This is a genomic window from Zeaxanthinibacter enoshimensis (genome assembly GCF_004362865.1).
GTDB classification, from domain to species: domain Bacteria; phylum Bacteroidota; class Bacteroidia; order Flavobacteriales; family Flavobacteriaceae; genus Zeaxanthinibacter; species Zeaxanthinibacter enoshimensis.
This window is the reverse complement of the sequence record NZ_SNYI01000001.1, coordinates 1,151,227-1,208,897: the sequence shown is the minus strand read 5'-3', so window position 1 is coordinate 1,208,897 and position 57,671 is coordinate 1,151,227. Positions and strand designations below refer to the sequence as shown.

Annotated in this window: 57 protein-coding genes (2 of these 57 only partly in view); 26 read left to right on the top strand and 31 right to left on the bottom strand. The window is 46.6% G+C overall.

Annotated features, from left to right (window positions below):
- Positions 1–688, top strand: the 3' portion of a protein-coding gene (locus CLV82_RS05365) for an NHL repeat-containing protein (RefSeq protein WP_133643251.1). Its footprint begins 155 nt before the window's first position; 688 of the gene's 843 nt are visible here — the last part of the coding sequence; its start codon lies off the left edge, out of view; it ends in the stop codon at positions 686–688.
- Here the strand turns inward: CLV82_RS05365 and CLV82_RS05360 are convergent.
- Positions 685–4,398 (bottom strand): metallophosphoesterase, encoded by a 3,714-nt coding sequence (locus tag CLV82_RS05360; RefSeq protein ID WP_133643250.1) that lies wholly within the window; start codon positions 4,396–4,398, stop codon positions 685–687. The genes CLV82_RS05365 and CLV82_RS05360 overlap by 4 nt on opposite strands.
- Positions 4,399–4,455: 57 nt before the next feature.
- On the opposite strand from CLV82_RS05360, the gene CLV82_RS05355 reads away from it, so the two are divergent.
- Entirely contained in the window at positions 4,456–5,667 is a 1,212-nt protein-coding gene (locus CLV82_RS05355; protein ID WP_133643249.1) for a Pycsar system effector family protein, read from the top strand.
- Here the strand turns inward: CLV82_RS05355 and CLV82_RS05350 are convergent.
- Positions 5,657–8,029, bottom strand: a complete 2,373-nt coding sequence (locus CLV82_RS05350) for a GAF domain-containing protein (RefSeq protein ID WP_133643248.1) — start codon at positions 8,027–8,029, stop codon at positions 5,657–5,659. The two genes, CLV82_RS05355 and CLV82_RS05350, sit on opposite strands and share 11 nt — an antisense overlap.
- Before the next feature lie 115 nt (positions 8,030–8,144).
- Between CLV82_RS05350 and CLV82_RS05345 the strand changes: the two genes are divergently transcribed.
- Together CLV82_RS05345 and CLV82_RS05340 are read left to right on the top strand one after the other, a co-directional pair.
- Positions 8,145–9,038, top strand: coding sequence for a metallophosphoesterase (locus CLV82_RS05345; protein WP_133643247.1), 894 nt, complete (start codon positions 8,145–8,147; stop codon positions 9,036–9,038).
- Between the two features lie 158 nt (positions 9,039–9,196).
- Positions 9,197–9,757 carry a hypothetical protein gene (locus CLV82_RS05340; protein WP_133643246.1) on the top strand — a complete coding sequence of 187 codons (561 nt, stop codon included), beginning with the start codon at positions 9,197–9,199 and terminating at the stop codon, positions 9,755–9,757.
- Between the two features lie 71 nt (positions 9,758–9,828).
- Here CLV82_RS05340 and CLV82_RS05335 read toward each other — a convergent pair whose 3' ends face one another.
- The 7 genes from CLV82_RS05335 to CLV82_RS05305 all read right to left on the bottom strand — a co-directional run bounded on the left by CLV82_RS05335 (position 9,829) and on the right by CLV82_RS05305 (position 13,872).
- On the bottom strand, positions 9,829–10,092 hold the full coding sequence (locus tag CLV82_RS05335) for a hypothetical protein (RefSeq protein ID WP_133643245.1): 264 nt from the start codon (positions 10,090–10,092) through the stop codon (positions 9,829–9,831).
- Between the two features lie 48 nt (positions 10,093–10,140).
- Entirely contained in the window at positions 10,141–10,305 is a 165-nt protein-coding gene (locus CLV82_RS05330; RefSeq protein WP_133643244.1) for a DUF1328 domain-containing protein, read from the bottom strand.
- Positions 10,306–10,488: 183 nt separating this feature from the next.
- Positions 10,489–11,193: an SOS response-associated peptidase gene (locus CLV82_RS05325; protein ID WP_133643243.1), complete on the bottom strand. Its 705-nt coding sequence runs from the start codon at positions 11,191–11,193 to the stop codon at positions 10,489–10,491.
- Between the two features lie 150 nt (positions 11,194–11,343).
- On the bottom strand, positions 11,344–11,793 hold the full coding sequence (locus CLV82_RS05320) for a ferritin-like domain-containing protein (protein ID WP_133643242.1): 450 nt from the start codon (positions 11,791–11,793) through the stop codon (positions 11,344–11,346).
- Positions 11,794–11,861: 68 nt separating this feature from the next.
- The gene (locus CLV82_RS05315) at positions 11,862–12,161 is read right to left on the bottom strand and encodes a hypothetical protein (RefSeq protein WP_133643241.1); all 300 of its coding nucleotides are present in this window, start codon (positions 12,159–12,161) and stop codon (positions 11,862–11,864) included.
- Between the two features lie 215 nt (positions 12,162–12,376).
- Positions 12,377–13,261 (bottom strand): mechanosensitive ion channel family protein, encoded by an 885-nt coding sequence (locus tag CLV82_RS05310; protein WP_133643240.1) that lies wholly within the window; start codon positions 13,259–13,261, stop codon positions 12,377–12,379.
- 176 nt (positions 13,262–13,437) lie between these two features.
- Positions 13,438–13,872, bottom strand: a complete 435-nt coding sequence (locus CLV82_RS05305; RefSeq protein WP_133643239.1) for a hemerythrin domain-containing protein — start codon at positions 13,870–13,872, stop codon at positions 13,438–13,440.
- Between the two features lie 411 nt (positions 13,873–14,283).
- On the opposite strand from CLV82_RS05305, the gene CLV82_RS05300 reads away from it, so the two are divergent.
- The 3 genes from CLV82_RS05300 (at position 14,284) to CLV82_RS05290 (ending at position 19,131) form a co-directional block, all read left to right on the top strand.
- Entirely contained in the window at positions 14,284–14,949 is a 666-nt protein-coding gene (locus tag CLV82_RS05300) for a DUF2652 domain-containing protein (RefSeq protein WP_133643238.1), read from the top strand.
- 114 nt (positions 14,950–15,063) lie between these two features.
- Positions 15,064–15,243, top strand: coding sequence for a hypothetical protein (locus CLV82_RS05295; RefSeq protein WP_133643237.1), 180 nt, complete (start codon positions 15,064–15,066; stop codon positions 15,241–15,243).
- A gap of 81 nt (positions 15,244–15,324) precedes the next feature.
- Positions 15,325–19,131: a ShlB/FhaC/HecB family hemolysin secretion/activation protein gene (locus CLV82_RS05290; protein WP_133643236.1), complete on the top strand. Its 3,807-nt coding sequence runs from the start codon at positions 15,325–15,327 to the stop codon at positions 19,129–19,131.
- 58 nt (positions 19,132–19,189) lie between these two features.
- On the opposite strand, the gene CLV82_RS05285 is transcribed toward CLV82_RS05290, so the two are convergent.
- Complete coding sequence (locus CLV82_RS05285; RefSeq protein WP_133643235.1) at positions 19,190–19,927, bottom strand: slipin family protein; 738 nt, start codon at positions 19,925–19,927, stop codon at positions 19,190–19,192.
- 337 nt (positions 19,928–20,264) lie between these two features.
- Between CLV82_RS05285 and CLV82_RS05280 the strand changes: the two genes are divergently transcribed.
- From CLV82_RS05280 to CLV82_RS05270, 3 genes are all read left to right on the top strand, one after another.
- A complete protein-coding gene (locus CLV82_RS05280; RefSeq protein WP_133643234.1) occupies positions 20,265–21,365 on the top strand; it encodes an endonuclease/exonuclease/phosphatase family protein in 1,101 nt (366 codons plus the stop codon).
- Positions 21,366–21,460: 95 nt separating this feature from the next.
- Positions 21,461–22,603 carry a D-TA family PLP-dependent enzyme gene (locus tag CLV82_RS05275; protein ID WP_133643233.1) on the top strand — a complete coding sequence of 381 codons (1,143 nt, stop codon included), beginning with the start codon at positions 21,461–21,463 and terminating at the stop codon, positions 22,601–22,603.
- A gap of 118 nt (positions 22,604–22,721) precedes the next feature.
- The gene (locus CLV82_RS05270) at positions 22,722–23,381 is read left to right on the top strand and encodes a hypothetical protein (protein WP_133643232.1); all 660 of its coding nucleotides are present in this window, start codon (positions 22,722–22,724) and stop codon (positions 23,379–23,381) included.
- Between the two features lie 6 nt (positions 23,382–23,387).
- On the opposite strand, the gene CLV82_RS05265 is transcribed toward CLV82_RS05270, so the two are convergent.
- The 10 genes from CLV82_RS05265 to CLV82_RS05220 all read right to left on the bottom strand — a co-directional run bounded on the left by CLV82_RS05265 (position 23,388) and on the right by CLV82_RS05220 (position 32,095).
- Positions 23,388–25,553 carry an acylase gene (locus tag CLV82_RS05265; RefSeq protein ID WP_133643231.1) on the bottom strand — a complete coding sequence of 722 codons (2,166 nt, stop codon included), beginning with the start codon at positions 25,551–25,553 and terminating at the stop codon, positions 23,388–23,390.
- Between the two features lie 60 nt (positions 25,554–25,613).
- Positions 25,614–25,943 (bottom strand): 2Fe-2S iron-sulfur cluster-binding protein, encoded by a 330-nt coding sequence (locus tag CLV82_RS05260; RefSeq protein WP_133643230.1) that lies wholly within the window; start codon positions 25,941–25,943, stop codon positions 25,614–25,616.
- Positions 25,944–25,970: 27 nt separating this feature from the next.
- On the bottom strand, positions 25,971–27,032 hold the full coding sequence (locus CLV82_RS05255) for an NAD(P)/FAD-dependent oxidoreductase (protein WP_133643229.1): 1,062 nt from the start codon (positions 27,030–27,032) through the stop codon (positions 25,971–25,973).
- Positions 27,033–27,096: 64 nt separating this feature from the next.
- Positions 27,097–27,336 (bottom strand): NifU family protein, encoded by a 240-nt coding sequence (locus CLV82_RS05250; protein ID WP_133643228.1) that lies wholly within the window; start codon positions 27,334–27,336, stop codon positions 27,097–27,099.
- 2 nt (positions 27,337–27,338) lie between these two features.
- The gene (locus CLV82_RS05245; protein ID WP_133643471.1) at positions 27,339–28,478 is read right to left on the bottom strand and encodes an Mrp/NBP35 family ATP-binding protein; all 1,140 of its coding nucleotides are present in this window, start codon (positions 28,476–28,478) and stop codon (positions 27,339–27,341) included.
- 166 nt (positions 28,479–28,644) lie between these two features.
- On the bottom strand, positions 28,645–28,986 hold the full coding sequence (locus CLV82_RS05240) for an MGMT family protein (RefSeq protein ID WP_133643227.1): 342 nt from the start codon (positions 28,984–28,986) through the stop codon (positions 28,645–28,647).
- 6 nt (positions 28,987–28,992) lie between these two features.
- The gene (locus CLV82_RS05235) at positions 28,993–29,622 is read right to left on the bottom strand and encodes a LysE family transporter (RefSeq protein WP_133643226.1); all 630 of its coding nucleotides are present in this window, start codon (positions 29,620–29,622) and stop codon (positions 28,993–28,995) included.
- Entirely contained in the window at positions 29,622–30,293 is a 672-nt protein-coding gene (trmB, locus tag CLV82_RS05230; RefSeq protein WP_133643225.1) for a tRNA (guanosine(46)-N7)-methyltransferase TrmB, read from the bottom strand. Before trmB ends, CLV82_RS05235 begins: the two co-directional genes overlap by 1 nt.
- Positions 30,294–30,320: 27 nt before the next feature.
- Positions 30,321–31,409: a sensor histidine kinase gene (locus CLV82_RS05225; protein ID WP_133643224.1), complete on the bottom strand. Its 1,089-nt coding sequence runs from the start codon at positions 31,407–31,409 to the stop codon at positions 30,321–30,323.
- Complete coding sequence (locus CLV82_RS05220) at positions 31,409–32,095, bottom strand: response regulator transcription factor (RefSeq protein WP_133643223.1); 687 nt, start codon at positions 32,093–32,095, stop codon at positions 31,409–31,411. The genes CLV82_RS05225 and CLV82_RS05220 overlap by 1 nt, the downstream gene beginning before the upstream one ends.
- A gap of 314 nt (positions 32,096–32,409) precedes the next feature.
- On the opposite strand from CLV82_RS05220, the gene CLV82_RS05215 reads away from it, so the two are divergent.
- The 3 genes from CLV82_RS05215 to CLV82_RS05205 all read left to right on the top strand — a co-directional run bounded on the left by CLV82_RS05215 (position 32,410) and on the right by CLV82_RS05205 (position 34,285).
- Positions 32,410–32,718 (top strand): T9SS type A sorting domain-containing protein, encoded by a 309-nt coding sequence (locus tag CLV82_RS05215; RefSeq protein ID WP_133643222.1) that lies wholly within the window; start codon positions 32,410–32,412, stop codon positions 32,716–32,718.
- Between the two features lie 184 nt (positions 32,719–32,902).
- A complete protein-coding gene (locus tag CLV82_RS05210) occupies positions 32,903–33,226 on the top strand; it encodes a T9SS type A sorting domain-containing protein (protein WP_133643221.1) in 324 nt (107 codons plus the stop codon).
- Positions 33,227–33,307: 81 nt separating this feature from the next.
- A complete protein-coding gene (locus tag CLV82_RS05205; protein WP_133643220.1) occupies positions 33,308–34,285 on the top strand; it encodes a LuxE/PaaK family acyltransferase in 978 nt (325 codons plus the stop codon).
- Here the strand turns inward: CLV82_RS05205 and CLV82_RS05200 are convergent.
- Positions 34,280–34,942, bottom strand: a complete 663-nt coding sequence (locus CLV82_RS05200) for a transient-receptor-potential channel family protein (RefSeq protein ID WP_133643219.1) — start codon at positions 34,940–34,942, stop codon at positions 34,280–34,282. The two genes, CLV82_RS05205 and CLV82_RS05200, sit on opposite strands and share 6 nt — an antisense overlap.
- Before the next feature lie 63 nt (positions 34,943–35,005).
- Complete coding sequence (gene tyrS, locus CLV82_RS05195) at positions 35,006–36,301, bottom strand: tyrosine--tRNA ligase (RefSeq protein ID WP_133643218.1); 1,296 nt, start codon at positions 36,299–36,301, stop codon at positions 35,006–35,008.
- 102 nt (positions 36,302–36,403) lie between these two features.
- Between tyrS and CLV82_RS05190 the strand changes: the two genes are divergently transcribed.
- Positions 36,404–37,411 (top strand): NAD-dependent epimerase/dehydratase family protein, encoded by a 1,008-nt coding sequence (locus CLV82_RS05190; protein WP_133643217.1) that lies wholly within the window; start codon positions 36,404–36,406, stop codon positions 37,409–37,411.
- Position 37,412: 1 nt separating this feature from the next.
- Here the strand turns inward: CLV82_RS05190 and CLV82_RS05185 are convergent, their stop codons facing one another.
- From CLV82_RS05185 to CLV82_RS05175, 3 genes are read right to left on the bottom strand one after another with little or no spacing between them, the layout of a single operon-like run.
- Complete coding sequence (locus tag CLV82_RS05185) at positions 37,413–37,823, bottom strand: DUF4296 domain-containing protein (RefSeq protein WP_133643216.1); 411 nt, start codon at positions 37,821–37,823, stop codon at positions 37,413–37,415.
- 2 nt (positions 37,824–37,825) lie between these two features.
- Complete coding sequence (locus tag CLV82_RS05180; protein WP_133643215.1) at positions 37,826–39,160, bottom strand: dihydroorotase; 1,335 nt, start codon at positions 39,158–39,160, stop codon at positions 37,826–37,828.
- Position 39,161: 1 nt separating this feature from the next.
- Positions 39,162–39,890: a polyprenol monophosphomannose synthase gene (locus CLV82_RS05175; protein ID WP_133643214.1), complete on the bottom strand. Its 729-nt coding sequence runs from the start codon at positions 39,888–39,890 to the stop codon at positions 39,162–39,164.
- Between the two features lie 130 nt (positions 39,891–40,020).
- On the opposite strand from CLV82_RS05175, the gene CLV82_RS05170 reads away from it, so the two are divergent.
- Genes CLV82_RS05170 through CLV82_RS05160 form a run of 3 tightly spaced genes read left to right on the top strand, consistent with a single transcriptional unit; the run spans position 40,021 to position 43,092 of the window.
- Positions 40,021–41,694 (top strand): ArnT family glycosyltransferase, encoded by a 1,674-nt coding sequence (locus tag CLV82_RS05170; protein ID WP_133643213.1) that lies wholly within the window; start codon positions 40,021–40,023, stop codon positions 41,692–41,694.
- Positions 41,682–42,338 (top strand): DUF4271 domain-containing protein, encoded by a 657-nt coding sequence (locus CLV82_RS05165; RefSeq protein ID WP_133643212.1) that lies wholly within the window; start codon positions 41,682–41,684, stop codon positions 42,336–42,338. The genes CLV82_RS05170 and CLV82_RS05165 overlap by 13 nt, the downstream gene beginning before the upstream one ends.
- Before the next feature lie 7 nt (positions 42,339–42,345).
- A complete protein-coding gene (locus CLV82_RS05160) occupies positions 42,346–43,092 on the top strand; it encodes a uroporphyrinogen-III synthase (RefSeq protein ID WP_133643211.1) in 747 nt (248 codons plus the stop codon).
- A 69-nt stretch (positions 43,093–43,161) separates the two neighbouring features.
- On the opposite strand, the gene pckA is transcribed toward CLV82_RS05160, so the two are convergent.
- Both pckA and CLV82_RS05150 read right to left on the bottom strand, forming a co-directional pair.
- Positions 43,162–44,778 carry a phosphoenolpyruvate carboxykinase (ATP) gene (gene pckA, locus CLV82_RS05155; protein ID WP_133643210.1) on the bottom strand — a complete coding sequence of 539 codons (1,617 nt, stop codon included), beginning with the start codon at positions 44,776–44,778 and terminating at the stop codon, positions 43,162–43,164.
- 69 nt (positions 44,779–44,847) lie between these two features.
- Positions 44,848–45,234: a DUF423 domain-containing protein gene (locus CLV82_RS05150; protein WP_133643209.1), complete on the bottom strand. Its 387-nt coding sequence runs from the start codon at positions 45,232–45,234 to the stop codon at positions 44,848–44,850.
- A 194-nt stretch (positions 45,235–45,428) separates the two neighbouring features.
- Between CLV82_RS05150 and CLV82_RS05145 the strand changes: the two genes are divergently transcribed.
- Positions 45,429–46,802, top strand: a complete 1,374-nt coding sequence (locus CLV82_RS05145; protein WP_133643208.1) for a saccharopine dehydrogenase family protein — start codon at positions 45,429–45,431, stop codon at positions 46,800–46,802.
- A gap of 48 nt (positions 46,803–46,850) precedes the next feature.
- The gene (locus CLV82_RS05140) at positions 46,851–47,321 is read left to right on the top strand and encodes an Lrp/AsnC ligand binding domain-containing protein (protein WP_133643207.1); all 471 of its coding nucleotides are present in this window, start codon (positions 46,851–46,853) and stop codon (positions 47,319–47,321) included.
- A 43-nt stretch (positions 47,322–47,364) separates the two neighbouring features.
- Here CLV82_RS05140 and CLV82_RS05135 read toward each other — a convergent pair whose 3' ends face one another.
- The 3 genes from CLV82_RS05135 to CLV82_RS05125 form a co-directional block, all read right to left on the bottom strand.
- Positions 47,365–48,060: a zinc metallopeptidase gene (locus CLV82_RS05135; protein ID WP_133643206.1), complete on the bottom strand. Its 696-nt coding sequence runs from the start codon at positions 48,058–48,060 to the stop codon at positions 47,365–47,367.
- A gap of 145 nt (positions 48,061–48,205) precedes the next feature.
- Positions 48,206–49,297, bottom strand: coding sequence for an alanine dehydrogenase (gene ald / locus CLV82_RS05130; protein WP_133643205.1), 1,092 nt, complete (start codon positions 49,295–49,297; stop codon positions 48,206–48,208).
- Between the two features lie 263 nt (positions 49,298–49,560).
- Positions 49,561–52,509 (bottom strand): leucine--tRNA ligase, encoded by a 2,949-nt coding sequence (locus tag CLV82_RS05125; protein ID WP_133643470.1) that lies wholly within the window; start codon positions 52,507–52,509, stop codon positions 49,561–49,563.
- Positions 52,510–52,589: 80 nt separating this feature from the next.
- On the opposite strand from CLV82_RS05125, the gene CLV82_RS05120 reads away from it, so the two are divergent.
- The 7 genes from CLV82_RS05120 (at position 52,590) to CLV82_RS05090 (ending at position 57,144) form a co-directional block, all read left to right on the top strand.
- On the top strand, positions 52,590–53,468 hold the full coding sequence (locus tag CLV82_RS05120) for a cell division protein FtsX (RefSeq protein WP_133643204.1): 879 nt from the start codon (positions 52,590–52,592) through the stop codon (positions 53,466–53,468).
- A gap of 9 nt (positions 53,469–53,477) precedes the next feature.
- The gene (locus CLV82_RS05115; protein WP_133643203.1) at positions 53,478–53,741 is read left to right on the top strand and encodes a DUF3098 domain-containing protein; all 264 of its coding nucleotides are present in this window, start codon (positions 53,478–53,480) and stop codon (positions 53,739–53,741) included.
- A gap of 7 nt (positions 53,742–53,748) precedes the next feature.
- Positions 53,749–54,543, top strand: a complete 795-nt coding sequence (locus tag CLV82_RS05110) for an undecaprenyl-diphosphate phosphatase (RefSeq protein ID WP_133643202.1) — start codon at positions 53,749–53,751, stop codon at positions 54,541–54,543.
- A 10-nt stretch (positions 54,544–54,553) separates the two neighbouring features.
- The gene (gene truB / locus CLV82_RS05105) at positions 54,554–55,267 is read left to right on the top strand and encodes a tRNA pseudouridine(55) synthase TruB (RefSeq protein WP_133643201.1); all 714 of its coding nucleotides are present in this window, start codon (positions 54,554–54,556) and stop codon (positions 55,265–55,267) included.
- Positions 55,268–55,330: 63 nt separating this feature from the next.
- On the top strand, positions 55,331–56,059 hold the full coding sequence (locus tag CLV82_RS05100) for a hypothetical protein (protein ID WP_133643200.1): 729 nt from the start codon (positions 55,331–55,333) through the stop codon (positions 56,057–56,059).
- A gap of 103 nt (positions 56,060–56,162) precedes the next feature.
- Entirely contained in the window at positions 56,163–56,513 is a 351-nt protein-coding gene (locus CLV82_RS05095; RefSeq protein ID WP_133643199.1) for a hypothetical protein, read from the top strand.
- Positions 56,514–56,580: 67 nt separating this feature from the next.
- A complete protein-coding gene (locus CLV82_RS05090; RefSeq protein WP_133643198.1) occupies positions 56,581–57,144 on the top strand; it encodes a DNA-3-methyladenine glycosylase I in 564 nt (187 codons plus the stop codon).
- A gap of 50 nt (positions 57,145–57,194) precedes the next feature.
- Here the strand turns inward: CLV82_RS05090 and aat are convergent, their stop codons facing one another.
- Positions 57,195–57,671: the 3' portion of a leucyl/phenylalanyl-tRNA--protein transferase gene (aat, locus tag CLV82_RS05085; protein ID WP_394346154.1), read on the bottom strand. It continues 183 nt past the right edge of the window; 477 of the gene's 660 nt are visible here — the last part of the coding sequence; the start codon falls outside the window, past its right edge — the gene reads right to left on this strand; the stop codon is at positions 57,195–57,197.

Genomic DNA, 57,671 nt, shown 5'->3' with positions numbered 1-57,671 from the left:
CGGAAATGCCGATAATCTCTATCGGGTGAACTTCAGGGGGGAGCTGGTCAAAAATTTCGAGGTCACCAATGTTGATAACGAAGATTGGGAAGATCTCACGGTGGATGAATCCGGCAACCTCTATATCGCCGATACCGGGAATAACGGTTTGGACCGCCAGGAATTCAACATCTACAAACTACCGGACCCCTCGGTAGAAAAAGGTGATAAGATCCCGGCAGAAACAATTAAGTTCAGGTACCCCTGGGACAGTACCATCAAAGAAGGTTATACCCATGACAGCGAGGCCTTATTCTATGCAGACCGGCACCTTTACGTTCTCACCAAGAACAGGATGCAGCCATTTGATGGGAAGACCTATATCTATAAGATTCCTTCTACCCCCGGCAGGTATACAGCAGAACTCGTGGGATCTCTCCAACTCTGCGAAGACCGCAGGGTATGCGTGGTCACTGCTGCCAGCCTCTCCCCGGACGGCAGTAAACTAGTGCTGCTGGGATATGGAAAATTATGGGTGTTGAGTGATTTTACCGGGGATTCATTTGATGAGGGCGCGATGGACATGATAGACCTTGGGGCCAGTACCCAGTTAGAATCCCTATGCTTTAAGGACGGAAAGACACTTTTACTGGCAGATGAGGAAAGAGCGGGTTCTGGCGGTAACCTGTACGAATTCACCCTGCCTTAGAACCCGAATCCTATACCAAAGGATACCCGGGGTCCTTCACCTCCATAGAATAAAGATATCCTCCCGGTAAATACATCTGCCCCGTTGGCGAATATCCCACCTCCATAAGAATTGTGCCATTTTCCTGCCGTACTTCCCGGGTACCATACCCGTCCGTAATCGTAACCAGCGAACATCCCTAATGACACCGGTAAGATCCCGGTCTTCATCCTCCGCAGCCGCAAACGCAGGTCTGTATTCTGGAAATAAGCAGTTTTCCCTATGAACCGTTGGTTCCGTAATCCGCGTAGGCCGTCAGAACCTCCAAGACTTGCCCCTTGGTAGAACTCGTATCCATTCCCGATATTAAAGTGGGCTTTCCATTTGGCTGCCAGCACCAGGGTCCCGTCTGCCATCAACCTATGGTCCAGTGCAAGGCTTGGCACGACATAACCGTAGTTGGTTCCCAAATCGTCCGCATTTGCACGGAACCCGACTTCCAGGTCAGACATCATTCCCAGGGTTGGGAAAGCATCGCTGTCCACATTCTCGTAATGATACCTCGCAGAGGTTCCCAGGAAGCTCTTGCCCAGCTCTTCCCCGTTTTCCACGTAAAACTGGTTAACAAACCGATCTGTAGTATTTTCTACTTTAATGTCCTCGTAAAAGAGCCTTACATCCAGGCTCGCTCCCAAGGGACCCCGCCATACAATGGCCGGTGCCAGGGAAATCGTTCTCAGGCGGACCCTGTTATAATCCATCCCGAACTGGTCTTCGGGATTCTGCGTTCCATTACCCAGCCCAAAGAAGTTGACGCTGTAATTGGGGCTGGTAAAGTGACCGTTCACGGCAAAATTCCAATTGCCGAAGATATTGGCAAACTCTCCCTTGTATTTAAGGTCAAATCCACTGGTGGCAAAATAGAAGGCAGCATTGATCTCGTGCCTGTTGGTAAAGGGATTCTGCCGGATACCATAATGGCTGTAGGTATTGTTAAGTCCGATCCGGACCCCGTCATCCGGGTTAAAACCAACTGTCGGGATCAATTGGTTAAAGGAAGTATTAAGCTTGAGAGGCTCATAGGTATTGGTTTCGTAATCATCCGTCAGGACCACTTTTACCCCTTTTACATTCTTAAATGTGTATTCTTTGGTTTTATAGTCATACACCGTGATGCCAGAGCTGTTCTGCACATCATAGATGTCTGTACCATTCCCTCCCACGATCTTGATATCTATGCGGTTATCTGACTCGCCCCTGGCTTCAAAATAATCATCGTCATCGAGGCCGTAGATCCATAATTCCCTCGTCAGCCTGGAGTCAAAGACCTTATCATAGAACATCTTCTTCTTTTCTCCCTTGATGATCCTGTATGCTCTGATCCTGGTCTTATGATCCTCCATCCCGGTGATCTCGAACCAATCGTCCTTATCAGTTCCTATTATTACCGGAGCTCTGTTCAGAACCTTGTAATAATCCCTGGCGATCTTTTCCAGCTTAGATAACCTGGAAAGCAATATACCTTTGATTTTAGGAACTGTCTCGTCACTGACCTCCTCAGGAAATTCCTGGAAAGACCGGTCTATCACCTCCGGGGTGAGCTTCTCACGGAGTAACGCTACCTGTTGCAACCACTGGTCCAGTTCGGTCCCGTTCAATAAGGCCATATCCAGGGAATATGGATTGGAATTAAAAGTCCTCACGTTCCTGATATTATCCCTGAATCCCTCCATCAGTTTCAGCGGCGGGATAATCTTGGTGGTAATACTCATCAGTAATCCATCTCCCATGATAGAATAGACCTGGTCCCGGTCTCTTGGAATGGGCCTGTATACGATACTGTCTTTATCGTTGTATTTGAATTCTGCCCAGCGCCACTGATCCTGGTGTCTGTCCCAGTCCCCGATGACCATATCAAATAACCGGGCCCTGATATACATATCCGTATCCACATAATATTTTTCATCAGACCGCAACTTGGACAGGAAATCATAGGTGCTTTTGATCTCTTTGGCCTTACCAAAACTTTCCAGTTCAGTGTGCCCTTCAGAAACGTGTTCCTCTATCATATATAATTCGTCCCCGAATTCGCCGTTAAAATCACCTAATGCAGGTTGCTTTGGTACGTAATAGAGTTCGGGATTCGTATGGTAGATGCCTATAGCCTCGGACATCACCGGTACGGTAAACGGCGCATAAGGATGTGCCCCGGTATAAAAATCCTCCAGCAGGCCTTCGGTATAAGTTTCTTCAAATTCCCCGATAATATACTGGTCTTTAAAAGCCATTGCCTGCAGGTAGCGCTCTGCAGATTTCTTCATAGCCCGCATAACATATTCCTTACCGCTGGAATGTCTCAGGCGAAGTGATTTGGATTGATTCCCTCCGCCTTTCCTCACCGGTTCCAGTCCGCCATAAAGGGTATCTATATCCACTGTAGGTACCGTAACCTTGGTCCCGTAATACTCCCGGTATCTTTCACCCCAGATCAGTTTAAAGAAGGCGGATCTTTCAACTTCTTCTTCCGTATAAATAGAGGTGGTGACCGTTTGAGGAAAGGTATCGGGAAATTTGTATTCGTTTACCGTCGTATCTCGCTGGAACACCCCTGTTGTAAACAGGAATTCCTCCTTGTCCTTATCGGATTCATCCACCCCGTAGAACCGCACCCTGGAAGATCCGTCCGTGTACACCTCGAGGGTGGCATAACCCATCCGTCCGGTAGTGAATTTACTGCCGTTCAGTAAATTTGTCGCTCCCTTCTTGGCCCCGGAACCACTGACGATCTGGGGCACGTTACTCTCAACGATATATTGCAAAGCGTGTTCGTGACCAGAAGTAATGATCACTTTTTCTGCGAACTGGGCCAGGGTGAAAATACGGTTCCTGAGTTCTCGGTACCGCTTGTTATGCATATCTTCTACCGAGGCTCCTGCAGTTTTCCTGAAGAGGTTTACAAAGGAACCCAGGATAGGCAACGGCACCCGCGTGGAGGAGGGATAGAATTGTTGACTAAAGGTAAATTGCCCCCCATGTGGACCATAACTGAAAATTGGATGATGCTGGGCTATGACAATCGTTTTCCCGGCGTTCTTCTTGATCAGGCTCTCCAGTTCCTGCATAAATTTTTCCCGACTCTTGATCTCGCAGTCATCGTTAATAGATGGGCGGTAATCCCAGTTGGTCAGGTACCATTCCGTATCCAGGGCAATCACCACGATATCTTCGTTGATCTCAACCAGTTCCAGCGGACAACCATTCTCCGGCACAAAAGCATCCTTGCGATTGATATGTTCTTCAACATATACTTCCTGCCTTTTTAACCCGATAAGACCTTCTGTATACCAATCGTGGTTCCCGGGGATAAAGATCACCCTTCCCTTAAAATCCTTAACAGTAGCTAACTGGGCATCCAGGTGGTTCTTAGCCCTGAGGAATGCAACGGTCGAATCCTGCGGATCAGGTAAGCCGGCGGGATAAATATTATCCCCGAGGAATATCGCGGTGCTATTGGTATCCGCTTGCTGGACTTTGTCCTTAAAGATCTTCAGTGCGGGGTTCATCCCGCCCATAGGGGAAAGTCCGGCATCGCCGATCAGGTAAAAGGTATGAGATAATTCCTTTGTAGTCTTTACGTCTTTAGCCGTTTTTTTATCAGCATACTTAGCCTCGTAGGTAGCGCAACCTGTGAGGGTCAGAAATAGCAATATTAGGGCTAAATGTTTCTTCATAAGGATTCAATTAAAAATTGAAAATTTGTACTTTGGATATAATAATTATAGAACACTATGTCGACCCTAATTCAAGAAGCTGAAGATTTTGTTGTGGAATATCTTACCGATCAGTTAGATCCTAAATTCCTGTATCACAACTTGCGGCATACACAGCGCGTTGTTAAAAATACTAAAGAAATGCTGGATCATTATGACATAAAAGGTAAAGAAAATGATGTAATAACGCTCGCGGCATGGTTTCATGACACCGGTTATGTAAAAGGTCCGGAGGAACATGAAGAGAGCAGTTGTGAGATAGCCAGGGAGTTCCTTGAGAAGAAGAATTTCCCGAAAGAAGATACCGATAAGGTGTGTGAACTGATCCGGGCAACCAAACGTATCTATGAACCCAGTAACCTGCACGAGGAAATACTGCGTGATGCAGATTCTTCCCATATAGGAAAGAAAAACTACCTGGAAGTGTCAGAACTGCTCAGGGAAGAACTCTCTCTCCTGGGGATAGCGGATTTTAACTCGAGTGAATGGCGGGACGAGAATATAAAAATGTTCCGTACAGAACACCGTTTCTACACCGATTATGCTAAAGAAAACTGGCAGGAAAGAAAAGATAAGAACCTTCGAAAGCTGGTCAAGGCGAAGAAAAAGCGTAAGAAAATGGCCAAAAAGGAACAATTAAAAGCCAAATTCAAGAATGCCAGCCCGGAGCGGGGAATTCAGACTATGTTCAGGGTTACCATGAGGAACCACCTGAAGCTAAGTGACATTGCAGATACCAAAGCCAATATCCTGCTTTCTGTGAATGCCATCATTATCTCGCTGGTCCTGGCCAACCTTATCCCGAAACTGGATACTCCGCAGAACGACTACCTGATATACCCGACAGCCATATTTATATTGTTCAGCGTGGCTTCCATGATACTTTCTATACTGGCTACCCGACCTAATGTTACCAGCGGGGAATTTACCAAGGAAGACGTGGATAAGAAAAAAGTAAATCTCTTGTTCTTCGGGAACTTTCACAAGATGAAGCTTCCGGATTACGAATGGGCTATACAGGAACTGATCAAGGATCAGAAATACGTGTATTCTTCCCTGACAAAAGACCTGTACTTCCTTGGAGTGGTATTAAACAGGAAGTACAAGTTGCTGCGACTTACGTATACCATTTTTATGATCGGGATGATCCTTTCGGTTATTGCATTCTTCGTTGCACTGAAGTTTTACGGACCTGAGCACGTGATAGACCTGCCGAAGCCTAACCCTTAATCTCATCGACCAGGTCCTGGTAGGTGTAGGTCTTTGACTTATTCTCCCCGGTCTGGTAGAGTATTTCTGCCCGGATGGCTTTCAACCCCGAAACCCCCTGGAGCCCTTCCAATTCCAGGATCTCGATGTTGTCCGTGAAGTAACCTTTGGATTTGAGGAATTTGATATACCTGAGGTATTCCAATTCATCTTTCTTCTGGGAATAGATGATACAGAGTTTACCGGTCTGGGTCAGCCGCTCTTCTGTACCCTTGACAAAGGATTTATCGATGCGCTTTTTGATCACCTCATAACGGGCGTTATAGGTGCCGTCTACGTCAAAGTGTTTTTCATCCATCCGGAAGCGGATCGAGAGGGCCGAATTATACACCAGGATCAGGGAGGCCACGTCTAATTTTACGGGCAGTTCCGGTTTCAGGTTATAATAGGCATTCTCCATTTCGCACATCACCTGTAGTTGCCAGAGGCGTAAATTATTCAGGTAAAGCGGTTCAAACTTACGGGTTTCAGATATAGACTGCCCGATATACATATTGTGTTCAACACCGTCTGTCTTGTACCGTTCAAAATAATGGGGAAACATCTCCTGGGCCTGCACCTGCCGCCGGTCAATAATTCCAGCTAATTTTCTATTGATCCTCATCACCGTTTCATCGTAATTCCTGCGATGATCGTAATAAGATTCCGTACCCGAATCAATTTTGGCTTCGTATAAGGTGACTTGTTCCAGGGCTTCCTTATCGGTCTTCTTAAGGTGTTCAAATACGGGATTGATCTCGTCCTGTATAAAATCAAAGATGGATTGCTCACTGTTCGTGTTCAGAACATCACGGATATCCTCCATATGGTTATTGACCCGGAACATCAGTTCTTCGTAGATGGGGAGCTTGAATTTCTCTAAAGCTGCTTGTAAGACGCGATTAACCTCTGACAGCTGTATCATAAGATCACGCTGGATTGCAGTATTCCTGGCTCTCGAGGATTCCCGGATATCAGTCTGGCCAAACAAAGGATAGACATCCTTGAATACGATCTCGTTAAACTGGGGTTGCCTGTCTTCTATCTGGTCCGTGATAAACTTTTTGGCTTCGTCCTGGAATTTCCAGACGACGGAGGGATGAACCGTGGTGCACTCGTGCTGGATTATGGCATCGATCAGGTTTTCCTGCTCCAGTTTGGACCGGAGTACTGCCGCCTCCAGGTAAGGCATCACATCGGACAACTTGGTGGCATTTACCCCGTTAAGCACGGCCTTTTCCGTCGAGACGATCTCCAGTATTCCCAACAGCTCTCCCTGGGGAGCGATGGGTGCAAGGATGGCACTTTTAAAACCTTGTTCTGCCAATTCCTTATAGGGGGAAATTCCGCCGGATCTTTCCGCGTACTTGTCGATATCCGTTATCACAAAGTAGTTGTTTTCACCGATGAGTTGGTTGAATGACTCCGGGCAGAGCACCTGGTTGCAGGAAGCGGTATCCCGGTCGTGCAGGATATAACTGCTTATCCCTTTTCCAAATACCTTCTCAAACCTGTTTTTCTTACTATCAAAGATCACGAAGCCCACCTGAAGTTCTTTCAGCTTGAAAAACGATTGGAAAATTTGTTCCAGCTGCGGAATGAACGTGTCACTGCCACGCTTGTTGTTCGCAATAAGTTCCGTTTTAATATCCGAAATAGAATGTTCCGTGGTTACATCGAACATGTTTGCTATCACGAAGCCTTTAGAAATAAAGCTGTTTGGCGGTATCTTTTCCTTCCATAGTTCCAGGTTCTCCGGCTGTTCCAATAACTGGTCCACATCTTCCTGCGTAAGTTCTTGGGCCTTCTCGGTTGGTTTTATCTCAAGGAAATCAGCGTTGTACAGAATACGGTAGGTACGTACTACACCGTTAGCATCAGGGATCTGGTAATAGAGGGGCCTGCTGAAATCCAGTTTAAACCCGTAATAGAAATTAAGGATCACCGTACACCCCATTATATAGGCTTCCTTATTCTCCTGGTTATGGATCTTGAGTTCAAAATCCGGGCCGGCGTTGTCCAGAATTTTCTGGAATCGCCTGGAAGCATTGAACATGAGGTCATAATAAGGTAAAGCAGCCGTTTTGATCTCATTATCAGACAAAACTTCACTGAAAGAGTCTTTCAGGATCACCTGGATCACTTCTTTATGCTCTTCCAGGATCCCGGGATCTGTAAATCCATCCCGCAGCACCGGGTAAGGCTCCTGCGCCTTCAGCACCTCCTTTGCGCGTTGTGCGAGTAGCGGATCATCTCCATCTGCCATTGCCTCGTATTTCCTCAACAGCACATCAAAGCTGATCAGGAATTGCATAGGCATTACATTGTCATTATTGAGATCCATGGGTTAGTAGTCTGAATTCTAAGGTTAAAGTTACAAAAGTAAGGTCAATTTATTGTTTTACGAACTATTACCGTCCATGGTTCAATTTTTCGGATATTTAAAGCAAAAGCAAAGTATGTCATCTCAGAGCAGGCTGAGCAGGGCTTATAATGATGCCCGCATCGTAACTTTCAATAAATCGGATAAATTCATCTTATTCAGTGACTGTCATCGCGGTGATAACAGTTTTGCAGATGATTTTGCCAACAACAGGAATATCTACTTCCATGCCCTGCAATACTACTACCTGCAGGGGTTTACCTATTGCGAACTGGGTGACGGGGATGAACTGTGGGAGAATGTCCATTTTGAGTCTATTTTTGAAGCCCATAAGAACGTCTACAAGTTGCTGCGCGAATTTCATCTGCAACAACGTTTATATATGCTGTGGGGTAACCATGACATGGTCTACAAGGACGATGCCTACGTGCAAAAGAACCTGGGTAGTTATTACGAGCCGATAGACGAGACGGATAAGGACCTGCTAAAAGGCATCACCTACCACGAGGGACTAGTGCTGAAATACAGCGAAACAGGACAGGAGATCTTCCTGACCCACGGGCACCAGGCCGATTGGTGGAATTATTCGTTCTGGCGACTGGGTCGTTTCCTGGTTAGGGTGCTCTGGAAACCACTGCAGGTCTGGGGCATCGCAGATCCGACCAGTCCTGCTAAGAACTACAAAAACCTTATTAAAGTTGAACGGAGGATAAAGAAATGGATACTGCAGCACAACCTGAAGATCACCATCGTGGGGCATACGCACCGTCCAAGATTTCCGGAACCCGGGGATATTCCCTTATTTAACGACGGCAGTTGTGTTCATCCCAGGAGTATTACGGGGCTCGAAATTGAAGAGGGTGCCATTTCGCTTATCAAATGGCACATTGATACAACAACCGATGGAACCCTCAAAGTGACCCGGGTTTTACTGGAAGGACCTGTACCCTTGGAATCCTACCAGCTCTGATCCTCATTGCCCTATCTGGTGTGCGGCAGTACAGTACAGTTAAAAATCAGCGGCTTAGCGAACTGACATCTTAAACAGTTTCTCTAATTTGGGCTGAATAAGACAAATCCTGGAAAAGAACCGGATAAATTTAGGTTCCATACAAAACAAATAGAATTATGAATTTCAATTTTAGTCCATCGACAAAACGAGCGATCACCGGGGCGTTGATCGCTATGGCTATCCTGGGTGCAGGAAATTTTATGTTAGGCGAACTCAGTGGTTATGAAGCAAAGACACTGATCAGGCATTCAGTTTCCGGCATTAATACCTTATGTAATACCATAGTCCTGGCATCAGCCACCATCCTGGCCTTACTACTCACCGTATTGAGCCTTAGTTCCGGAACAGAAAACCGCCTGAAAAAAGAACATTATGAACACATCATGCAAATTGCAAAATTTGATACCTGGGTATTGATCGGGGCGCTGAGTACTTTCCTGCTATTTAACCTGCCTATAACGGAATCCGAAAATGTCCCAACCAACTGGTTCACAATAGTATATTATGCTTCCCTGGGTATGACCAGTATTATGAGTGCCGCATTAATAGTAGTCGTAATTATGCTGTATAATACTGTGGTCAGTATGATCAAGATCATTGGATTGGGGCAGGAAGACCACCCCCTGATGGACGACAAGGAAAAAGAAGAATTAGAAGAGGATCTTAAAGATGAATAACTAAAAAAGCCATTCTTTACAGAATGGCTTTCTTTTTTACCTTACGGTTTTAATTGGGGGAACTCTGATGATTAGTTATCATCGACGTGGTCGTCTTCATGAATTTCTTCATCAATTTCATTTTCCACATCTTTAGCGCCTTCTTCGATATCTCTACCTACTTTTTCAGCACCATCTTCAATATCTCTACCTAATTCTTCAGTACCTTCTTCAATTCCTTCTCCTACTTGCTCCATACCATCTTCCACCTTTTCACCGGAATTTGTATCCCTGCATGAAGAAAGGACTACCATAAAGGTGAACATGAATGATACTATATATGCTAATTTTTTCATTTTAAATTGATTTTTTAGTGATTATAAATTATTATTTGAATCTGGTTATTACAATATCTTTTTCCTGCCGAATATCAGCGAGAGTACAAAAAGTACCAGGAAAATAAAGAATAAAACTTTTGCTATACTTGCGGCCCCTGCAGCTATGCCTCCAAAGCCGAAAACGGCTGCGACAATTGCCAGGATCACAAAAATGACGGTCCAACGTAACATATGTTTAATTTTTATAGTTAATATTTAGGTCTTAACCGGGAACCCCGATTATATACCATAAAAATACTTTAATCCTAAAAGAAGGCTTAACGTTAAAACCGCAATATTTAACGCATTAAAGGGGTTTTTTCAATTACCAGCTATCCACTGTAAATCGAGGGTCAGGCCCACCTGGTTTCACACTTATAACATGTGGGGGATACCCTTATAGAGAACAGGATCCAACATGGAGTTATAGGAAATATTATTCTTATAGAATTCCTTGGCAATCGGGTGCGCTTTCAAGATATACCCTCCTGGATCCCTGATCATCTCAACAATGTGTTCAGAAGGAGCTGCAGGATCTAACCAGGTCTTGCGCATTTCTTCCCCTATGATCAGTGGCATCCCACGGTCTACGGTCTGTATCTGGGATATAAGATCATCCGGTTGCACGATGATCAGGGCGCAGGTGAGAAAACCGTCTTCTAATTGGTTATAAACTCCCCCGATACAGAATGGCTTGTAATCCGGGGCATGAACGTAGTAAGGGTAAATATCACCTTCGTGAAGGTAAGTAGTAAAAAAGCCTGTGGTGACCACCATACACCTCCTTTTCTTTATCGCATCAGAATACCAAAGATTAGAATCCAGTGATTCCTTTCCCAGGTTAAGGGTATTATAGATGTTTTGAAAAAACTCCCAGTCCTCCAGGTAGTCTTCAGGTAGGATACCCCAGATAGAATAGTTGATCCATGTAGGATCACCCATAGTGATCACGGGGAGTGTTGTCTCCTCTAACCCATTCAGAAGGGCCTGGGGTTTATAGATCTGGGGAAACTTGAATGGCTTTCCAAGTTCCTGTTCGATCTGCGACCGGTGAGCTGTATTTGATAAGCGGTAATACATAGGCTCTAATTACTCCATTTAAAGGTGATATGGATGATTCAAAGACAGCAATTAATGACACATTCCAAGAATATTTGTGTTGCCTCTTTTCTTAACAAAAAGATCCCACAATAGTGGGATCTTTCTATAAAATAACAGGGGAATTTTGATTTAACTCAGGTCTTCCAGACGCTTAATAGTTTCCAGGCCGGTTTTGATCTTTTGCTGTTGTCTTGCGAGCAAGGTCTGCGTACTTGGGGGCAGGTCGGTGTCAGACAGGACCTCATCATATTCAGCAACTGCTGCTTTCTCTCCGCGGATAGCTTCTTCGAGCATAGACTCTTCGTTATCGGTAGAGAACATTGCTTTGACGTCCATCCAGGCCCTGTGGGCTTTACTGGTAAAACTGTCACCCTTGTCCACTTCCTGGCCGTACTGCTTTAGTTCAGATTTTAATTCATGACCAAAGTTGTAGCGTTCGCCGGCTTTCTGTTCAAAGTATGCCTTCAGTCCTTCATGGTTCGTATTCTCGGCTGCTTTCTTAAATCCTTTTTCTGCGTCGTAGGTCTTTTCAAGCAAATCATTCAGCTTGGAACCTACTTTATCTGTGTATGTACTCATAGTAAATTATAATCAATTATTAACGGTGATTTTACGGATGCACACCGCTTGGCATCTTGGATAGTGAATTAGTAGTTATTTTCAGACCCATCCATAAATCTGAATTCTGAATTCCGGTAAAATGCATTCCGTTGTTTAAAGTTCCTGATCTTCTCCGACAAGGCTTTTAACGACGCATCAGTATTATCAGCGATCACCACTTGTTCCAGTGGTATTTCCATATATTCTTCTTCAAAAACTGGTTTTAAAACTTCCTGTTCATTGTATGCCAAATCAGATTCATCCGATGTATCCTGGAATGCTCCCAAGGCAAATATCAGCAGGCCCGCTAAGGCAAATGCAATTCCTAATGTTATATAGATAATCATGATCTTATTTTTTTATAAAATTACTCCCCTTACTTCGGGGAGCTTAATCCTATCATGTAAAAATTTGATGCTTTAACAGGTGGAGAAGAAAATTTAACGGAACTCGGAAGTCTTTTCAATTACTTAAATATGAAGCTTTTATTTCAATAAAAAACCGGGTAAAATCTACTTAATCTCGGCAGTTCTCACCCGGCAGAATAGCAGTATAATTCTGATTATTCGCTGCTTTTATCCTGTTTGCTGATAGTTACACTTTCAGGAAAATCGAGCGTCCGGATCGGGAATGGAATTTCTATACCTTCCTTGTCAAAGGCAGATTTAATGGCGATCATAGCTTCTGTACGCGCCTTGTGAATATCCAGTGCCTTGGTGGAATCTATCCAGAACCTTGTCTCAAAGTTGATAGAACTATCCCCAAATTCATTGTAAAGAAAGATAACATCATCTCTATCCACCCCATCGAACTTATCTGAAATTGTCTTCTTGACAAGATCACGAACAAAACTAAGATCGCTGTCATAGCCTACCCCACAATGGAGGATAACCCTGGATTGAGAGGTAGTCGAAAAGTTCTTAATAGGATTTTCTACTACTAATTTATTGGGTATATATACCATATTATTATCGGGCTGCTTCAGGGTAACCGAACGCAGATCAATTTCCACAACCTCCCCGGCAAATCCATTGCTTTCTATCCAATCTCCGAATTTGACATATTTTACATAAGACAGGATGATCCCTGAATAGGTATTAGACAAGGCTCCCTGCAGTGCAAGTCCTACTGCCAGACCAACTACCCCGGCCCCTGCGAGAATGGTATTCAATGCCTTGCTTAAATTCAATATTCCCAGGACGAGGAAAAGTCCAAAAATAATGATCACGACGGCCACGATCCTGGAAATCAGGTGTTTCATCGAATCCTGTAACTTACTTCGATCCAGTAATTTCCTGGCTACATTGCTGATATATTTAGACAGGATCAGGACGATGATAAAGACCAGGACAGCCATCACAAAATTGGGCAGTCCCAGGACCAGAGCATCTATCCATGATTCTAGTTTATCGAGCATTTTGTTCCATGCATCTGAAAGTTTAAACATCTTTGTTTCGTGTTTTTAGTTAGTAAATATTATATGTGGACATAACACAATCAATGCCGGCTTAAAGTAGGTTTAAGCGGCATGTCTAAAGCCACAATTGCAATACTATCCCGGTCTGACGGGATCTTGAGGTAAGTAAACAGAGCGCAATGCTCTTCAGGAAACAGCAAGCCGGGCTAACGGCTGTCTGCCATGTATTTCCGGTAGGATTTGGCCAGGTCTTCCTTCTGTTTGGCTGATAAAACTTTTCCTGCCATCTGGAAAACCTCGTGTTCTTCTTCACTTAAATGGTGCTCAACTTTTTCCTGTAATTTCTTGGCAGTGACCAGCCATCCGGGAGAGCTGTATTCTGTATTTTCAAGTTCTTCGATCAGTTCGTCAATTTCGTGGTGTTCCGCGATACTGTGCCTTGCCTTTTCCTGGGTCAGATCGCTCTCGATTAATGGAACATAAAAATGACGCTCCTCTGCTTCGGCGTGACTTTCCAATTCTGAGCGCAGTGCAATAAACAGTTCATCTCTTGCATCCTGGTCCCCGGAGGTTTCAATTAATCTTTTAACAAGGTCACGCTGTATTTCGTGATCTTCACGAAGTGCTTCAAATATGTTCATGTATCAAAGTATTAAAAAAAAATGGTTCTGGACTTAGAAGATAGCCAGAACCATTTGCAAACAACCAACCAAACTTGTTATCGAACATGGATAACAGAAGAACATTTAATCTTATTTATATTTTTAATTCCTTTTCTCGGTAATCTCTTCAGGAATATTGTTTTCAATGATCTGTATCAAAGAAACAAACATCTTTTGAGAAAAATGTGCTTAATCCCTCAACTGTTTAACGTAATTAATTTTACCCTTAAATTTCCTGAGTTCCATGAGAGCAGGCTATCTCAAAGGATTTTATAGAGTTCATTTTTAAGCGAAACCAGTTTAAAACAACAGGCAAGTGTAAAACAATCTGTACTTACTTTGCGTATATTAAATTCAGCAACTTGCTGGATCAAAGAATGCAGAACAACCATGGAAAAGAAAACAACCCAGGCCCAGGCAGAACAGCCAAAAGAGAAAAAGTCAAATTCGGATAATGTTCCCAAGGAGGCTGCTCAAACATTAATATGTATCCCGGACATTACCGGGTTTACCAGGTTTATGAGCGAAACTGATTTTAAACTCAGCTCAAAGGTGATCCCATCCCTGCTCAATAAGATCGTTTACTCTAACGAAATTGGGCTTGAAATTTCCGAAATAGAAGGAGACGCTGTCCTGTTCTATAAAACGGGAGAGCTCCCAAGCCTGGAAGCCCTGGTTTCACAGTGCAAAAAATTCCAGACAGAATTCCACAAGCAACTTCATAAATTAAAGGCGAGATACAGTGAGTCTGCCGAAGCCGACAAGATCACCTCTATGTTGGGCCTTAAAATGATCCTTCATTTTGGTCAGGAGGTCGGGCAGGTGCCCGTTGGCAAAAGGATCAAACTCATCGGCGAAGATGTAATTACAGCCCACCTGCTGTTAAAGAACGATATTCAACATGACGAATATATATTACTGTCTGAAGACCTGATGGAGCAATATAAAGGGGAACGTGACAAACTTTCGCTAGAGTGGGTTAAATGGAAGAATGACAGTATCGAAGACCCGCATATGGGTACGATCGACTTTTCTTATATCTCCCTGGAGAATTAAATTTCCCCGCCCCACGGAGAACCACCGCAGACCATAAAGAGTTAACATTTTTCTCTTTCAGGTTAAGCCGTCCTTTAACTGAATTGTAAGTTCGTTCTACAAATCAGTTACAAGATGTCTAAAAAGCAAGGTGAAGAGAATACCGAATTCGTAAAAGAAGAAGCTACACAGACCAGGAAATATATTTTCCAGAAAAACTCTATTACAAAGATCGCCACCATCATCGTGGTCGCTTTCCTTGTATTACTGCTTATCGGTCTTTACGTTTCCGGAGTATTCCTGGACACCCCCTAAGTTACTCACTCTCCCCTCTTACCTCCAGAGTTTGGACCTACCTGGCAATTCAAAGTATAAAGACTGTAAACAGACCCCATTATGCATATTTCTCAAAGAAGAAAATCAGTAAGCGCCCGCAGAACCTCGCAGGTAAATGAGGAACGCCCGGACACGGGCAGTCAGATTATGCATGCCGGGACAAATTACCATAAGAGACGATTCTCCCGGCTTTTTCTGCTTCTATGCTGCCTGCTGGCAGTGGGCTGTGCAACATTCAAGATGCAGGAAGCAGATGATCTCCGCTCCCAGTCAGACGGGAGTGATAACCCGGAACACACTTTTTACTTTATCGGAGGAATGGGTGAAGTCCCTCTGAATTCTGAGTCCCCTATGCTGAAGCGGGTTCGGGAGGTCCTGGCCCAGGCCGGGCCCCAGAGTACCCTGGTCTTCACCGGGGATAATATCAGTGGGGATTCCGAACAATGGGATGTTAATAAAGCCCTGCTGACAAGGGAAGTGGAACTTGCCAAAAATTTTAAGGGAAACACCATTTTCCTGCCCGGGAATAACGAATGGAGAAGTTATGATGCGGATAAGATGGAAAAAGCAGAGGACCATATTAAAGATATGGAAATCAGCAATATACAAGTGGAACCAAACAACGGCTGTGCTATAGAGAATTTTGAGGTCAACGACAATCTTGAACTCATCCTTATAGATTCCAAATGGTTTATTACCAACTGGTCGAGAATCAAAGGAATCAACCGGAAATGTACGGACATTAATACCAGGAGAAGGTTCATAGAAGAACTGGAGGACAAGATCGGTGATGCCCAGGATAAGAATATCCTGATAGTAATGCATCACCCGGTTTTCAGTAACGGGATCTTCGCAGGAAAGACTACCTTAAAAGAGCACCTTTTGCCCCTGCCCGTCCTGGGGACGATCAAACAGGAAATTGATGATCTTTCCGGGTTTAACCCCGACCGTTTATCTTCCCTGCGCTATGGGTACCTCAGGGTTCTGGTAAGTGCACTGGCACAAGCTTCAGACAGGATCACCCTGGTTTCAGGCCACGAGGAAAGCCTGCAATACCTTGAAGGAGGAGGGTTACACCAGCTCATCACCGGATCTGTCGCCGCCAAAACAGCCACTAAAAGATCAGAGGACCGCATTAATACCTACGGAGGATCCCTGCCCTTTGAAGGTAAGTTCACCTACGGGGAAAAAGGATTCGCAAAACTGGAATACTTTAAAGATGGGTCATCCAAAGTGACCTTTATAACAGCCGAAGAGGATTTGGATGCTATCCCCATCCTGCCCCCATTTCCCGAGAAAGAACTGATGGAAGAATTTCCGGAAATACCCGGGGACAGCGCGACCAGTTCGGTCTGGACTGACCCTGATGACCTGAATAAACCCGGATTTTACCGTTTCCTCTGGGGGGAACGATACCGGAAATATTTCGGGGAATCGGTTACTGCCCCGGTCGCAATGCTGGATACTCTCTACGGGGGTCTAAAAGTTACCAAGACCGGGGGTGGCCACCAGTCGTATTCTATTCGCCTGGAAGATAAGGACGGGAAAGAATACTCCATGCGTTCCCTGCGAAAGAATGCCCTTAAATTCCTTAAATTCAAAGTAAAGGGTATCGCTTATACCGGAAACAGCTATGAAGGAACAGTGGTAGAAGAGTTCATCAATGACTTCTTCACCACTGCACATCCATATATGCAGCTCGTTATCAACCCGCTTGCAAGAGCAGTTGGGATCAACCATTCTGATCCCCATCTCTACTATATCCCGAAACAGGAAGCACTGGGAGAACTGAATGAAGAATTTGGTGGTGAGCTTTACTTTATCGAACCACGTCCTTCCGAGGAACAGGTGAACAATAAAGGCTACAGGCGCGCCCTTGATGAGCAGGGAGAGGTAAAGGAATTTGAAAGCACGACCGATATGCTGGAAAAGATAAAGGAAGATGAATCCTATTCCGTAGACCAGCGAGATTTTATCAGGGCCAGGGTGTTTGATATGCTCATAGGCGACTGGGACCGCCACCAGGACCAGTGGAGATGGATAGAATATGAAAAAGATGATGACAACAAGGTATTTATTCCCATCCCGAGGGACAGGGATAACGCATTTCCTCGTTTCGACGGAGTAGGAATGGACCTGGTTCAGATGTTCGTGCCAGGCAGCCGCAGGTTCCAGTCTTACGGACCAGAGATTAAGTCGGTTAAATGGCTCAATACCGGCGGCAACAAGTTAGACCGCGCGGTACTCAACCAGTTCCCGGCCGAGGTATGGGAAGAAGAAGCCCGTTACATACAGGAACACCTCAGCCCCGAGATCATCGCAAATGCCTTTGACCGCCTCCCGGAAGAAGTACAGGATTCAACTACCCGCCGGATACAACAGGACCTAAAGACCAGGTTGGAACGGCTCCCTGAATATGCGCGGCAATACAGTGAATACCTGGATCGCGTGGTATCCCTGAAAGGAACTGAGAAAGATGATAAATTCACCATCAGCAGGAATGAAGATGGAAGTACCCGGGTGCTGATCCAGCGGTTGCTAAGTGATGAGAAGGATGAGATCATGTATGACAGGACCTTTGATCCCAAAGTCACTAAGGAATTATGGATCTACGGGCTAGGGGATGATGATGAATTTATCGTTGACGGAGACGGGAAGGCCAAAATAATGATCCGGTTGGTTGGAGGATACGGGAAAGATTCCTTCCGGATACTCAATGATGACGAACTGAAAGTTTACGACTGGAAAGACGAGGAGACCGTATTCACTGAAGAGACTCCGGATACCCAGTTTTCAGATCTCTACGAAACCAATACTTTTCACTGGAGGTATTTTGAACCAAATTTTAACGTACTGGCCCCGAACCTTGGCTTCCGAACAGACGACGGGTTCTTTATCGGGCTAAGGAATACATATACCGATAATGGTTTTAACGGCAACCCTTTCAGGCAACAACACAGCATAGCTGCAAACTATTATTTTGCATTCCGGGCGCTGGAACTTGCCTACAAAGGTACCTGGGCCAACATCTTCCCTTCCTGGAATTTTGAATTGGAAGGATACCATACCAATAACCGTTTTACGACTAATTTCTTCGGGATAGGAAATGAAACCGTTAATAACGAGGACACCTTTGGACGTGACTATTACAGGTCCAGGATGCAGGTTACCAAGGCCAGCGCCGGGATCTCTTATCATACCCTGAAGATCCGAGGGCTATTTGAGTCGTACAAGGTACAGGAGATGGAGGATCGCCTGTTTATTCCTGATAACCTTGGAACCACCGTCTTCGACGACCAGTACTACCTGGGGGCGGAAACCAGCCTGAACTACGAGAATAAGAATGCGCCCGACTTCCCTTCCAAAGCACTCAGCTTTGGATTGACCGGTGGCTATAAATGGAATACAGACCTGAGCGATGTACAATTCGGTTACCTTTCCTTTAACCTGGGCTTCGCACACCAACTGATCCCTTCCGGGGGAATCGTCCTGGCTTCCAAGGCGGAAGTCAAGAGCAATTTCGGTGATGATTACTTCTTTTATCATGCTCCTTCCATAGGAGGAGATAACGGTTTAAGAGGCTACAGGGACCAACGATTTTCCGGGAAGACCTACTTCTACCAGTCATCGGATCTCCGTTTCAGGGTCCTGAAGACCATGACTCCAGTCGCCCCGATAAACGGCGGATTTTACGGAGGATTTGATTATGGCCGGGTGTGGACCCCAGACCAGGATTCTTCGGAATGGCATACTTCGCAAGGAATCGGAATATGGTTGAGTGGATATAATTTCCTGACTGTACAAGGAGGGTTCTTTAATTCTGATGAAGGTAATTTAATCCAGGTTGGACTAGGGTTCGACTTTTAACTCCACATTAAACAGAAAAGGCCCGCTACCCGGGCCTTTCTTATTATAACAAACTAAGTTATTTATTCTGGTTCCTCGGCAATACCTCCTCGGGGAATGGGAATAAGATGGTTGAATTCTTCTCTGCGGCTATATTAGACAAGGTCTGGTATAGTCTCAGCTTAATCGCAGAAGGCGATTGATCTATCAGTTTCCCGGCTTCCAGGAGTTTCCCGGCAGCTTGTTGCTCTGCTTCAGCAAGGATGATCCGGGCCCTTCGTGAACGTTCAGCTTCGGCCTGGTTGGCCATCATTCGTTTCATGTTCTCGGGCAACTGTATATCCTTGATCTTTACATCGATGATCTCTATCCCCCATGAACTCGTAGCCAGGATGACGATCTGTTTGATATTGTGGCCCATCTCCTCCCGTTTAGACAAGATGGTATCCAGTTCAACTTTTCCGCAAACATCGCGCAAGGCTGCCTGGGATAACTGGCTGATGGCGAATTTGAACTGCTCCACTTCCAGTACAGCCTTCTCTGGATCGGTGATCTTAAAAAAGACCACCCCGTCTATACTACAGGGAACATTATCTTCTGTCATCACTTCCTGGGAAACAATATTGATGGTAATTACCCGGATATCCACCACCTGTATGGTCTCTACCAGGGGGATGATCCAGCGGAAGCCCGGCTGCAGGGTCTTGATGTACTTTCCGAACCTGAATTTCAGGGCTCTTTTATATTCAAATATGACCCTTATTCCCCCAAGAAGGAATAAAAGGATCAGGATCAGCAAAAACATTGGAGGATTCATAACCAAAGATTTTATTCCCGGGAGCCGGTCCCGGTACGTGAAATTTATTTGGGGAATTCCAGAATGGGTTCCTGGTTGGTTCAGGAAGGATGGCCATTCACTCCAATTATTATGTAATAAACTGGATGACAGCCTATTAAAGTTACTTCATTTAAACGGGGCCCGCAACAAAAAGCTTCTCATTTTACCGGTATGAAAACGCCGGTCTGGTCGGATTTACCAAATCCTGCATTTAATACTCTACCATATGATTTAATTCTGTTTATCGTCTATAATTGTATTCATTACGACAGTTATTGATAATACATAAAGCTATATTTATGGAAACCAAATGATTATGAAACTCAAGATCTTCTTACAGGTCTTCGGGGCTATAGCCGTCCTGTTAACTATTATACCAATTCTAGCCGTTGATTACTGGTGGATCCGTATGTTCGATTTTACTCACCTGCAGCTTACCACGCTGACCTTAATCGCGCTCCTCGCTTATTTTATTCGCTTTGACATTAAATCCCGCAGTGATTATGCATTCGTAATTGTATTGCTGGCATGCTTTATCTACCAGGGTTATAAAATTCAGCCTTATACACCACTTGCTTCATACGAAGTAATGAACAGCGAAAAACCCATTGGTGATACAACGCTGAAGGTCTATGCCGCGAATGTTTTGCAAAAGAATTCAGAGTACTCTTCTCTAGTCCGGGAGATCCAGAATTATGATGCAGATGTGGTGCTCCTGACCGAAACGAACAGCGAATGGCTTAAGCAGATCTCCTCAACGATGAATTCCAAGTATCCCCATGCGGTTAAGGTTCCAAAGGACAATACCTACGGAATGCTCCTTTATTCAAAATTGCCGCTGGTGAATGCGAAAGTCAGACAGCTGGTCCACGATAGTATTCCTTCTATACATACAGGGGTTATACTACCTTCAAAAGATACTTTACAACTGTACTGTATTCACCCTACTCCTCCCATGCCGCAGGAGAATCCTACCTCCACCGCAAGGGATGCGGAGATGATGATCATTGCAAAGCTCTCCCGTAGCTCTAAATTACCCGTTATTGTCCTGGGTGATTTTAACGATGTGGCCTGGTCGCGGACCACCGAGCTATTTGAAAAAGTCAGCGGGCTGCTCGATATTCGAAAGGGCCGGGGACTATATAATACCTATAATGCAAAAAACCCGATCATGCGTTGGCCCCTGGATCATATTTTCGTCGCCCCTGACTTCAGGTACCTGAAAATGGAAAGAGGTGAAAAAATTGGTTCAGATCATTTTCCGGTATACGTAGAACTCCATTACGAACCGTCCGGTGCGAAGGCGCAAATGCCCCCGGAAGCTTCACCTGAAGCCCTGGACATGGCCAACAGGATGATCAGGGAAGCGGAACTCGAAGAAAGGATCAAGCAACAGGAGCTTAGGCTGGAGTTATAGTATACGTTTTAATTTCATTGTATTATTTTTGAGAGGAGGTCAGTTTAAATTCCCCGCAACTGACTTCAATGTTAACTCAAAATAATCCCGGAATTATGGCTTCATTTCCATGGTATCAACTGCATGAGGCAGGTAACTGTTATTCCCCCTCATTATTAGTTTATCCTGATCGCATAGCCCATAACATCAAAGTAATGTGCGACATGATCGGGGACACTGCCAGGCTAAGACCTCATATCAAAACTCATAAAACAGCGGAGATCATCAGGATGCAGCAGGAGGCGGGCATTGAAAAATTTAAATGTGCCACCTTGTCGGAAGCCGAATTACTGGGACGGTGTAAGGCGAAAGATGTTTTACTGGCCATGCAACCTGCAGGGCCAAATATAGATCGGTACCTGCAGCTGTGCTGGAGGTATCCCGGCACTACTTTTTCCACCTTGCTCGACAATGAACGATCCGCGAAAGAATTGGCCGATGCGGCCGTACAGGAAGAACAGGAGGTAAACATTTACCTGGATCTTAATGTTGGTATGAACCGCACAGGCATCGAACCGGGCCCAAAGGCTGAAAAACTGTACCACTTCATCAATGAACTGGAAGGTTTAGCAGCAAAAGGGCTGCATGTGTATGACGGCCATCTGCGTTCCAAGGATCCAAAGGCCCGGCAAGTATCATGTGATGAGGCCTTTGAACCGGTTGAACGGCTGCGTGATGTCTTGATCAAAGCCGGGATTAAACCTGTAAAGATCATTGCCGGTGGTTCTCCCACCTTTCCCGTGCATTGCAATAGAAAAGACGTAGAATGCAGTCCGGGCACCACCTTGCTATGGGATGAACGGTATGGCAGTTCTTTCCCGGAATTAAATTTCCTGCCCGCAGCGGTATTACTTACGAGGGTCATCAGCAAGCCTGCAGAAAAACTTTACTGCCTGGACCTGGGCCACAAGTCCATCGCCCCGGAAATGACCTTTCCACGAGCTAAATTACTGGGCTACGAAAAGATTGAGCAGCTCGCCCAGAGCGAGGAACACCTGGTCATCAGGTCAGAGGAAAATGAGAAGCTGGAAGTGGGCGACGAAATTTACGCCATCCCCATGCACATCTGCCCTACCGTTGCAAAATATCCTAAACTGCAGGTAGTGGAAAAAGGCGAGATCGTAGCCGAATGGAGGGTTGCTGCCAGGGACCACGTCTGGCAGGAAAAAATACGTTTCAAGGGCAGGCACAGGAGCTGAATCCCTGTTTCTCAGACACCTAAATCCCCATGAGGAGCAAGTTCATCGAATTTAACAAGCTGTTTAAACAGCCTTGGCGCGGTATTTGCTAACTTTACCCTAAATGATTGACCCTGCTATGAGGTTGTATATTATTTTCCTGTTCAGCTTGTCTTTGCTGTACCCGATCGCCGGTCATTCCCAGACCGATCTCCCCCAGTCTCAGCCACTGAAGATTGAGTCGGGTGAACAACTGGACATGAGTAAAAATCCCGATAAGAGTAATGCTTTGAACATGCCCTCTGTTCTCGAGGAGCCCAACCCTTTAAATCTTAAAGACGCTTTATCGGAACGGAATGTGCAGATGTTACCTGAGCGCGAATTGAAACAGGCCGGGTTCGACCTAAAAATAGACCCCAAGGTGGGTGATTTTGAGAAAGGTTCTTCCGGCAAACACTTTGGGGACATGTACCTCGGCGACGTCACCACAAAGGCGAAATATGTGGGGATAGTTTGCCGGGACCATGAATATGTAGATGGCGACAGGGTCAAGATCTACGCCAATGGCCATGTAGTGGAGCCCAATATCCTGCTCGATGGCAGTTTTAAAGGAATAAACCTGACCCTGGACCGCGGTTTTAACCGCCTTGATTTTGAAGCCCTGAACCAAGGGTCTTCGGGACCCAACACTGCCCAGGTAAATGTCTATGATGAGAAAGGACAGCTTATTTATTCTAATAAATGGCTGCTGTCTACAGGTTCCAAAGCCTCGCTGATCGTTGTACAGGAAGCCGAATAATTAAACTCAGCGTTGTCCTGGATGGTAAGTCTCTTCCGCCCGCTCCAGTACATCTTCTTTATAATAGGCCACATCCTTCCACTGTATATCTGCGTATCGCTGGGCCTGGTCATCAAAATGAGGTGAATCAGGATCCCCGCTCTGCCCCCCTGCAAGGATACTTTTCGCTTTAACCCGGGGACCAAATTCCACCACAGCAGCAAAACTGTTTCCACGCGTCCCGTAGATCTTTTTAGTATTATTATGGTACCGGGCTCCATAGGCCGCAAGAGCTCCCCACCGACCCGAAGCAAACCCGATAGGGATACTTGGTGCATCGTCATTAAAAGGTTGCATAATATCCCCGTTAAGCCTCTGGTAGCGGTTTACTTCACCCCAAGGCATCTTCCAGGTGCCGAAATCCTTCTTTAACCGGGCGATAACTTCACTAAAGATCCGAAGGCGTTCTGCTACGGGAGAAGAGGTTCCAAAATATTCCATCAATTCCATATCGCTTACTCCCTGGGGACGATTGCCCTTAGCACCGTAATGGGTCCCGTAATAATGGGCTAGGGTCATGGCAACTGAATTTTTTGAGGTCTGGTAATTCCATACCCGCAACGTATCAATGGCCTCTGCCAGATCACTGTCTCTCCCCGGGGCGGCATCATAGGCCGAAACAAGCCCGGGAATCAGTACTTCAAATGCCGGTAGTTTTGGGTCATGTGCCAGTTTAATAAGGCTGTCAATGGTATAGCCTTCCCGGTCGGTCAGCAAGCGAATAGCGTGAACGCCCCTGAAATTCTCACGGTCTATAGACATATAGCCGGGGTAATCCTCTCTTTTGGGGCTGTTCTCCAGCGCTGCTGTGTAGGGGGTAGAATTACAATTCTGTATCCACCCGTTGGCCGGGTTAAGGATAAGGATATTCTCATCCACTGTATGCAGGCCCTGCCAGTCAGTGGCCGGGTCACTACCATCCACCGGCTTCTCATAGTCGAACTGTTCATCGCGTACGGGGATAAAATTACCATGGAAATAGGCAATGTTCCCCTCTGCATCCGCATACACTGTATTATTGGAAGAATTGGTGCGGATATCCATCATTTCCCGGAAACCCTTATACCCCTGCTGTTTGGTACGGGTGTACGATTGTTCAAGAGCTTTTACAGGGTCCCACATCATCGCCGATGCAACAGCTTTTCCATCCTGCAGGTGGGTGACAGGACCATGATGCGTCCTGTAGACAGGGAAGGATCGAGATCGCAGGCTGTCCCCTTCTTTGTACTGCAGGGTCACTGTTGAACTTTGAACGGGTCGTAACTCGTCCCCGTAGCGGTAAAACAACTCTCCGCCCTTTTCCACGGTGGTTTCCACGAATTCATCCATGACGTCTGTATAGGTCGAGGTATGCATCCAGCCGGTACGCTCATTAAAACCCTGGTAGATAAAGAATTGCCCCCAGGTAACTGCTCCATATGCATTAAGACCTTCTTCACTCACCGCATGCACCTCTCCCCGGAAATAAAATGAAGTATGAGGATTGATGAGAAGCATAGGATTACCTGATTGTGTGAGACTGCCAGAGATAGCGATCCCGTTGGACCCACCCGGCTCCTCGAACGTAGTCAGTTCTTCCTCCGGAACTACAGGTAACTTTCCTGTACCTTCATAAAAAGCCTTAATTTTTTCGGTGCTGATACGCTCGATGTCCCCGCCGATAGATCCTTCGCTGAAATACATTGGCATCCAGGGTTCAAATCTCTCGAGAAGTTTTGGCTGTACCTCGGGGTGGGTGTGTAAGTAATAATTGATCCCGTCGGCGAAGGCATTGCAAAGCTCCTTCAACCATTCCGGGCTGTTCTCATAATTAGCGATCGCCTCTTCCCGGCTCATGAACATCCTGGCCCGGAGATCACTGTAAAGCGCGCTTTCACCTTCAAGCTCAGCCAGCCTGCCCGTAGCCCAGATATAATTCTGCTCTACCCTGTTGAAATCATCTTCGCACTGGGCATAGAGTAATCCAAAAACGGCATCGGCATCTGATTTCCCGTAAATATGGGGAACACCAAAATCATCCCTGATGATCGTGGTGTTGGCCGCGTGTTTTTCCCAGCGTTCCACCTCTGTGGTCCGTTGCTCTGTCTTGCAGGAAAGTAAGGATATAAAGAGGAAAAAAAAGAGAAGTCTCATAAGCCGGTTTTCTATAGTTTGCTAAAACTACAAAAACTGGCAGACAGTTCTATACCGGGTTTAACTTTCAGGGGCAAGGGTTACCTCCAGCCCTTCCAGGGAGGGTTCCAGGTGTATCTGGCATCCAAGTCGGCTATTGGGTTTTACATAAAACGCTTCAGCCAGCATAGCCTCCTCATCATCAGATCTTTCAGGCAATTCGTGAGCAGAGTCAACGTAACATTGGCAGGAAGCACACATGGCCATTCCGCCACATACGCCAATGGTTCCTTCCGGTGCCAGCTCGTAAGAACGCACCAGTTCCATCAGGTTCATATTCATATCGGTGGGGGCATCTACCTCGTGCTGCACTCCTTCCCGGTCGGTGATCTTAATTTTTATGTCAGACATTCCCGTTTGCTGGATTTGTAATTCAAATTAGTCGATACTTTTGACCACGGCCTTCGGAGCTTCTTTTTTTGAGCCGTCAAAGCCATTGATCCCTCCTACGGTAGTGTATTTCATCACGTACCTCTTATCCGGGTGAATGCGCTGGTAGGCACTTTGCACCATCAGAGTGGCTTCGTGGAACCCGCACAGGATAAGCTTCAGTTTACCGGGGTAAGTATTGACATCACCAATGGCATAGATCCCGGGGATATTGGTTTGGTAATCCAGGGTATTGTCTACTTTGATGGCATTCTTCTCTATCTCCAATCCCCAGTCGGCAATCGGTCCGAGTTTTGGGCTTAACCCGAACAAGGGTATAAAATGATCTGTTTCCAGGTGGATATCCGATTCAGGATCTGATGTACGGTTGATCACAACCCCATCCAAATGATCCTGCCCGGTTAACCCAACCACTTCAGAAGGCGTGATCAGCCGGACCTTTCCCTGGTCTTTCAATTCCTGGACTTTCTTAACCGAGTCCAGTGCTCCCCTGAATTCGTTTCTCCTGTGCACCAGGGTGACTTCTGAAGCCACATCGGCAAGGAAGATCGTCCAGTCCAGGGCAGAGTCCCCTCCGCCTGCGATGACGACTTTTTTATCCCGGTACACCTCCGGGTCCTTTATCATATAGGCTACCCCTTTATCTTCAAACTTGGGGAGATCCTTTAAAAGAGGCTTCCTGGGTTCAAAACTTCCCAATCCACCGGCAATAGCCACTACCGGGGCCTGGTGCCGGGTACCCTTGTTCGTGGTGACAATAAAAGTACCGTCTTCCTGTTCCTCGATGGTCTCAGCTCTTTCCCCCAGGGTAAAACCGGGCTGGAAAGGAGCAATCTGCTGCATCAGGTTCTTCACCAGGTCTCCGGCCAATACTTCCGGGAATCCCGGGATATCATAGATAGGTTTCTTAGGATAGATCTCGGAACATTGCCCGCCCGGCTGGGCCAGGGCATCGATTAAATGGCAGCGTAACTGAAGTAAACCGGCCTCAAATACCGCGAATAACCCGGTTGGTCCGGCACCTATTATTAATATATCTGTTTTGATCATGAAAAGAATGGCTTAAAAAAGAGGAGGGGCGTAAGTACAGCCCCTTGCAGTTTTCAACATTGGTCTAATTCACGTTAATTACCTGCTCTATCTGTGGCGCATGCTTTTTAATGGTCATCTCCACCCCGCTCTTAAGGGTCATCTGGTTCACAGAACAACCAACACATGCACCTTCCAGCCGAACCTTGACCTGGGTGTCGTTATCAATAGAGACCAAAGAGATGTCTCCCCCATCACTTTGCAGGAAGGGTCTGATCTCATCAAGAGCTTTCTCCACCTTGGTTCTTAATTCCTCTGAAGTCATTATTATTTCTTTTTTACGGCAGCACAACCGGCCATGGTAGTAATTTTTATCGCTTCGGTCGGGGGCAGCGCGTCGTTTCTACGCACAACTTCCCGGACCACGTTCTTGGTCAGATCTTCAAATGCCTGTTCTGTCGGTGTTGCTGTCTGCAAAGCGGCAGGCCGTCCCACGTCACCTGCTTCACGTATTCCCTGTACCAGCGGCACTTCTCCCAGGAAAGGCACCGCGATATCCTCTGACAGGTTCCTGGCCCCCTCTTTCCCGAAAATATAATATTTATTGTTGGGTAATTCCTCGGGGGTAAAATATGCCATGTTCTCCACTATCCCCAGTACGGGCACGTTTATCGCTTCCTGCCGGAACATTGCCACCCCTTTTCGTGCATCCGCAAGGGCTACCTGTTGGGGTGTACTTACCACTACCGCACCGGTGATAGGCATGGCCTGCATAATGCTCAGGTGAATATCGCCTGTTCCCGGTGGAAGATCTACCAGGAGGAAGTCGAGCTCTCCCCATGCAGCATCAAAGATCATCTGGTTAAGAGCTTTGGCCGCCATTGGGCCTCTCCAGATCACAGCCTGGTTCGGTTCGGTAAAAAACCCAATGGAAAGCAACTTTACCCCGTAGCTCTCAACCGGCAACATCTTCGATTTGCCCTCCACATTCGTTGCACGTGGTTTCTCTCCCACAACATCAAACATGATAGGCATTGAGGGTCCGTAGATATCTGCATCGAGTAATCCCACCCTGAATCCCATCTTTGCGAGGGTGACAGCGATGTTCGCGGTAACTGTAGATTTACCTACTCCGCCTTTACCCGAAGCAACCGCAATGATATTCTGAATACCTGGGATGGGTTTGCCTTTTATAGAAGCAGCCTTGGGCTGTGCAGGGGCATCTACTTTGAGGTTTACCGTGATCTTGGCCTTTTCATAAACTTCCCGGTGGATCGCCTTCAGGATCTCCACTTCTGTTTTTTTCCTGGCCTGCAGGCTCGGATTCTTAATAGTTACGTCTACGATAACTTCGTCTCCGAATACCTGTATATTCTTCACAGCACCGCTGCTTACCATATCCTGGCCTTCTCCCGGAACCGTGATGGTTTCTAACGCCTTTAAAATGGATTGTTTGTCCAACTTCATTAATCTCTGGAAATTTTGTTTCTCCGGTTCGGTGTCACAAGAGACAACCTCCCGGATCTTCATTATTTATATATAATGATTCTAAACAACAAAGATACAGTATAGGGCTGTAAATAAGAAGTCTCAGTGATGAAAAGCGATAGAACTATTCTATGGTTCTAAGAATCTATCGATCGCCCTGCAATTCTGAAAGCGGGTCCCAGAACAGGCTTTCAAAATGGACTACCTGGTGCTCCTGGACCTCAACCCCTTCACTTTCCAACAACTGCTGCATCAGGTTGGTTCCGGCAAAATGGTGTCTCCCGCTAAGCAGCCCTTTCCTGTTTACCACACGGTGAGCCGGGATCTCCGGCATACTATGCGAGGCATTCATGGCGTAGCCCACCATCCTGGCGCTACGGCCTGCGCCCAGGTACCGTGCAATTGCACCGTAAGAAGTTACCCGCCCATAAGGAATCTTTTTAGCCACCTCGTAGACCCTTTCAAAGAAGTGTTGATCGGCTGCCATTAGTTATCAGGTATAAAAAATACGGATCATAGTAATTACCAGCAGGACGAGCATCAGGGCAGATAAGATATAATTCGAATTCCGCGAAAAACGATGTGATCTTGCTTCCAGCTTATTAAAATAGACGGTATAAAGGTAAAGCACAGTAAAAGTGCCTCCCCCGGCGGCCAGGATGAATACAGCGATGTCCCAGACTTTGAATTTGATCCAACCCGAAGCATTCCACATTGCATTCAGACCGCTGTAATATGGTATAGTCAGTAAATTAAGGGCCGCCAGTAACATACCTTTAAAAAAACTGTTCTTCTTACTTACCTTCACCCGTTTCATGGATATCTGGTTTTCCCGCTGGGCAACGATGAAGAAATAAACGGCAAAGAAGGCAAAGACAGCGATCGCGGTCTTGAGGAGCATGTCGATGACTTCCGGGTTCTTGTATAGGAATTTAGAGATAAGTACGGCGATATAGGCCTGTATCATGACAACTGTACTGACACCGAGACTGAAAATGACCCCATTCATCTTACCTTTTTTAACACTTGTCTTCGCGGCATTCATATTTAAAAGTCCGGGAGGCACAGTGGCCATAAAAGCCGCAGAGAATGTGACGAAGAACAGTATTAAGAGGTGTGTCATTATTTTACCTTGAACCTGATATATGTAATTGCCTTTCCTGCCTCAAGGTACTGATTTTCATAAAATGTCTGTATACCGAGTACCTCTTCCGGGCTTCCTTCATTCTTATAGACATCGTGATTGGCATAACATATCTCGTGACCCAGCCCCTGCAGGAGGCCCAGGGTATATCCATGCAGAAATTCGCTGTCGGTTTTCAGGTGAACGCATCCCTCCTGGTTTAAAACCTGTTTGTATTTCTCGAGGAACTTCCGGTTAGTCAGCCGGTGTTTCGTGCGTTTATATTTGATCTGTGGATCCGGGAATGTGAGCCAGATCTCCGAGACCTCTCCCTCGGCAAAAAGATCGGTTATCAATTCTATCTGGGAACGCAGGAACGCTACATTGGGAATATTCTCCTCCAGGGCAGTTTTGGCACCTCTCCAGAACCGTGCACCTTTAATATCAACCCCAATAAAATTCTTCCCGGGGTATTTCCTGGCGAGTCCCACACTGTACTCCCCTTTGCCGCATCCTAATTCCAGTACGATTGGATGGTCATTACCAAAGTGCTCTGCCCACTTCCCTTTTAATGAAAAATTTCCCGATACCACTTCTTCCCGGCCCGGCTGTATAACGTTTTCAAAGGTCTCGTTCTCTTTGAACCGCCTGAGTTTATTCTTGCTTCCCACTATTTACCTGGATATTTGCTGGCAAAACTAAGATAATTCTTTGGAACCCGCCTTGCCGGCCGGGGCCCGGTTCTTCTCTTTTTCCAATGTGAAGGAAAATTCGGAGCCAACACCTGGAACACTTTCCACGTAGATCTTTTCCCCGTGTGCTTCGATGATATGTTTAACGATAGACAACCCGAGTCCGGAGCCGCCTTCTTTCCTGCTTCCACTCCTGTCTACCCTGTAAAAACGTTCAAAGATCCTTGGAATATGCTCTTTGCTCATTCCTTCCCCGTTATCGGTCACCCTTATGATGACCTTATTCTTAATGAGGTTTTCAACGCTGACTTCAGTTGTGCCACCCTTATGTCCGTATTTTAAAGAGTTGACGATCAGGTTGGTCAGCACCTGCCTTATCTTTTCCTGGTCTGCATGCACCCAGACGGGTCTGTCGTATTCCATATCAAAAGTAAGCGCTATTCCCTTTTTGGAAGCTTTTATTTCCAGCAGATCGAAAACACTTTGGATAAGGTCTATTATATCGAATACCTTGTAATCCAGGTTCAGGTCCCCTATCTCCAGCTTGGTTATCAGGTCCAGGTCCTTTACGATATAGATCAGCCTCTCCACGCCCTTGTTAGCGCGTTGCAGGTATTTCTTCCTGACATTCTTATCCTCTATGGCCCCGTCCAGCAGGGTAAGAATGTAACCTTGTACCGTAAAAAGGGGTGTTTTTAATTCGTGGGATACATTCCCGAGAAAATCCCTCCTGTACGCCTCCCTGATCTTCAGGGTATCGATCTCGATCTTCTTGTCCCGGGCAAATTTCTCTATCTCTTCCGTCAGGGTACGCATATCCGTAGTGATAGGCCCTGCGGTGAGGTTGGAGCCTTCGAGCAAGGTCACATCATCGTAGATCTTCTTGATGCGTTTATAAATGAATTTCTGCACCCTGATCTGCAGGATGGCCATACAGACAAGGAAGGTGATAACGGAATAGAGAACTATAAAGCTCCAGTATTCCAGCAGATCAAAGACCCAGATAAAAGAAAGCAGGATAAGGGTAGAAACCAGGGTGATAAGGAGGGAAGATCGGAAGGCAAATCTGTAGGATTTCTTTAAGCGGATAGCCATCAGAGAACGAACTTGTAACCTACTCCCTTAACTGTCTTAAAGTGATCATCCCCGATCTTTTCACGGAGCTTGCGAATATGGACGTCTATAGTACGCCCTCCTACGACCACTTCCTGACCCCAGACCTTATCCAGGATAGCCTCTCTTTTAAAGACCTTATCGGGTTTAGAGGCGAGCAGCGCCAGTAATTCGAATTCCTTGCGTGGTAAGATGATCTCTTCTCCTTTGTTGACCACCTTGTACTCTTCGCGGTTAATCACCAACTTACCCACTTCAAGGATGTCTTCCTTTTCCCCATGATCATCCTTAAGCCTGCGAAGCAAGGCCTTTACCTTACTTACCAACACCTTTGGTTTGATCGGCTTGGTGATATAATCGTCGGCCCCGGCGTCAAACCCGGCCACCTGTGAATAATCTTCTCCCCGGGCCGTCAGAAAGGTGATAATGGTATCCTCCAGGCCTGGAGTTTTCCTTATGCGTTCACATGCTTCTATCCCATCCATCTCCGGCATCATTACATCCAGGATGATCAGGTGTGGTTTCTTCTTTTTTGCCTTCTCTACACCCTCGGCACCATCTTCGGCAGTATAGACCTGGTATCCCTCAGAAGACAGGTTGTAAGACAATATTTCTAAAATATCCGGCTCATCGTCTACCAGAAGAATCTTTATATCCTGTTTTTTCATGGAATCTGCACGCATTTGTAATGCGCAAAAGTAAATATAATACTATTACGGTTAAAGAACCCCGCATTGTCTTATTGTTAATAAAGTCGTAAGCCTGTGTAAATTAAGCTGTAATAGTATATGGTCGATCACAGCCCTCACGCCCTTAAAACCGGAAATTCCCGGTTGTTACTCCTTAGCCTGCCCGCGTTGCAATTCCTCCTTTTAATGTTTGTTTTTTTCCGTTCATAAATATTCGGATATAATTCATCTTCCAAGCTGCTAACACCCTAAAAATTATATCTTTGTGGTACACTATTTGTATACCCTAGTGTATGAAGCACCTTTACCTACTAATATTCTTCTTATTTGTCGCAGCGAGTTACGGGCAAGACGCCGGTAACCAGGCCGATATTCCGGGTTTTCGATTGTATCCCAATCCGGCCACGGAGGGGAAGGTCTTTATCAACACCACACTGAATGCCCCTAAAAGAATACTGATCTACGACGTACTTGGAACACAGGTATTACAGACCACTATCCTGGGCAAGGAACTGAATCTCTCCGAATTAAATTCGGGCGTGTATGTTCTCCGCGTGCTGGAAGGTGACAAAATAGCGACCCGGAAACTGGTTATAAAGTAGCTATTCCCCTCATTTAGCGTCACTTCACTTCCTGTAGGAGTTCTCGTTCAAATACCTATTTCTTCGATGAATGGAATTGCCTTATCCGTTGACATACAAAAACTTAGCGTTCACAACAATTTGAGACCCCTCCGAAACGCGTATCCTATCTTTACCTTGTTATTGAGCCCCAAATCAATCAAGCATGAAAACAACCTACTTTATCATCCTGCTGGCCTTCACCATTTCTGTATCCGCCCAACAACGGAGCGGAATGGACAAGAACCATGAAAAAGACTCGACCGAGTTCAGTATTTACCCAAATCCTGCGTTTGATGATGTGGTTTACATCAACAGCGGGCACTATGATAATAAGCAAGTGACCGTTTTTGACGTGTTCGGCAAAGTGGTACTGCGCGAAAGAATTGCCACCGGGACTCTGAACATCTCCCGGCTGGTTCCCGGGGTTTACGTCTTGCAGTTAAGAGAAAATGAAAAGACCATGTCTCGCAAACTGGTAGTGAAATAACTTTCTCCATCAATACATACTCTGCCCCACCTCTAAGTGGGGTTTTTTATTTTCCTATTTTTGCTGCTGTCAAAACCTGCTATGGATACCCGGACCATTTTCAGAATTTCCAGCCCTGCTGAATTCAACGCTATCGCGATGGAGGTCTTCCGGCACCAATACCATAAGAACGAGGTATACCGGCAGTTCTGCGATCACCTGGGGAAAAACCCGGAGACGGTCATCGAGACCGCGCATGTCCCCTACCTCCCCATCCAATTCTTTAAATCAGCCAAGGTCACCAGCGGAAGCGGTAAAGCGGAAGCGGTATTTGAAAGCAGTGGCACTACCGGCAACAGTACCAGCAGGCACTATGTACAGCGCTTATCTCTTTACGAACAGAGTTTCCGCGAGACTTTCAGGCTTTTTTACGGTGATGTATCTAATTACTGTGTACTGGCGTTGCTGCCTTCTTACCTGGAAAGAAAAGGCTCTTCCCTGGTATATATGGTTGCCGATATGATAGCCGCGAGCAGTTTCCCTGAAAGTGGTTTTTACCTAAACGAACTCAACGTCCTGGAAAAGCAGTTACGCTCCCTGGAAGAGCGAAAGATACCCACCCTGCTTATAGGGGTCTCATTTGCCTTACTCGATTTCATCGAAAAACACCCCGTCCAACTTCACCATACCATTGTTATGGAAACCGGGGGAATGAAAGGCCGGCGCAAGGAACTTATCCGGGCAGAATTGCATTCACTTTTAAAGAAGGGGTTCGGTCTGGATAGGATTCATTCTGAATACGGGATGACCGAATTACTTTCGCAGGCTTACTCAAAAGGAGATGGAAGATTTCACTGCCCCCCGTGGATGAAGGTTCGGGCCAGGGATCCCGAAGATCCGCTGAGCTGGCAATCCCATGGACGTTCCGGCGGACTCAACATTACCGACCTGGCCAATATTGATTCCTGTAGCTTTATCGCCACCCAGGATCTTGGGAAAATTTATGCAGATGGAAGTTTTGAAGTTCTGGGTCGGTTTGACAATTCCGATATCCGGGGTTGCAACCTGATGGTTCTATGACACTGCCTTGCTGAAAGCATCGCGAAGTGCGGGTAGTATCCCGGCCTTCCTGGGGTGTTCACTGGACATCAGCAATTCGGAGGCCGTATATTCCCCGTTATAAACCTTCATTTTGGCCCTAGGGTTAGCGCCCCGCTCCAAAAGGAACTCTACCATTTGTGGCAGGTTAGCAGGTACGGACTGCCGCCAGAGCTCTACCCCGTTACTTACCGCGTAATGCAGCAGCGTGGCCCGGTGGCCATACTGGGATTTCTGGTTGATCAGGCCCGGGTCGCCATTCAACAGTTCCCGAAGACCAGGTTCATCTCCTTGCAGTAATAACTCCACAGCATTCTCAAAACTGATATGGTAAGGGTAGCGGACATGGGAAACCTCTGACCACCTGCGATACCCATATTCATTGGCTATGGTTTGCCTGCAATCGGCCTCAGTCAGGCCGGCATTCTTCAGCACCTCAACAGTTTGCCCCAGGTGGCTCCAATGGTAATTACGCACCTCCTGCAGGGCGGTGGGATTTCCCTGGCTCACTTCCTCCCAAAGCCGGACTGAAAGGGCCTGCAGGTGTTCTGCCACCGTATCGTACTGCTTCCAGGAACGGAGCAAGTCTCCATACATGGCATTGATACTACTTACTATCTCGTGTTGATAAACCTCCATTTATCTAAGATAGTGAGCTTTTGTCAACTAAAGATGAGAAGATCCTACTTTCCACCACTTTAGTTATTCGACCACCAGAACCATGTAATTCTTTTTCCCGCGTTGCAGTAAGACGTATTTCTCATTGATCAGGTCCCCGGAAGTGATATTGTACCCTTCCTTTACTTTCTCCTTGTTCACGGCGATCGAATTCTGTTTCAATTCTCTCCTGGCTTCCCCGTTAGAACTCAGGAACCCGGTCTTGGAGGCCAGGGCTGCAATGATATCAAGCCCTTCCTCAACCTCTGACCTGCTTATTACTGCCTGTGGCACTCCTTCAAACACCTCCAGGAAAGTATGCTCATCAAGTTGCTTCAGCTGCTGCGAGGTAGATTTCCCGAACAGGATGTTACTGGCGGCAATAGCTTTATCCAGGTCGTCCTGGGAATGAACCATCACCGTGATCTCCTCGGCGAGCCTGCGCTGCAGGTTCCGCATATGCGGGGCTTCCTGGTGTTCCCTGATCAGGGATTCTATTTCTTCCCGGGATAGGAAGGTGAAAATCTTAATATACTTTTCGGCATCCTCGTCAGAGGTGTTCAGCCAGTACTGGTAAAAAGCATAGGGTGATGTCCTGTGTGCATCCAGCCATACGTTCCCCTGTTCAGTCTTCCCGAATTTGGACCCGTCTGCCTTGGTGATCAGGGGACAGGTAATGGCGTAGCCCTTACCGCCTTCAATCCGGCGTATCATCTCAGTACCCGTGGTAATATTGCCCCACTGGTCACTGCCACCCATCTGCAGGGTACAGTTATGGTTCTTGTACAGGTGTAAAAAATCATACCCCTGGACCAACTGGTAGGTAAATTCCGTAAAAGACATTCCTTCCTTGGCGTCAGATGAAAGCCGCTTCTTTACAGAATCCTTAGACATCATGTAGTTCACCGTTATGTGCTTACCAACATCCCGGATAAAATCGAGAAAAGAGAATTTTTTCATCCAGTCATAATTATTGACCAGTACAGCCGAGTTATCTGTCGCATCATCAAAATCCAGGAATCTCGATAACTGCTCTTTAAGGGCCTCCTGGTTCATCCGGAGTGTTGTTTCATCCAGCAGGTTTCTCTCCTCCGACTTCCCGGAAGGATCTCCGATCATTCCCGTAGCCCCGCCGATCAGTGCATAGGGTTTATGGCCGGCCAATTGGAAATGCCTGAGCATCATCACCCCCACCATATGCCCGATATGCAGGGAATCGGCCGTGGGATCTATCCCCAGGTAGGCAGATTGCATGCCGCTTAATAGGTGTTCTTCTGTTCCGGGCATTACATCGTGAAGCATTCCCCGCCATTTCAGTTCTTCCACAAAGTTAGAAACCATGCTGTCTTCTCTTTTTTATAGGTTGCTGCAAATATAAAAGAATTCCCCTGTCGGAATCCCCGGAACGGGGAGATTTCCACACGAATTAAGTACATTTGGGCCATGATTTTTGTGACCGGCGGAACAGGATTAGTAGGTTCTCACCTGCTCTTACACCTCCTTAATAAAGGAATGGGGGTCCGCGCCCTGTACCGCGAGCCGGAAAGCCTTCAACAAGTATATAATACCTGGGAATATTACGGGCACTCCCCCGAAGAACTTAAGAAAGATCTCCAGTGGGTCAAAGGGGACCTGATGGATATCCCGTCCCTGGAAATGGCCCTGCAGGGCATAGAGACCGTATATCATTGTGCGGCCCTGGTCTCCTTTGACCCCGGTGATTACCTCGCACTCAGACGGGCGAATATAACCGGGACAGCCAACCTCGTGAATGTGTGCCTTGCCATGGGGGTCAGGCAGTTGTGTTATGTAAGTTCTATTGCTACCATCGGAAGTCCCCTGGACACCAGGATGGCCAACGAAGAGGATGAACTGCTCACCCCGGTAAACAATGTCTATGCCCTGACCAAGCACGGGGCAGAGATGGAGGTCTGGAGGGGGTCACAGGAAGGACTCGCGGTGGTGATCGTTAACCCAGGACTGATCATCGGCCCGGGCTCGTGGGACCGCAGCAGCGGAAGACTTTTCGGGATAGCCGGAAAAGGGTCTGCCTTTTACCCTCCCGGGGGAACCGGGGTGATCGGGGTGAATGATGTGGCGGAGATCATGATCGCAATGATGCAACGGAAAGAACGTAACCAGAAATACATCCTTGTAGCAGAGAACATGAGTTATAAGCAACTCCTGGAAAAGGTATCCACAGCCCTGGGTCATCGACCCCCTCGAAAGAAAATCCCGTTATGGGTGCTGAAAATTGCCTGGAGACTGGACTGGTTTCGCGCTAAATTCACCGGGGCGGAGAGAAAACTGACCCGAGACCGAGTGGCGTCACTTGACAAACAGGTCCTGTATGATAATACGAAAATTACAGCGCTATTGAACTATACTTACGAATCCCTGGATTCGATCATTACCTTCTCCGCAGAAAAATATTTGAAAGACCGGAAATAATCTATTCCTGACCTGTTTTGACGGGGCTCTGCTTCGCTTCAGCAGCTTTCTTTATGCTGTCTGTCTTTCTTTTCCTCTCATCTTCCATCTGCTTCTTCACCTTCTTGATACGCGCCTCGATCCTCTCGTACATACCCTGGTATTGCAGGGGCTTGGAAGCGTAATAGATATCACTGTCCACGAACTGAGCACTGTCTATCTCGTATTTCTGGTATAAGAATGACATCGTTTCGATTCCGCGATCTTCTAATACCGAAGGATTAGTCCCATCAGCCGCGTTAAGAATGGCCAGGTCGTAGAGGATAGCGGTCATCTTCTCTTCCGGGATCAGGTTTTCCGGTTGCTCAATTACTTCTTCCCCGCAGGCAGCTAAGCATAAAAGCAAGAATATATATAGCCCTTTGAATTTCATAATTACCTGTTGAATGTTAATCGCTGTCCCGGCCTTTCATCAGAAAATTTCCCCTCATTATATACCAGGCTCCCATTGACAAAGGTATGCGTGACAGCGCTGTCAAATTGTACTCCTTCAAAAGGAGACCAGCCACATTTGTAATAGAGATTGCCCGGTTCTACCCGCCAGCTCTTTTCCGGGTCTACCACCACGAGATCAGCAAAAAATCCTTCCCTAACATACCCTCTTTCTTTCAGTTGAAAAAGTATTGCCGGGTTATGACACATTTTCTGTACAATTTGTTCAAAGCTGATCTTGCCTTCCCTCGATTTCTGCACCATGGCCGGCAGGGCGTGCTGCACCAAAGGTCCTCCTGACGGGGCCTTGGTGTAGGGATTCTTTTTTTCGTCCAGGGTATGAGGAGCATGGTCGGTAGCCACAATGTCTATCCTGTCATCTAACAGGGCATCCCACAACTGATCCCGGTCACGGGAGGTCTTAACCGCGGGGTTCCATTTGATAAGGGTTCCCTTGGAATCGTAATCGGCATCGGAAAACCAGAGGTGATGAATACAGACTTCTGCGGTGATCTTCTTGTCCTGAAGCGGGATATCATTCCGAAATAAACTTGTTTCTTTCCCGGTAGACAGGTGGAACACATGCAGACGGGCACCTGTACTTTTAGCCAGTGCGATGGCCCTAGATGAAGAGAGGTAGCAAGCCTCCTCACTGCGGATGACCGGGTGGTATTTTACGGGAATATCATCCCCGAATTTAGCTGTATATATCTCCAGGTTGCGCCTGATGGTAGATTCATCCTCGCAGTGGGCAGAGATCACCATCTCCGTATTACGGAAAATCTTTTCAATAACTTCCTCGTTATCCACCAACATATTGCCGGTAGAGGATCCCAGGAAAAGTTTCACCCCGGAACAGGCATTCTTATCAAGTCTTTTCAGTTCTTCGAGGTTATCATTGGTGCCCCCGAAAAGGAAAGAATAATTCGCGTAAGACCGGCCGCTGGCCAGGCCGAATTTTTTTTCCAGCAGATCAATTGTAGTGGTCTGGGGCTGGGTATTCGGCTGCTCCATATAGGTAGTGATCCCCCCGGCTACCGCTGCCTTGCTTTCTGTTGCAATATCACCCTTGTGTGTCAGTCCCGGTTCCCTGAAATGTACCTGGTCATCGATGATCCCCGGCAGCAGGAATTTTCCCTTGATATCAATCACTTCGGCAGCAGGGTCACTAAGGTCTTTCCCGATCTTGCTGATCCGATTCCCGTCAATCAAAAGGTCTGCCTCGGTCCGGGTGCCTTCATTGATAATTGTTGCATTCTTTAAAAGGATCTTTTTCATTTTAAAAACCATTACGATTAAACAGGCTGCGAACTTTCATGCTGATCACCCCGAAAACAGCTTCCCAGATGATAGAAGAACTCATTTTCGACTTCCCTTTTTCCCGGTCAGTAAAGATGATGTTTACCTCATCTATGGTAAACTTTTTAAGATAGGCACGGTATTTCATTTCGATCTGGAAGGCATAGCCGATAAACTTAACGGCATCCAGGTCTATAGTTTCCAGGACCTTTCTCTTGTAACAGATAAATCCCGCTGTAGGGTCATGCACCCGCATTCCCGTTATCAGCTTAACATAAAAAGAGGCTCCGTACGAAAGCAGGATCCGGTACAAAGGCCAGTTCACAACGTTCACCCCTTTAGTATAGCGGGATCCAATAGCCAAATCTGCCCCGTTCTTACATGCCCTGAGCAGCCTTGGAAGATCTGAAGGCCGATGGGAGAAATCAGCGTCCATCTCAAAGATAAATTGATAGGACCTGGCAAGTGCCCATTTAAAACCATGGATGTAAGCCGTTCCCAGGCCCGACTTCTCTTTGCGGACTTCCAGGTGTAAAGTTCCGGGGTACCTGTTCTGCATCTCCCGTACCTTTTCGGAAGTGCCATCAGGAGAATTATCGTCCACTATCAGTACGTGGAAACCCTTATCCAGCTCAAAGACAGCATCGATAATTGCCTCTATATTTTCAATTTCGTTAAAGGTCGGGATGATCACTAAGCAGTCGGCCATGCACTCGCATTATTTGGGTAAAAATAGTACTTAAAATAGGGTTTGAGAAATACCCCGCACATTTTATCGTTTCTTTAAACAAGCGGTTCCAATCAATAAATTGTAATTTTGACGCCAATCTGAAAACCGGATGAAATCTAAATCACCTACCTTGTTATTATGGCTCCTGGGCCTGCTGCTATTAGTGAATATGGTTCAGAGCCATTTCACTGAACTTTTATTTGACGAAGCGTATTACTGGTATTATGCACAGGATATGGCCTGGGGTTATTTTGACCACCCGCCCATGGTCGCATTAATGATTAAGATCAGTGACTTTTTCTTTGACGGGGAACTTGGTGTCCGTTTCCTGAGCTGTATACTTTCATCAGCTACGCTCTACCTGCTCTGGCTGATGATCGATTCTGTAAAAAAACAACAGTATGTCTGGCATTTCTTTGTGTTGGTCACCTCCATGACCCTGTTAAATGCTTACGGTTTCTTTACCCTTCCCGACACTCCCTTACTCTTCTTTACCGCCCTGTTCCTATGGCTTTACAAGAAGTTTCTTGCCAAAGACACCTTGTTCTTAGCCCTTTGTTTAGGAGTGGTAATGGCTGCACTTATGTACAGCAAGTACCATGCAGTGCTGGTCATCGGTTTTGTACTCCTGTCTAACCTGCGACTGCTTAAGAATGGCAAAGCATGGATGGCTGTTGTTATCGCCCTCTTGTGCTACAGCCCACATTTTTTCTGGCTCTACGAGAATAATTTTGTTTCCCTGGAATACCATCTTTATGAAAGGCCAAACCGCGCCTATGATTTTAATGATTTCACCCTGGGATATTTTATTAACCTTGTCGCCTTATTTGGACTCACCTTTCCCTGGATCTACCGATCGCTGTTCAAGTCCAAATCTACCGACCTTTTTAATAAAGCGCTTTTATACCTGGTATACGGGGTACTGATCTTCTTTTTTATCTCCAGTTTCCAGAGAAGGGTACAGACCCAGTGGATCATAGTGATCTGTATTCCCATGGCCGTTCTCGTCTACAACCATATACTGGCATCACCCGTAGACAGGAAATGGATCATGCGCATGGGGATCGCCAACCTGGTTATCATGGGATTCCTGCGTATAGGGCTGGTCTACCCGCCGCTGTTTCCCATTACTTTTGAAACCCATGGCAACCGGGAATGGGTGGAGGCCATCAGGTCGCAGATCGGGGATACCCCGGTTGTATTCGAAAACTCTTACCGGGAAGCCCCGATGTATGAATTCTATTCCGGCATCCCATCATTCTCCCTGAACAACGTACAGTACCGGCAGAACCAATATACCATTGATGGCTCCGAAGAGCGGGTGCGCGGTAAAAAGGTACTCTATATCGCCAAGACCTATAAACAAGGTGACGTGGTATATCAAAACGCCAAGGGGCGCACTTTGTACGGAAAATATATAGATGATTTCCAGTCTTTCAGGAACTTGTCCACTGCTGTGGAAGACGCCGGCAAGCCCGGAGACGGCCTGGCCTTGTTGAAGGTCTATAATCCTTACCCTCAATCCATTCCCATGCGATCTTTGAAATTCGGGATTACCTTCCTCAACCATTACAAGCAGGTTAAGCAGATACTGCCCCTGCAGGTGAGACCCGTTAAGGAAGGGGAAACATTGCTGAAAGGCAAAGACTCCACCAGCTTCTATTTTGAAATGCCTGAGTCCCCCATAGACGATCCCGGCTATTTCAAGATCACTATTGCAGAAAACAATCTATATTGGGCTATCAATGGGAAGAATATAAAATTTGAAACATGGAACCCATAAGCAGAGCCCTGGTATCTACCGACTGGATCACCGTGGTGATCTTCTCCAGCCTGTTCTTTGCCGTGATCGCGAAGCAGGTATCCTATGCGCGGTTCCTTAATTTCATCATCCTGCCTTTCAACAATAAGTACATTTTCATGTACAATAAGAAGGACAGACTTTGGAACGGTTTCAATATCCTGTTTGGCATCTTCCAGTTACTGAATTTCTCCTTATTCATTTACCTGTGCAGGCCGCTTTGGCAGGATCCCGCAGAAGAGATATTCCCCTTCCTGTATATTGTAATCTTTGGCCTGTTACTCACTTTTTCCCTGGTCAAATTATTCTTACAGCTCGCAAACGGCTTTTTCTTTAACAATAACAAACTGGTCTCGGAACTAATATTTAAAAAACTGTCTTATCTATTTTACAGCAGCATTATTGTTTTCCTCGGGAATATCTGCCTGGTGTATATTTTCAAAGATTCCAGGGTTGTGATTTACTTGACCATTTTCCTTGTCATAGCTGTTAATTTGGTAGGTTGGATCACTATTCTAAAAAACTATCAAAAAGAAATAACAACGAAGTTTTTCTATTTTATTTTGTACCTTTGCGCACTCGAAATTGCACCAATCGTGATATTTGTGAACGCTCTAACCAAATGATGCTCATATGAAGGTAAAAACAATTTTGGTTTCGCAGCCGGAGCCTAAAATGGAGAATTCGCCTTATTTACGACTGATTGAAAAAGAAAAGGTGAAAGTAGATTTCAGGCCTTTCATCCACGTGGAGGGCGTTGATGCCAAGAATGTTCGGCAGCAGAAAATCGACCTTCATAATTTCTCAGCCATAATCCTGACCAGCAGGAACTCAGTCGACCACTTCTTCAGGATCGCTGAGGAAATGCGCTTCAAGGTACCGGATACCATGAAGTATTTCTGCCAGTCCGAAGCTGTTGCTTACTACCTGCAGAAGTACGTCGTGTACAGGAAACGAAAGATCTACGTGGGAAAACGGACTTTCGCAGAACTGGTTCCCCTCTTAAAGAAATATAAGGACGAATCCTACCTGCTTCCATCCTCGGATGTACTAAAACCCATTGTCCCGGAAAGTCTGAACGAGCTTAAGCTGAACTGGAAAAGAGGAATCTTTTACAAAACAGTGATCAGCGACCTGTCTGACCTGAGAAACGTATACTACGATATCCTGGTATTCTTCAGCCCTTCAGGAATAGAATCCCTGCTACAGAACTTCCCGGATTTTGAACAGAACGACACCCGGATCGCGGTATTTGGAAATTCGACCGTACAGGCCGCTACAGATGCAGGACTCAGGATCGATATCCAGGCTCCAACCCCCGAGACTCCGTCTATGACCATGGCGCTGCAGAAATATATTACCAGCGTTAATAAGAAGTAAGTAAATCCACTACAAGACAATAAAAAAAGCCTCCTTATGGAGGCTTTTTACATTCTCTAAATCTTCAGATTAAAAGGCATACCGTTGTGGTCCTCCCCTGCGGATTTCTTCACTGGCACCCGATTCGTATTTCTTGAAATTCTCCCTGAAAGCATTAGACAGTTTAAAAGCGGTCTTATAGTATGCTTCATCATTATTCCAGGTAGTCCTGGGAGAAAGTACTTCTGTAGGCACTCCGGGACACTGTCTTGGTTGTGCGACTCCGAATACCGAATGGATGTGGTAGGTATCATAAGTGTATAAGCCCAAGTCCCCGTTAAGGGCTGCATGAATCATCGCCCTTGTATATTTTAGCTTCATCCTGGTTCCAACACCGTAAGGACCACCGGTCCAACCTGTGTTCACCAGCCATACATTAACGCCTGAATCCTTCATTTTGCGACTGAGCATCTCTGCATATTTAGCAGGGTGGAGCGGCATAAAAGGCGCCCCGAAGCATGCAGAAAAGGAAGGGACAGGTTCTACCACCCCGGCCTCGGTACCAGCTACCTTAGCAGTGTAACCTGACATAAAGTGATAAGCTGCCTGGCTTGGAGTCAGTTTAGAGATCGGAGGCAATACCCCGAACGCATCGGCAGTGAGGAAGAAGATATTCTTCACGTTATCGCCAATAGATGGCTCCATGATGTTATCTATATGATAAATGGGGTAACTAACCCTGGTGTTCTGGGTTATGGAGGTATCAGCAAAATCTACTTTGCCATTGTCATCCATGATCACGTTTTCCAGGATAGCCCCTTTCTTGATCGCTCCATAGATTTCGGGTTCACTCTCCTCAGACAGGTTGATCACTTTGGCATAGCATCCCCCTTCAAAATTAAAGACGGTGTTATCCTTTGTCCAGCCATGCTCATCATCCCCGATCAGTCTCCGGGTGGGATCTGTAGAGAGGGTTGTTTTCCCGGTTCCGGAAAGACCAAAGAAGATCGCTGTATCTCCTTCTTCTCCCACGTTGGCAGAGCAATGCATGGGAAGCGTATTCTTATCTACAGGCAGGATAAAGTTCAAGGCAGAGAAAATCCCTTTCTTGATCTCACCGGTATAGCCGGTCCCCCCTATCAGGGCGATCTTCCGAGTAAAATTCAGGATCGCAAAGTTATGCTGCCGCGTACCGTCTATCTCGGCATCTGCTTTAAACCCGGGTGCATTGATAACCGTCCATTCCGGGTCAAAGTCTTTAAGCTGATCCTCTGTTGGTCGCAAAAACATATTGTATGCAAACAGGTTGGACCAGGGATACTCGTTGATCACGCGGATATTCAGGCGGTAATCTTCATCGGCACAAGCAATACAGTCTCGTACGAATAATTCTTTCTCATCGAGATAGTTGATCACCTTATCATATAATGCATCGAACTTTTCGCTGCTGAAAGGGATATTAATATCTCCCCACCACACCTTATCTTCGGTGATCTTGTCCTTCACGATGAACCTGTCTTTGGGCGACCTACCGGTAAACTCACCAGTATTGACTGCGAGAGCGCCTGAATCGGCTTCCCGTCCCATCCCCTTATCAATGGTTATGTCGTGCAGTTCTGAGGGAGAAAGCTGATAATGTACATTTTCACTTTTAATTCCGTATTCCTTTAACGAAATCGATTTCGTCGTCGGGTTGGATGTGCTCATACCTAACTTGTTTTTAGTTGTGCAAAATTAGCAATAATATAGTGTAATCATAATGATTAGAGTCAATGTTTAGGCATACTGCCTAAAAATCCGGATAGCCAGTAACAGCCATCCCAGTAACAATAAAGTCCCGCCAATAGGAGTAATTATACCCAAAGCCCCCAGATCAACATTCATGGCTTTGGCAATTGCAAGAATATAGAGCGAGAAAGAAAATAAGAGGATCCCAAAGGTTACCAGGTAGAATACGGCCTTCTTATGTTTATCCCCGAGGAAATCGGTTCCCCCGAGAATGATCAGGAATAGCGCATGGTACATCTGGTATTCCACACCGGTCTCGTACGCTGACAGCGACCGGGCATCGAGCAGTTCCCGCAGGCCGTGGGAGCCAAATGCTCCGAGGATCACAGCGAGTAGTGCGAAACCTGTACCTGTCAGCAGAATTGTTTTGTTCATAACTTTAACAAGCCAATTTTAGGCAAATGTAACAATTTGATACCTTCGTCAGGGTTCGTTTTGAACGAAAAAATGAATTGAATCACGCGGCCGGCCATACTACGCCCTCTTAAAGGTTCTGGCTGCCGCCATTGTTAATCCAGACGGCAACTCCCATTGATACTGCCGTGTAAAACCTAAAAAATCTATTCATTATGCCTCGTAATATTCTTGTTGTCGGAGCCGGAAAATCCACCTCCCACCTACTTGATTATTTTATTGATAAAGCCGAAGAGAGAGACCTGCATATCACTATTGGTGATCTCAACCCTGAACTGGTACCGCAGGAGTTTCGTTCTCACCCCCGTTGTTCGGTTATCACCCTGGATATATTTATAGAAGATCAACGGGTAATCGCAGTGCAGAATGCTGATATAGTGGTTTCCATGTTGCCTGCACACCTTCATATCAATATTGCGAAGGATTGCCTGAACTTTAAAAAACACCTGGTCACTGCATCTTATGTCAGTGATGCCCTGCAGGAACTGGACGGAGAGGTCCGGCAAAAGGGGCTGGTTTTCATGAACGAGATCGGCCTGGATCCGGGTATAGACCACATGAGCGCAATGCATGTAATCGATGGTATACGGGAAAAAGGTGGTAAAATGCTGCTATTTGAATCGTTTACCGGAGGCCTCGTAGCTCCGGAGAGCGACACCAACCTTTGGAACTATAAATTCACCTGGAACCCAAGGAATGTCGTGCTGGCAGGGCAGGGAGGAGCTGCGAAATTTTACCAGGAAGGAACATATAAATATATCCCCTACCATAAATTATTCCGGCGTACAGAATTTATGGAGATCGAGGGCTACGGCACATTCGAGGCCTATGCCAACCGGGATTCCCTGAAATACCGGGAGGCTTACGGACTAAAAGATGCCCTTACCCTTTACCGGGGGACCATGCGCAGGATAGGTTTTTCCAAGGCCTGGAATATGTTTGTTCAGCTGGGGATGACTGATGACAGTTATAAGGTTGAAAATTCCGAGAATATGACCTACCGTGAATTCACCAACCTCTTCCTCCCCTATTCCCCTACAGATAGTGTGGAACTGAAACTTCGTCACTACCTTAAAATAGACCAGGACGATATCATGTGGAATAAACTGGAAGAGCTGAACCTGTTTGATAAGGATAAAAAAATAGGGCTAAAGAATGCCAGTCCTGCCCAAATGCTGCAGGTTATCCTGGAAGACAGCTGGACCCTGGACGAGGATGACAAGGATATGATCGTGATGTATCATAAGTTTGGTTACGAACTCAACGGCAAGAAAGAACAGATAGACTCTAATATGGTGGTCATTGGCGAGAACAGGAGGCATACTGCGATGGCTAAGACCGTGGGCCTACCTGTAGCTATTGCCACCTTACTGATCCTGGATAAAGTGATCACCACTCCCGGAGTACAGATCCCCATCAGCAAGGAAGTTTACAAACCCATCCTTAAAGAACTGGAGCAACACGGCGTCATCTTTAACGAATACAAGGTCCCTTACCTGGGATACAACCCTGATTCCGTAGCCGGTTAAGTTATGTAAGTAATTATAGTATATTTACCGTAAAACCAGAAGGAGAATATGAAATCTGATGACAATTCGGTAAAAATTGACGGCATAGACAAGAAGATCCTAAGGTATCTTATGGAAGATGCCCGCAAGCCTATCCTGGAGATTGCCAGGCATATAGGAATATCCGGGGCAGCTATCCATCAAAGACTCAGGAAACTGGAAAAATCCGGGTTGATCGCGGGATCCAAATTCGTGATCAATCCCAAAGTACTTGGATATACCACTATGGCCTATATAGGAATCTTTCTGGATAAGGCGATGAGCAATCCAATGGCAGTCAAAGCCCTTGAAAAGATTCCCGAAGTACTGGAATGTCATTATACCACGGGCGACTGGTCTATCCTCATCAAAGTTCTCTGTAAGGACAATGAGCACCTGATGCACGTACTCAACAAAGATATCCAGCAGATTGAAGGTGTCTCCAGGACGGAGACCTTTATTTCCCTCAACCAACAAATAGACCGGCAAATCAGTATCTGATCGCCGGTCTTTCCTTTTATTCTATCTGTTATACAGCAACAGCTTAATCCCTGCCGCCAAATACCTGTAGCCCCCAATAGACCAGGGAAGCCAGGGCACCTATAGCAGCAACCAGGTAAGTTCTTGCCGCCCATTTAAGCGCGTCTTCCGAACCTTTATATTCTTCCTGGGTAACTATATTCTGATTCTTTAACCAGGCCAGCGCCCGGTTACTTGCGTCGTACTCAACTGGGAGGGTGATGAAGCTGAACAGGGTTGCAAACCCCATCATGACCAATCCTGCCACCGCGATATAGAATCCCAGGCCCACCCCGGCAGCAGCGCCGAGCATGAGTCCTCCGAAGACGACCCACATGGAAAGCCCCGAGGTAACACTTACCACCGGCACCAGTTTGGAACGCATGGTCAACCACTCATAGGCCTGAGCATGTTGCACGGCGTGCCCGCATTCATGGGCAGCAACGGCAGCTGCAGCAGCATTCCGCTGGTTGTATACACCTTCACTCAGGTTAACTGTTTTATTCTTGGGGTTATAGTGATCCGTCAGCATCCCCGGGGTAGAGATCACCTTAACATCCCTTATCCCGTGATCTGACAACATTTTTTCCGCGATCTCAGCGCCGCTCATCCCGTTGCGCAGGTGAACTTTGGAATAATGCTTGAATTTACTTTTTAATTTACTGCTGACCAGCCAGCTCACCAAGGCTATGGCTCCGATCAGTATATAATACATCATCATATTGCTATAGAATTTATCAGGTTAAAGGTACGAAGTTTCCGGTTTCAAACCTCTGGATCTTCTTCCATTCAACAATTCTATTAGCAAAAATCCAGCCAAATAAATAGTAGCGGGAAAGTTACTGACAAAATGTACGTTTCTGTCATTATACAGCGGTTGCAAATGTTGCCGCAATTTCCTTATATAATACTTCTCCCCCGGCTATATTCAGGCCTTTCCGCAGACCGTCATCTTCCAGGCAGGCCTTTTCCCATCCTTTGTTGGCTATTCGCAGTATGTATGGGAGCGTCACATTGGTCAGGGCTACAGTAGAAGTATGGGGCACGGCACCGGGCATATTAGCTACCGCGTAATGAACCACATCATCAATTATATATACCGGATCTTCATGCGTAGTTGGGTGGGTAGTTTCCATGCAGCCACCCTGGTCCACGGCCACATCAACCATCACCGTCCCCGGTCTCATCTCCTTGAGCATATCCCTTGTGATCAGGTTCGGGGCTTTGGCCCCTTTTAAAAGTACCCCGCCGATGATGAGATCATGGGTTTTGATATGTCTGCGAATGTTATATTCATTAGAGAATTCGGTCACCACGTGGCTGGGCATCACATCATTCACATAACGCAGTCGTTTCATATTCACATCCAGGATAGTCACGTGTGCCCCAAGTCCTGCAGCCATTTTTGCCGCCTGTATCCCTACGGTACCGGCACCCAGGACCAGCACTTTCCCGGGCGCCACCCCCGGCACTCCCCCTAGGAGCACCCCTCTACCTTTGACCGGTTTCTCCAGGTAACGTGCTCCCTGTTGTATTGCCATCCTTCCTGCAACTTCAGACATAGGGGTCAACAAGGGCAGGCTTCCATCCGGGTCTTCCACTGTTTCGTACGCAATGCAGATCGCACCACTGTCTATCATCGCCTGCGTCAGGGTTTCATTGGAGGCAAAATGAAAATAGGTAAATACCACCTGGTTTTCCCGGATCATCGGATACTCTTCCGGGAGAGGCTCTTTTACTTTTACGATCATCTGACTCTCCCTGTAGATTTCCTCTATAGTCCCGAGGATACGGGCACCGGCCTTCCGGTAATCTTCATCAAAAAATCCGCTGCCATCTCCTGCACCGGACTGAATGCTTACCTCGTGACCTGCACGGGTCAGTTCCAAAACGCCTGCCGGCGTCATCCCAACCCGGCTTTCATTGTTCTTGATTTCTTTTGGCACCCCTATTTTCATATCGTTTGGTTTTAATAACTCTAAAATCCGATAATCTATCTGAAGAGAAAAATAAAATCGACAAAATACAGGGGGTGTTCCTCAAAAAACAATAATTATTATAATATTGCATCAGTTTTAATAGGGGTTAATGCAAAACATTAATCAATATTTAGGCTTATGACATGATTATTATGGGGGGGTATAAGTTTATTGTAATTAACCAAGCATAAAAAAACCCGGAGCAGCTCCGGGTTTTTTTATAGATAAATGAGTTCTGTTGATCAGGCGACAATATTGACGATCTTGCCCGGCACCACGATCACCTTCTTAGGTGTTTTTCCATCCAGCTGCGCCTTAGTTTTCTCATGGTTCATAACAGCCTCCTCGATCTGCTTCTTATCCATATCCAGGGGTAACTGCATAGTAAACCGCATTTTCCCATTAAATGAGATCGGGTATTCCTTGTTCTGTTCTACCATGTATTTTTCTTCGAATACCGGGAAATCTACTGCAGCAATAGATCCCTGGTGCCCAAGCCTTTCCCATAATTCTTCCGCGATATGCGGTGCATACGGAGAGATCAGTATGGCCAGCGGCTCCAGAATTTCGCGCGAATTACATTTCTGTGAGCTCAGTTCATTTACACAGATCATAAAAGTAGAAACGCTGGTATTAAAAGAGAAATTCTCTATATCCTCTTCTACCTTCCTGATCGTCTTATGCAGGCTTTTTAACGCATCTGCCGAGGCGGGTGCATCACTGACACTGAAACTGTCTTCCGGGCCGCTGTGATAGAGGCGCCACAACTTTTTAAGAAAGCCATGTACCCCGGTAATCCCGGCCGTATTCCATGGCTTGGCCTGCTCCAGTGGCCCCAGGAACATTTCGTACATCCTGAGCGAATCGGCTCCGTACTCCTCGCAAATAGCATCGGGATTCACCACGTTGTACTTGGATTTGGACATTTTCTCCACTTCCCGGGTCACTTTAAATACGCCGTCATCCTCCTTTACAAATATAGCTTCGCTGAATTCGGGTCTCCACTTCTTGAATCCTTCCACATCCAGTTCATCCGAGGAATTAACCAGGGAGACATCGGCATGCAGGGGTGTAAAATGAGGCTCCCCACCAGCTTCCTTTTCGCCTTCTTCAAGCAGGGGTCCCAGCAGGTCCCGGATCTTGTCTGAGATCCTTTCCAGGCTAAGATCATCCTTTTTAATTTTCTCCACGACCCCGGCACTGACGATCACCGGCACCTTGGCACCCGGCATGTTCCAGCGGCAGACAAATGCGCTTGTTCCAAGGATCATTCCCTGGTTGATCAGTTTACGTGCAAACTCATCCTGGGGAACCAGGCCGAGATCATACATGAATTTCTGCCAGAAACGCGAATACAATAGGTGGCCGGTAGCGTGTTCCATCCCCCCGATATACAGGTCGACATCCTTCCAGTAATTAATGGCTTCCCGGGAAAAGATTTCCTCCTCGTTATGAGGATCCATATAGCGGTTAAAATACTGGCTGCTGCCCGCCCACCCGGGCATGGTATTCAGTTCCAGGGGAAATACTGTTTTATGATCGATCTTATCATTGCTCACCACTTTACCGGCTTCCTCATCCCAGGCCCAAGTAGTAGCATTCCCCAGCGGGGGCTCACCTGTTTCTGTAGGCAGGTATTTTTCCACTTCCGGCAGACGAAGGGGCAGGTATTTTTCATCCAGCATGTATGGCAGACCCTGCTTGTAATAAACAGGGAATGGTTCTCCCCAGTAACGCTGCCTGCTGAAGACGGCATCGCGCAGCCTGTAATTTACCTTACCCTGGCCCTGGCCAATTTTTTCGAGTTCTTCAATCGCTTTTTTGCTGGCTTCACGGTAACTGAGACCACTCAGGAAATCCGAATTATCTATCACGGTATTCTCTTTGTCAGCGTGGGCCTCTTCGGAAATATCCACGTCGCGGAAGATATTGGGAATCGGGATATTGAATTCCTTGGCGAAATCATAATCGCGCTGGTCTCCACAGGGTACAGACATCACTGCTCCTGTTCCGTAACCTGCCAACACATAATCCCCGATCCAGATCGGGACGGGTTCCTTGGAGAACGGATGAATAGCATAAGCCCCGGTAAATACACCGGTTATGCGTTTCACATCTGCCATCCGCTCCCTTTCAGAGCGTTTTGCTGCAGCGGCTACATAAGCTTCCACTTTTTCCCGTTGTGCGGGGGTAGTGATCTTATCCACCAGCTCGTGTTCGGGGGCAAGCGTCATAAAGCTAACCCCGTAAATAGTATCAGGCCTTGTTGTAAATACTTCAATAGGATAAGATTCCCCGTCATCCATCACAGGTTTGGTGTAGAAAGTAACCGAGGCCCCTACAGACCTGCCTATCCAGTTGGTCTGGGCATCTTTGAGCGGTTGTGGCCAGTCTATTTTTTCCAGCCCATCAAGGAGTCTTTGAGCATATGCCGTGATCCTCATGCTCCACTGAGTCATTTTCTTTCGTACCACCGGATGACCACCCCTTTCACTGAGACCATTGATCACCTCGTCATTCGCCAGAACGGTTCCCAGGGCGGGGCACCAGTTCACTTCGGTATCAGCCAGGTATGTCAGCCTGTATTTTAATAACAGCTGTTGCTGCTCCTCCTGGGACATAGCCTTCCATCCTGCGGCATCAAACCGGGGTGTATCCTCATCACAGGCAGCTAATACAGCAGTATTTCCTGATCTTTCAAAAATGCTCACCAATTCCTCAACTGGCCTGGCCTTATCAGCCTCTTTATCATACCAGGAATTAAAAAGCTGGATAAAGACCCACTGGGTCCATTTGTAATATTTGTGGTCAGAGGTACGCACCTCCCTGCTCCAGTCAAACGAGAACCCCAGCTTATCCAGCTGCTCCCTGTATCGTTTTATATTAGCTTCGGTAGTCAGGGCAGGGTGTTGGCCGGTCTGGATGGCATATTGCTCAGCAGGCAGACCGAAGGAATCATAGCCCATAGGGTGAAGAACATTAAAACCTTTATGGCGTTTGTAACGAGCATAGATGTCGCTGGCAATATATCCCAGGGGATGGCCTACGTGCAACCCGGCCCCGGAGGGATAGGGGAACATATCCAGCACGTAGAATTTGGGTTTCTCACGTGATTCACCCGCCTTAAATGTTTGGTTTTTAGCCCAGTAATCCTGCCACTTGTCTTCTATTTCCCTAAACGTATAACTCATGTCTTCTATTTCCGTTCTGTGAGGCGCAAAAATAAGTTTATTCAATTTACTTTCCTATTTTTACGCCATTCATATGTCCCATGAGCAAAGCTTTTGAACGTTACCAGAAACGAAAATTAATATCATCCTACTTTTCCGTGGTACTCAGCATCGGGCTGGTACTTTTCCTGTTGGGAGCCCTGGGTATCCTGGTGCTGAATACCAAGAAACTTGCGGATCATTTCAAGGAACAGATCACCATCTCCGTGTTCCTGAAAGACAATGCCAAACAGGTAGAAGTAGAGCAACTGCAGAAGAGCCTCGCCCTGGCAGAATACACACGCACCTCTACCTATGTTTCAAAAGAAGAAGCAGCGGAGGCGTACAGTGAAGAGATCGGGGAAGACTTTATGGAATTCCTGGGTGAAAACCCGTTAAAGAATTCGGTAGACATCACCCTGAAAGCAGATTATGTCAGCACCCTCCAGATCGAGGAGATCGCAGCAGAACTGGCCGAAAAAGACTACGTTGAGGAGGTGAGCTACGACAGGCCATTGATCGCCCTGCTTACTGAAAATGTAAAACGGATAAGCTTCTGGATCCTTGTCGCCAGCGCCCTGTTCACCGGTATAGCCGTGTTACTGATCAACAGCTCTATCAGGCTCTCTATCTATTCGAAACGATTTATCATAAAGACCATGCAAATGGTTGGAGCAACGAAGATGTTCATTCGCAGACCCTTTATCTGGACTAACCTGCGCCTTGGTATGCTTGGCGCGGTTCTCGCCCTGCTCATGCTCGGGGCCAGCCTGTATTACCTGGACCTCAACTTCCCGGAACTGGGATTACTGCAGGATGAGGTACTGCTGGGCGGCTTGTTTATTGGAGTCTTCACCCTGGGAATACTCATTTCTTTTTTGAGCACCTATTTTGCGACACAGCGTTTCTTAAACCTGAGGACAGACGATTTATATTACTAAATTTGCAGCATGAGTAAACAAGACAGGAAAACAGCTGAAAATAAGACCAAACGGGAATTCATCTTCCAAAGGAAGAACTACATTTTTATGTTTATCGGGATAGCGTGTATTGCACTGGGGTACATCCTGATGAGCGGGGGTGGCAGTGACGACCCCAATGTCTTTAACCCGGAGATCTACAGTTTTGTCCGGATCCGCCTTGCCCCTACGCTAGTTCTTGCAGGCCTGGGTATAGAGATCTATGCCATCCTTCTGAACCCTCACAAAAAATAAGCAGTAATTGGAATTAATAGATGCCATAATCCTGGGGATAATCCAGGGCCTGACCGAATTTTTACCTGTTTCTTCCAGTGGTCACCTGGAAATCGGGAAAGCATTGCTGGGAGACAACTCTGTGCCGGAAGACAGCCTGTTATTCACCGTGGTCGTACATTTTGCCACGGCATTAAGCACCCTGGTGGTATTCCGGAAAGATGTGTGGGAGATCGTACGCGGGTTGCTGCAATTCCGCTGGAACGAACAGACACAATTCTCCCTGAAGATCATCATATCCATGATACCTGCCGTTTTCATAGGGCTGGTATTTGAGGAACAATTGGAATCACTATTCGGAGGCAACATAGTCCTTGTCGGGTTTATGCTCTGGGTAACTGCACTGTTACTCTATCTTGCTGACAGGGCAAAGGATACGGGGAAACCGGTCAGTTTCCGGAATTCCCTTGTTATAGGGGTTTCCCAGGCCATAGCCATGCTCCCCGGAGTTTCCAGGAGTGGCGCCACTATTTCCACATCCGTACTCCTGGGAATAGATAAAACCCGCGCAGCCCGTTTCTCATTCCTAATGGTAGTTCCCCTGATCCTCGGGAAGATCATCAAAGACCTGTCCAGCGGCGAACTGACTTACGAAGGCGGACAATCCATGGTCATGGCCGCCGGGTTCCTGGCCGCATTCCTTTCCGGAATGATCGCCTGTACCTGGATGATCAGGCTGGTACGCAACAGTAAATTAACCTACTTTGCGGTCTATTGCCTTATTGTTGGTAGCCTGGCCCTTGTATATGGCCTGCTCACCTAAAAACTACCTTATGAATCCCGATTCTAAAGACAAATTCCTCGACGGGCAGATCCTGCTCATTGACAAACCTTTGAACTGGTCATCGTTCCAGGCTGTAAATGCCATAAAATGGGCCATCCGGCGGAAATTCCAGTTAAAAAAGATAAAGGTGGGACATGCCGGGACCTTAGATCCCCTGGCCACCGGGCTGCTGATCATCTGTACCGGGAAAGCGACCAAGAAAATAGAGGGGTTGCAGGGACAGGTCAAAGAGTATACCGGGACCATCACCCTGGGCGGCACAACTCCTTCCTATGACCTGGAGACTGAAGTTGACCAGGAGTACCCGGTTGACCATATTACGAAAGAAGCCATCAAAGAAGCTGCCAATCACTTTACCGGCGAAATAGCCCAAAAACCACCTGTTTTCTCAGCACTTAAAAAGGATGGAAAGCGACTGTATGAATTTGCACGGGAAGGAAAGGAAGTGGAAATCAAAAAGCGACTGATCACGATAAATGAGTTTGAGATCACAGCCATCCGGCTGCCCGAAGTAGATTTCCGGGTCGTCTGCAGCAAGGGCACCTATATCCGGTCCCTGGCACATGATTTTGGTCAGTATTTGGATTCAGGTGGGCATTTAACCCGCCTCCGGAGAACCAAAATAGGGGATTACAACGTAAATAATGCGTTGACCCCCGAGAAATTCAGGGAATTACTGCTCCCCGAAGCATCAAATGATTAATTACTGTAAATCCCCGGGTGTCAGCAAAATATAATATTTTGTAAAAAAAAAGGTTATAGGTTTATGCACCTGAATCGACCACAGCTTTCTTTTATCATTACCGGACTCACGCTGGGCATCCTGATATTGACCATGTTCAATCTGCATCTTGGCGCGGAGCAGGAAGAGGAGTATGTGATCGAAATGAGCCTGGCTGACGAAGACCTGGAAGCCATTTTGGAGGAAGAGGAAAAGCAAATGGAGGAAAGGGAGCAATCTGACCCCATTGAATCCCATATGGCCTTTAATGAAACTGCCAAACCTAGTTTCGGCAACCCGGAACCCCTGAAAACCCTGGAGGAGATCATGGAAGAACGAACGGAGTTGAGCGAGGCCGGCGAAGAAGGCGAATACAGCGATCCCGACTCTGACTTCTCAGAGGGCCTGAAAGAACTTGCCAGACGACGTGAAGAGCGACTGCAGCAGCTGGGAGAGAAAGACGCTCAGAAAAAGGAATACACCAAGAATCTTGCAAAAAGGCGTACCTCAGTTTCCTATTCCCTGGTAGGGCGCAACAGCTACAGGCTTCCGCCGCCAATCTACACTTGTATCGAGGGCGGAACCGTTGTTATTAATATCGCGGTAGATAATAATGGGTATGTCACGGCGGCCGATTATAATGCCAGCAGTTCTAATACCAGCAATGGTTGTCTCGTCGACAATGCTATTACCTACGCCTTGCGGGCCCGTTTTAATCCGGATTCCAAAGCCTCCCAGATCGGTACCATCACCTATATCTTCCAGAGCAAGTAAACGGGAGTCATCTCAATTTTTTTTTCAGCCATATTTCGTATTTTTGGACTATTAATTTACCCGGGAATTTGGTAAATTATACTAAACTAAAATCATACTCAAGATGAAACAAGGAATTATACTACTGTTTTTGCTCCTCGGCTGCATTTACGGGATTCAAGCCCAGGATTCTACCGTAAATGTAGGAGACGAATTTACTATTCAGCAGCCAGAAGGAAACCAATTCAATCACCTGGATTTCCCCAGACCTAATTTCCTGATCAAAAAAGGAATTTTGCCGGATTATAAAAGCCTGGCCGGGATACGCGTGGTGGTTGCAGATGTAAGCACTGATAAGGAAGGTCACCAGGTCGCCACCCTGCAGCCTGTTAACAGGAAACAGTATTTCAGGCACTACAGGGAAGTAACAGCCCATGTTGGGGAAGCACTGCAGTCCGGAGAACTGAGCCGTTAATTATCATTATTCGCATTACCTGAATTGAACAGCGTTCCAGATTCCGCCTGATTATCTATATTTAGGTATGGAAGTAAAACGCTGTGGCTGGTGTGTAGGGGATGCACTGTATGAAGAGTACCACGACCGGGAATGGGGAGTACCGGTTCGGGATGACCCCACTATGTTCGAATTCCTGATCCTGGAGACTTTCCAGGCAGGGCTGAGCTGGATCACTATACTGCGGAAGCGCGAAAATTTCAGGAAGGCCTTTGACGATTTTGATTACCGCAAGATAGCAGCTTACGATCAGTCAAAACTGGACGAGCTGATGCAGGATCCGGGAATCATCCGGAACCGGCTTAAGATCAACGCCATTGTTGCCAATGCCCGGGCATTCATAAAAGTACAGGAGGAATACGGCAGCTTCTGTGATTACATCTGGAGCTATGTGGATCATAAGCCGGTAAAGAATGCTATTTCTTATTACAAGGACGCCCCGGCAACCACCGCGCTTTCTGAGAGGATAAGCAAAGATCTGAAGAAGAAGGGTTTTAAATTTGTAGGTCCCACCGTGGTATATGCCCATATGCAGGCCACCGGAATGGTCAACGATCACGAAACAGACTGTTTTCGCTACCACCAGGTTTAATCACCCTGCATACTCCACATTACAACACGCAAAGCTGCCATAGCGACCCCCTATTTCTCCCTGAGGTACTCTAAGTATTCCTGCCTGGGAATTTCCCGGGCTCCCAGGCTCTCCAGGTGGCTGGTATACACCTGGCAATCTATAAGAGCTGTACCATTGTCCAGGCAATCACTCACCAGCTGAACAAGAGCCACTTTTGAAGCATCACTGGCCGTACTGAACATACTTTCCCCACAGAAGACCTCCCCGAGCTGCAGACCATAGAGTCCCCCTACTAATTCGTCCCCGGACCAAACTTCATAAGACACGGCAATACCACGCCGGTGGAGTTCCGAATACGCCTGTTGCATTCCCGCAGTGATCCAGGTCCCATCCTGCCCCGGCCTGGGGACGGCCGAACATTTTTTTATTACCTCTGGAAAACATTGGTTCCGGGTCACTTTAAAAATATTTTTCCGGAGCGTCCGCCCGAGGCTCTTGGAAATTTTCAATTCTCCCGGAAAAAGTACCATCCGGGGATCAGGACT

Bases quoted from the DNA above. Each gene is read 5' to 3' on its own strand.
- CLV82_RS05275 (WP_133643233.1), top strand. From the start codon at position 21,461: ATGGCTTCATTTCCATGGTATCAACTGCATGAGGCAGGTAACTGTTAT.
- tyrS (WP_133643218.1), bottom strand. From the start codon at position 36,301: ATGGTTTCTAACTTTGTGGAAGAACTGAAATGGCGGGGAATGCTTCAC.
- CLV82_RS05305 (WP_133643239.1), bottom strand. From the start codon at position 13,872: ATGAACATATTTGAAGCACTTCGTGAAGATCACGAAATACAGCGTGAC.
- CLV82_RS05090 (WP_133643198.1), top strand. From the start codon at position 56,581: ATGGAAGTAAAACGCTGTGGCTGGTGTGTAGGGGATGCACTGTATGAA.
- CLV82_RS05360 (WP_133643250.1), bottom strand. From the start codon at position 4,398: ATGAAGAAACATTTAGCCCTAATATTGCTATTTCTGACCCTCACAGGT.
- CLV82_RS05215 (WP_133643222.1), top strand. From the start codon at position 32,410: ATGAAGCACCTTTACCTACTAATATTCTTCTTATTTGTCGCAGCGAGT.
- CLV82_RS05260 (WP_133643230.1), bottom strand. From the start codon at position 25,943: ATGTCTGACATAAAAATTAAGATCACCGACCGGGAAGGAGTGCAGCAC.
- CLV82_RS05340 (WP_133643246.1), top strand. From the start codon at position 9,197: ATGAATTTCAATTTTAGTCCATCGACAAAACGAGCGATCACCGGGGCG.
- CLV82_RS05335 (WP_133643245.1), bottom strand. From the start codon at position 10,092: ATGAAAAAATTAGCATATATAGTATCATTCATGTTCACCTTTATGGTA.
- CLV82_RS05330 (WP_133643244.1), bottom strand. From the start codon at position 10,305: ATGTTACGTTGGACCGTCATTTTTGTGATCCTGGCAATTGTCGCAGCC.
- CLV82_RS05095 (WP_133643199.1), top strand. From the start codon at position 56,163: ATGAAACAAGGAATTATACTACTGTTTTTGCTCCTCGGCTGCATTTAC.
- CLV82_RS05115 (WP_133643203.1), top strand. From the start codon at position 53,478: ATGAGTAAACAAGACAGGAAAACAGCTGAAAATAAGACCAAACGGGAA.
- CLV82_RS05165 (WP_133643212.1), top strand. From the start codon at position 41,682: ATGGAACCCATAAGCAGAGCCCTGGTATCTACCGACTGGATCACCGTG.
- CLV82_RS05325 (WP_133643243.1), bottom strand. From the start codon at position 11,193: ATGTATTACCGCTTATCAAATACAGCTCACCGGTCGCAGATCGAACAG.
- CLV82_RS05190 (WP_133643217.1), top strand. From the start codon at position 36,404: ATGATTTTTGTGACCGGCGGAACAGGATTAGTAGGTTCTCACCTGCTC.
- CLV82_RS05180 (WP_133643215.1), bottom strand. From the start codon at position 39,160: ATGAAAAAGATCCTTTTAAAGAATGCAACAATTATCAATGAAGGCACC.
- CLV82_RS05175 (WP_133643214.1), bottom strand. From the start codon at position 39,890: ATGGCCGACTGCTTAGTGATCATCCCGACCTTTAACGAAATTGAAAAT.
- CLV82_RS05320 (WP_133643242.1), bottom strand. From the start codon at position 11,793: ATGAGTACATACACAGATAAAGTAGGTTCCAAGCTGAATGATTTGCTT.
- CLV82_RS05210 (WP_133643221.1), top strand. From the start codon at position 32,903: ATGAAAACAACCTACTTTATCATCCTGCTGGCCTTCACCATTTCTGTA.
- CLV82_RS05250 (WP_133643228.1), bottom strand. From the start codon at position 27,336: ATGACTTCAGAGGAATTAAGAACCAAGGTGGAGAAAGCTCTTGATGAG.
- CLV82_RS05295 (WP_133643237.1), top strand. From the start codon at position 15,064: ATGTCTAAAAAGCAAGGTGAAGAGAATACCGAATTCGTAAAAGAAGAA.
- CLV82_RS05160 (WP_133643211.1), top strand. From the start codon at position 42,346: ATGAAGGTAAAAACAATTTTGGTTTCGCAGCCGGAGCCTAAAATGGAG.
- CLV82_RS05315 (WP_133643241.1), bottom strand. From the start codon at position 12,161: ATGATTATCTATATAACATTAGGAATTGCATTTGCCTTAGCGGGCCTG.
- CLV82_RS05255 (WP_133643229.1), bottom strand. From the start codon at position 27,032: ATGATCAAAACAGATATATTAATAATAGGTGCCGGACCAACCGGGTTA.
- CLV82_RS05300 (WP_133643238.1), top strand. From the start codon at position 14,284: ATGGAAAAGAAAACAACCCAGGCCCAGGCAGAACAGCCAAAAGAGAAA.
- CLV82_RS05345 (WP_133643247.1), top strand. From the start codon at position 8,145: ATGTCATCTCAGAGCAGGCTGAGCAGGGCTTATAATGATGCCCGCATC.
- CLV82_RS05225 (WP_133643224.1), bottom strand. From the start codon at position 31,409: ATGGCTATCCGCTTAAAGAAATCCTACAGATTTGCCTTCCGATCTTCC.
- CLV82_RS05150 (WP_133643209.1), bottom strand. From the start codon at position 45,234: ATGAACAAAACAATTCTGCTGACAGGTACAGGTTTCGCACTACTCGCT.
- pckA (WP_133643210.1), bottom strand. From the start codon at position 44,778: ATGAGCACATCCAACCCGACGACGAAATCGATTTCGTTAAAGGAATAC.
- CLV82_RS05140 (WP_133643207.1), top strand. From the start codon at position 46,851: ATGAAATCTGATGACAATTCGGTAAAAATTGACGGCATAGACAAGAAG.
- CLV82_RS05125 (WP_133643470.1), bottom strand. From the start codon at position 52,509: ATGAGTTATACGTTTAGGGAAATAGAAGACAAGTGGCAGGATTACTGG.
- CLV82_RS05270 (WP_133643232.1), top strand. From the start codon at position 22,722: ATGAGGTTGTATATTATTTTCCTGTTCAGCTTGTCTTTGCTGTACCCG.
- CLV82_RS05145 (WP_133643208.1), top strand. From the start codon at position 45,429: ATGCCTCGTAATATTCTTGTTGTCGGAGCCGGAAAATCCACCTCCCAC.
- CLV82_RS05135 (WP_133643206.1), bottom strand. From the start codon at position 48,060: ATGATGATGTATTATATACTGATCGGAGCCATAGCCTTGGTGAGCTGG.
- CLV82_RS05280 (WP_133643234.1), top strand. From the start codon at position 20,265: ATGAAACTCAAGATCTTCTTACAGGTCTTCGGGGCTATAGCCGTCCTG.
- CLV82_RS05170 (WP_133643213.1), top strand. From the start codon at position 40,021: ATGAAATCTAAATCACCTACCTTGTTATTATGGCTCCTGGGCCTGCTG.
- truB (WP_133643201.1), top strand. From the start codon at position 54,554: ATGAATCCCGATTCTAAAGACAAATTCCTCGACGGGCAGATCCTGCTC.
- CLV82_RS05310 (WP_133643240.1), bottom strand. From the start codon at position 13,261: ATGTTTAAACTTTCAGATGCATGGAACAAAATGCTCGATAAACTAGAA.
- CLV82_RS05100 (WP_133643200.1), top strand. From the start codon at position 55,331: ATGCACCTGAATCGACCACAGCTTTCTTTTATCATTACCGGACTCACG.
- CLV82_RS05245 (WP_133643471.1), bottom strand. From the start codon at position 28,478: ATGAAGTTGGACAAACAATCCATTTTAAAGGCGTTAGAAACCATCACG.
- CLV82_RS05205 (WP_133643220.1), top strand. From the start codon at position 33,308: ATGGATACCCGGACCATTTTCAGAATTTCCAGCCCTGCTGAATTCAAC.
- CLV82_RS05265 (WP_133643231.1), bottom strand. From the start codon at position 25,553: ATGAGACTTCTCTTTTTTTTCCTCTTTATATCCTTACTTTCCTGCAAG.
- CLV82_RS05290 (WP_133643236.1), top strand. From the start codon at position 15,325: ATGCATATTTCTCAAAGAAGAAAATCAGTAAGCGCCCGCAGAACCTCG.
- CLV82_RS05350 (WP_133643248.1), bottom strand. From the start codon at position 8,029: ATGGATCTCAATAATGACAATGTAATGCCTATGCAATTCCTGATCAGC.
- ald (WP_133643205.1), bottom strand. From the start codon at position 49,297: ATGAAAATAGGGGTGCCAAAAGAAATCAAGAACAATGAAAGCCGGGTT.
- CLV82_RS05285 (WP_133643235.1), bottom strand. From the start codon at position 19,927: ATGAATCCTCCAATGTTTTTGCTGATCCTGATCCTTTTATTCCTTCTT.
- CLV82_RS05185 (WP_133643216.1), bottom strand. From the start codon at position 37,823: ATGAAATTCAAAGGGCTATATATATTCTTGCTTTTATGCTTAGCTGCC.
- CLV82_RS05220 (WP_133643223.1), bottom strand. From the start codon at position 32,095: ATGAAAAAACAGGATATAAAGATTCTTCTGGTAGACGATGAGCCGGAT.
- CLV82_RS05240 (WP_133643227.1), bottom strand. From the start codon at position 28,986: ATGGCAGCCGATCAACACTTCTTTGAAAGGGTCTACGAGGTGGCTAAA.
- CLV82_RS05235 (WP_133643226.1), bottom strand. From the start codon at position 29,622: ATGACACACCTCTTAATACTGTTCTTCGTCACATTCTCTGCGGCTTTT.
- CLV82_RS05200 (WP_133643219.1), bottom strand. From the start codon at position 34,942: ATGGAGGTTTATCAACACGAGATAGTAAGTAGTATCAATGCCATGTAT.
- CLV82_RS05355 (WP_133643249.1), top strand. From the start codon at position 4,456: ATGTCGACCCTAATTCAAGAAGCTGAAGATTTTGTTGTGGAATATCTT.
- CLV82_RS05120 (WP_133643204.1), top strand. From the start codon at position 52,590: ATGAGCAAAGCTTTTGAACGTTACCAGAAACGAAAATTAATATCATCC.